Here is a 56,472-nt window from a genome sequence, read left to right as displayed (position 1 = left end):
GCGGGCGCGCCGGACGACGTACGACGGCATCGCCGCCAGGTCGCGGGCCAGGCTCGTGGCGTTGCAGCTGGAGTAGAGCAGGTGCTGGATGCCCGAGCCCTCCAGGACGGGTGCCAGCGGTCCGATGCCGCGGCGGGGCGGGTTCACCACCAGCAGGTCGGGCCGGCCATCAAGCCCGTACGCGGTCGCGTCGCCCGCGGCGAACGTGACCCTGCCGATCCGCCGGTTGCCGGCCAGCTCGGCGGCGCTTCGCCAGGCGCTCTCGACGGCATCGGCCGAGACCTCGACGCCGTGCACGGTCCGACCCGGCGCAGCCAGGTGCAGCCCGAACCCGCCGACCCCGCAGTACAGGTCGACCACGGATGCCGGCGCGACCGACTCGGCCCACTGCGCCGCCTGCCGGTAGAGCCCGGCCGCGACCGCGGTGTTGGTCTGGAAGAAGCTGCGTGGCCGCAGATGGAGGGTGACGTCGTTGACCCGCATGGGCAGCGTGTCGTGCTCGGTCAGCACCCGCTCCTCCTCGCCCTCCACGACCGCCTTGTGCTCGGGCAGCAGGTTGGCGGTGACGACGCGAGCCTGGGGGAGTGCGGCGCGGATCTCGGGCACAGCCCGTTCCAGACGGGGCAGCTGACCGGGCGACCGGAGCACGAACCGGATCATCAGCTCGCCGTCGGGTGAGTGCGTGATCAGGACGTTCTTCAGCTCGCCGGTACGGCGAGGCACGTCGTACGGCGTGAGGCCGATGCGAGCGACGAGGTCGGCGAGAACTGGGATCGACTCGGCCAGCCCGGGCTCGTGCAGTCCGCAGTACCGCAGGTCGACTCCCGCTCCCGCCGCGTCCAGGATGCCGAGCGTCGGCTCGCCCCGACGGCCGCCGACCACGAGCTTGGCCTTGTTACGGAATGCCGACTCCGGGCCGTGGAACGCCTCGTCCCAGGCCTGCGCGGGGATGTCGCCGGCCAGCAGCGCTGCGACGGTGGCCTGCTTCTGCGCGAGCTGCTCGGCGTAGGGAACGCCCATCAGCGCGCAGGAGCGGCACCGGCCGGCATCGAAGTAGTCGCACTGCACCGATCAAGAGTAGGAGCAGGAACCCCGCGACTTAGGCGCACGTCCGGGCCGCTGCCACCCACCGGTCGGTGCGCAGCAGCGGCGCGGTGCCAGCATGGTCGGCGTGAGTCTCCTGCCCGTCCATCGCCTCCGCGTCGCCGACCTCGCCGACCTCCCCGTGCTGCTGGACCTGTGGGGGTCGCTGTTCGAGGACGAGACCGGGGAGGAACCGTGGAGAGTGAGCGCACGGGCGTGGTTCGCCAGCACCGTCGATGACGGCGCCACCGCGCGGCTTCCTGTGGTCGAGGTCGGCGGCGTAGTCGTCGCGACGGCGATCGGCACCCTCGAGCTCGGCGTACCGAACCCGTACTGTCCGCGCGGCCGGACGGTACGGCTCGCGAACGTCGTGACACGGCCAGGTCATCGGGGGCACGGGTACGGGACGCTGCTGGTGGACGACGTGATCGCGTGGGCTCGCCGCATCGAGGCCGACCGGGTGGACCTGAGCGCCACTCCGGAGGGCAGGCGGCTGTACGAGAAGGCGGGATTTGCGCTGACGAGAGCCCCGCGGATGAAGCTCAGCCTCTGATCTGTGCGATGACTGTCCACAGCAGACCCAGCGCCCCCGAACCTCGATGTTCGCTGGATGACTGCATCAGCCGACGAGCAGGCAGAAGGGGTGGCCCGCAGGGTCGGCGAGGACGTACAGGGGCTCGCCCTCCTCGTCGGTGCGGTCCAGCAGCACGTGAGCACCGAGCGACTCCGCCCGTCGGCGGTGGTTCTCCAGCGCATCGCGGTCGGGCACCCGGTAGTCGACGTGCAGCTGCATTGGCACCTCGGGCGAGGGCCAGGTCGATCGGGAAAGGCTGTCGACCTCCTGGAACGCGAGCTTCCGGTTGCCGTCACCGTCGATGAGTACGAGCCAGTCCGCGTCGTCGTCGGGTTCGCCATCGGCCCGAGGTTCATCGCCCGGTCGGTACTGCAGACCGAGCAGCTCCCGGTAGAACTCGGCCAGGGTGCGGGCATCCGTCGTGTCCAGCGCGGTGTGCATCATCTGCGGGTAGCTCGACATGGTGACCTCCATCGCACGTGCCGCTGGTGATCCTCCCACCGCGCGCCGCAGAGGGATCGGTGATCCGGCATCATGCGCTCATGGTCACGAAGGACTCCGGTGCCGAGGGCGCCGGCGCGGTAGGAAGCGATTCGAGCCGGCCGTGGCAGACGCTCTCAGCCGGCTTCGAGCAGGCACGCGCCCGCGAGGACTCGCTGGACCGACTCGTCGAGTGGCCGGCGCAGCGCGCCCTCCTCGGTGACGTCACGGGACTCGCCGTCCTGGACGCCGGCTGCGGCAACGGGGCCAAGATCGCTCAGCTGGCCGGCGAAGGAGCCGCCGCCTCGGTCGGCGTGGACATCAGCGCGAACTTCGTCGCGCCGCCGCCCGGCGTGGAGCTCATCCAGGGCGACCTGTCCGATCTGGCATCGGTCGCGGGGCTCGCCGGCCGGCCGTTCGACCGGATCCTCTTCCTGCAGTCGTTCGGGTACGCCGCAGATCCGGTCCAGGCGCTGCGGACCGCACGCGACCTGCTGACCGACGACGGCTTCATCCTGCTCACCCGGACCCAGCCCATCCGGTACGCGGTCGAACGATCGGAGCAGAACGGGACGTCGCTGGGGGAGGAGTACTTCGCCACGGAGTCGTTCGTCTACCGGCACCGCAACTGGGACGAGCAGGTGACGCTCACCAAGCGGCCGTACACGATGTCGGACCTGCTGAACACGTTCAGCGCAGCCGGGCTGTGGATCGAGACGACGGTCGAGCCGCAGATGTCTGCCGAAGCCGCCGAGCGCTATCCGCACAAGCAGGCCGTGATGAACGCCTACCTCGGCATCCTGATGTTCGTCCTGCGACCCCTGAGCGGACAACCGGGACGATGACAGACAGCGGCGTGCTGCCGGCGGCCGGGGAGGGCCCAGCGCACGCCCTGGCTTCGCTAAGTTGACATAATGTCGATTATCGGCTCTTTCTGATCGTGGGCTGGCACCCGCAATGAGGCGGTGATCCACCGGCCCGACCAGATGCGCCGTCCGCAGGTCGCACGCGCTCCACTGGACGCTGACCCGGTCCGTGCGATCTGTGTCCCGCTCGGACACCGTGCGCCGGCGTCAACGCTGTCGCGCCACGAGATGTGACCGGTGGGACGGCGCGTCGTCGACCCGCCATTGGCCACAGGACGCCTCCTCATCGACCGGCCGGCCAGGTTGACATAATCTGCGGCCGGTACCGCTCGAATCACAGCTCGCGCACCCACTCGTGCTCGCGTTCTAGGCTCGATCCGACCTCGTCCGGCCGGCGAAAGGCGAAGCAGGTGAGGCACGGTCACTACTGGCTGTCCGAACGGCGTCGTTCCCTGCTGGCCGCCGGTGTCGGTGTCGCCGTAGCAGCGCCGCTGAGGTTGCTACGACCGCACACGCTGTCGGCTGTCGACGGAGCCGTGCTGGTGCTGCTCGCCTACCTGATGACCTACCTGGTCGTCACGGCCGTGGCGTTCGCCTCGACCTCGCCGGCGCGCATCCGGAGCTGGGCCGAGCGCGAGAGCCGTGGCACCGTGCTGCAGCGGTACGTGCTCGGTACGGCACCCGGACCGGGAGTCTCGATCTTCATCGCGGCGGTGGCCTTCGCGGTCTCTTTGGTCTGGTTGCCGGGCCACGGCACGGACCTGGCGGGACCGGCGCGAGCGATGATCGGCGTCGCCCTCATTGCGGTGGCCTGGATCAGCGTGGTCGTCTCGTACGCGGTCACCTTCCACGCCGACAACCTGCTGGAGAACGAGAAAGGGCTCGACTTCCCGGGCGACAGCCGCCCGGAGTGGTCCGACTACGTCTACTTCGCGGTGTCGGTCATGGCCACGTTCGGCACCACCGACGTCAACGTGACCTCCCGCGAGATGCGTCGCACGGTGAGCATCAACGCGGTGATCGCCTTCGTCTTCAACACCGTCACGATCGCGGCGTCCGTCTCGGCGCTCACCACCCTCTGAGTCAGCCTTCGAGCAACCCGCGCAGCATCGCGTTCCGGAAGACACCTCGCGGGTCGAACCGCGCCGCGAGAGAACCGAACTCCTCGAGCCGCGGGTACATGCCGGGTACGAGCCGGTCCCGGTCGACGTACACCTTGCCCCAGTGAGGTCGGGCGCCCAGCGGGAAGAGCTCACCCTCGATCGCCGGCAGTACCGCCGCGACCGCTGCCTGGTCCGGCCGCCAGGTCAGATGGAAGCCGACGACGTCCGTGCCGTACGCCGAGGACAGCCACAGCTCGTCCGCGGCGACCGTACGGATCTCACCCACCTGCAGGACTCCGGCCAGCCGCGGCCCGAGGTCGCGCATCGCCAGGATCGCCTCGCGTGCGTGCGCTCGTGGGACGAGGTACTCGGACTGGATCTCCGCGCCGCTGGAGGGAGTGAACTCAGGGCGGAAGTGCGGCAGCCGCTCGTGCCACGGACCCGCCACGCCGAGCTGCACTGTGGTGTGCCGAGGGTCCTGGTCGGCGAGCATGTGGCGCTGCTCGGTCAGCGGCGCCGCGCCGAAGAACGATTCGCCGAACGCCCCGTCGGCGACCTCCTTGAGCCAGGCCAGACCGATGGTGTCCTCGTGCCAGGTGGTGAACAGCGACACGCTGTACGCGGACGCCGAGACCTCGTCGAACCGCTCGACCACCACGTCCCAGGGCACGTGCCCGAACAGCCGCTGGTGCACGTCGAACGTCGGCACGACGTCAAGCGTCATCTCGGTCACCACGCCAAGCGCTCCGAGCGACACGACGGCGCCGTCGAAACCCTCCTCGCCGCGCCGGAGCTCGACCTCCTCCCCCGCTGCCGTCATGATCCGCAGCCCGCTCACCGCCGTGGCCAGTGAGCCGTTGCGGTCCCCGGAGCCGTGGGTCCCGGTCGCAACGGCACCGGCGACCGAGATGTGGGGCAGGGACGCGAGGTTGGGCAGCGCCCAGCCCGCCCGGTGCAGCTGGTCGGCGACCGCGCCGTAGCGCATCCCACCGCCCACGGTCACCGTCCGGGCATCGGGGTCGACACGGACGAGCTCGGGCAGGGCGACGGTGCTGAGTAGCAGGTCGTCGGTGTCGGCGAGCGCGTTGAAGGAGTGACGACTCCCGAGCGGGCGGACCGCGGACGCGCCGACGACGAGCGCGCGCAGCTCGTCGACCGTCCGCGGCCGGGCGACCCGCTGCGCCCGGTAGACGTGGTTACCGGCCCAGTTCGTCTCCGCCACCGTCATGCTCACTCACCGAGACCTCTCAGCTCACGTACTCCGCCAGGTGCTTGCCGGTCAGGGTCGAGCCGTCCGCGACGAGGTCGGCCGGCGTGCCCTCGAACACGACTGTGCCACCGTCGTGGCCGGCACCGGGCCCGAGGTCGATGATCCAGTCCGCGTGGGCCATCACCGCCTGGTGATGCTCGATGACGATGACCGACTTGCCGGAGTCGACCAGCCGGTCCAGCAGCCCGAGCAGCTGCTCGACGTCGGCGAGGTGCAGGCCGGTGGTCGGCTCGTCCAGCACGTAGATGCCACCCTTCTCCCCCATGTGCGTGGCGAGCTTCAGGCGCTGGCGCTCGCCTCCGGAGAGCGTGGTGAGCGGCTGCCCGAGCGCGAGATAGCCGAGCCCGACGTCGACGAGCCGTTCCAGGATCTTGTGCGCGGCCGGGATGCGCGTCTCTCCGTCGCCGAAGAATGTCGCGGCCTCCCCCATCGACATGGCTAGGACCTCGGCGATGTTCTTGCCGCCCAGCTCGTACTCCAGCACCGCGGCCTGGAAACGTCGGCCCTCGCAGTCCTCGCACGGCGACTCCACGGTCGCCATCACGCCGAGCTCGGTGAAGATCACGCCGGCGCCGTTGCAGGTCGGGCAGGCACCCTCGGAGTTGGAGCTGAACAGTGCCGGCTTCACGCCGTTGGCCTTGGCGAACGCCTTGCGGATCGGCTCCAGCAGCCCGGTGTACGTCGCGGGATTGCTCCGGCGCGACCCCTTGATCGCGCCCTGGTCGATCACGACGACCCCGTCGCGTCCGTCGAGGGAACCGTGGATCAGGGAGCTCTTGCCGGAGCCTGCGACCCCGGTGACCGCCACGAGGACGCCGAGCGGGACGTCGACGTCGACGTCCCGCAGGTTGTGGCTGCTCGCGCCGCGGATCTCCAGGGCGTCGGTGGACGCGCGGACCTCGTCCTTGAGCGAGGCGCGGTCGTCCAGGTGGCGTCCGGTCAGCGTCGCGCTGCCCCGCAGCGCCTGGACGCTGCCCTCGAACACGATCTCGCCCCCGCCAGAGCCGGCGCCCGGCCCGAGGTCGACGACGTGGTCGGCGATCGCGATCGTCTCCGGCTTGTGCTCGACCACCAGGACGGTGTTGCCCTTGTCGCGCAGCCGCACGAGCAGGTCGTTCATCCGCTGGATGTCATGCGGGTGCAGCCCGATCGTCGGTTCGTCGAACACGTACGTGACGTCCGTGAGCGAGGACCCGAGGTGCCGGATCATCTTGGTGCGCTGGGCTTCTCCACCGGACAGCGTGCCGGCCGGACGGTCGAGCGAGAGGTAGCCCAGGCCGATCTCGGTGAAGGAGTCGAGCAGGTGCTGCAGACCCTTGCGCAGCGGCGCGACGGACGGTTCCTTGAGCTCGCGAACCCAGTCGGCCAGGTCGCTGATCTGCATGGCGCACAGGTCCGCGATGCTCTTGCCGTCGATCTTCGACGAGCGGGCCTCCGGGGTGAGCCGCGTCCCGTCGCACTCAGGGCACGTCTGGAAGGTCACGGCGCGCTCGACGAACCGGCGGACGTGCGGCTGCATCGCCTCGGGGTCCTTGGACAGCATCGACTTCTGGATCTTGGGGATGATGCCCTCGAAGGTCAGGTTGACGCCCTCGACCTTGATCTTGGTCGGATCGGCGTACAGCATCGTGTCGAGCTGCTTCTTGGTGAACATTGCTATCGGCTTGTCCATCGGCAGCCCCATGCCCTCGAACAACCGGCCGTACCAGCCGTCCATCGAGTAGCCGGGCACCGTCAGCGCGCCGTCGCGCAAGGACTTGGAGTCGTCGTACAGCGCGGTCAGGTCGATGTCGCTCACGTGGCCCATGCCCTCGCAACGCGGGCACATCCCGCCCAGGTAGACGGCGTCCTTGACCGCCTTCTTCTCGACGTGGCTGCCCTTGTCGGTCGACATGACACCGCTGGCCCGGCGGGTCGGCACGTTGAACGAGTACGCGGTCGGCGGTCCGACGTGCGGGTCGCCGAGCCGGCTGAACAGGATGCGCAGCATCGCGTTGGCGTCCGTCGTGGTGCCGACGGTCGAGCGCGGGTTCGCGCCCATCCGCTCCTGGTCGACGATGATCGCGGTGGTGAGGCCCTCCAGGTGGTCGACCTCGGGCCGGGCCAGCGTCGGCATGAACCCCTGGACGAACGCGCTGTACGTCTCGTTGATCATCCGCTGCGACTCCGCGGCGATGGTGGCGAACACCAGCGAGCTCTTGCCCGAGCCCGAGACCCCGGTGAAGACCGTCAGCCGACGCTTCGGCAGCTCGAGGCTGACGTCCTTGAGGTTGTTCTCTCGAGCGCCCTGCACCCGGATCAGGTCGTGGCTGTCCGCGGTGTGCTCACCGGCCGGCGTGGTCTGCACCGAGGCCTTGGTCATCGTCTCTCCGTTGCTTCAGATGGTGTTCGGTGCGCCGGCCATCTCAGCGCACCTCCTGGATCCGGACCATGTTGCCGGCGGGGTCGCGGACGGCACAGTCACGCGTGCCCCAGTCCTGCTCGATGGGCTCCTGGACGATGTCGACGTCGCGCGCCTGCAGCTGCTCGAACGTCGCGTCGAGGTCCTGGGTGGCCAGCATGATGCTGGCGTACGTGCCCTTGGCCATCATCTCGGTGATGGTGCGCCGTTCGTCCTCGGTCACGCCGGGGTCGGCTGCCGGCGGGTGCAGGACGATGTTGACGGCCGGCTGCTGCGGCGGACCGACGGTCAGCCAGCGCATGCCGTTGTGGCCGACGTCGTTGCGCAGCTCGAAGCCGAGCGTGTCGCGGTAGAAGGCGAGCGCCGCGTCGGGGTCGTCCTGAGGGAGGAAGGTCGTGTGGATGCTGATGTCCATGGCGATCACGCTAGGTGCGGGCACCCGAGGGTGCTTCTCGATTCCTGATCGGCCGGGTGACCTTCTTGGACTCGCACGACGGCATCCCGTCCATCTCGCCCACGGCCTGCCGGCGGTAGGAGCTCGGCGAGACGCCGACGAGCTCGGTGAACCGGGTGCTGAAGGTCCCGAGTGAGGAGCAGCCCACCTCGAAGCACACGTCCGTGACGCTGAGGTCGCCGCGCCGCAGCAGGGCCATCGCCCGCTCGATGCGTCGCGTCATGAGGTACGCGTACGGCGACTCGCCGTACGCCTTGCGGAACTCGCGGCTCAGGTGGCCGGCGGACACGTGGACGCCCCGGGCGAGCGCCTCGACGTCGAGGGGCTGGGCGTACTCGCGGTCCATCCGGTCGCGGACGCGGCGCAGCATCCGCAGGTCGCGCAGACGCTGCTGCTCGGCGGGTGTAGCGGTCACGACGTGATCGTTCCACGTCGCGGCGACACCCGCTCCCGGACGCGGCCACGCCTCCCGGACCTCTCACGCACGGACGACCTCCAGGCCCAGCAGGTCGGCGAGGCCCGTGATCTCACGGTCCACCGCGCTTGTCATCGCGGCGGTGAACGGGACGTCCTCGTGCAGCGCGTTGATCCGAAGGACGCCGGCGCGGTGGTCGGCTGCTGCGTCCAGCTTGCCGACGAGCCGGTCGCCGTGCAGCACCGGCAGCGCGAAGTAGCCCCAGCGACGCTTCGCCGCCGGCTTGTACATCTCCAGGTAGTACTCGTACTCGAAGAGCTCGGTGAGCCGGCCGCGGTCGACGACCAGCCGGTCCAACGGGGACAGCAGCGCGGTCCGCCCGCGGAACGGTTGCCCCAGCTGCTCCGGCGCGACCCGCCACTCCCCCTCGACGCCCGCGACGACGGCCCGCTCCCCCACGTCGCCGACACCCCACTGCTCACCGGGCACCTCGGGGCGCTTCACCCGCGCGATGCCGAGCGCGCTCAGCCGCCGCTCCCGCAAGGCGCGCTCGGCGTCCTCGTACGGCACGACCTCGATGTGGCGCGGGTGGACGCGTTCGGCGAGGTCCCAGACGCGTTCACGGCGCTCGCGGGAGACGACCGCGACCTCGCCCCGGCGCTCCATCATCTCCAGCATCCGGACGACGTTCTTGTTGTTCGACCAGCCCGAGGAGCGCCACGGCACGAGGCAGGTGTCGTCGATCTCGCGTGCTGGCAGTGGGCCCTCCTCCCTCAGCCGATCGATGATGTCGAGGCGGCACAGATCGTTGGCGTCCATCCACTCGCGCAGCTCGATCTGCCACTCCCGCAACGGTTCCGGACCGGGCCACTGCCGCATCTCGGCGCCGAGCAGGGCGATGTCGTCCGCAGGCCGGAGCAAGCCGTCGAGGTCCAGGAGGCGGTGACTCGCCAGCAGGTCGTCGACCTCGGTCGGGTCGTACGCGCGTCCGAGGCGGCTCCAGCAGACGAGGTCGACGTTCGGGGCGACCGCCGGCGTGAGGTCAACCTGGACGATGCCGAGGCGACGGACCACCTCGAGGACGTCGGTCGGACGCGGCGCGGCCAGCAGCTGGGCACGGACGGCGATCCGTCGCGCGTCCCGCCTGCCCAGTCGATGAATTTGGTTGCTGCTCATGTGTTCTCGGTCGCGAACCGGTCCGCGGCTCGTTGGACGCGGTCGACGTAGGAGGCCCAGAAGCTCGCGTCGCCCACGTCGTCGTGGTCGGTGCCACCGCGACCGTCGACCGACTCCCGCAGGACGTCGGCGTGACCCGCGTGCTGGGCGGTCTCGGCGACCACGCGGACGAGCAGGTGCCCGAACGTGGTCCGGCGCCGGTCGGGCGACCACCAGGACACCTCGGCCGGGGCATCGAGCGGGAGCCGGACGATCGAGGTGTTGGTGTGTGACCAGACCGAGCGGTACAGACCGGTGATCTCCTCGCGGGACTCGGTCTCGGTGACCCACATGTCCGCGCCGTCCCAGATCGATCCGTCCGCCACCCAGGGCAGCGTCACCGACCACGGCCGTCCGACACAGTCGCCGAGGTAGGACGCCTCGATCCCGACGAGGTGCTTCACCAGCCCGAGCAGGTTGGTCCCGCTCGGGGTGAGCGGACGCCGTACGTCGTACTCGCTCGCGCCGTCCAGCGAGCGCAGCAGCGCGTCACGTGACTGCTGGAGGTAGTGCTGCAGGTCGCGGGAGACCGGGTCCACCCCCCCGACGCTATCGCCGTCGCCGGCTCCCCGACTCGGATCGCCGGGACCGGGTGCGTCAGCCGGCGTCGTAGGTGGTCATCGGCTCCTGCAGCAGGCTCTTGGTCCCCTCGCGGATGGACAGCTCCTGCGGCGTCAGGTCGTACGTCACGCCGTCGTTGGTGACGGTCCATCCGTCTGCGGTGCGCTCGGGGAAGTCGATCTCGATGCCGTTGCCGTTCCTGACCGAGTAGCCGCGGTAGTAGTAGTCACCGACGGCTGTCTCGCAGATCGCGATCCGCGTGCTCGCCGACGCGGCGACCAGCACCGCAGGATCGGTCGCGTTGCACCTCGCCTCGGTGGGCGTCGTCCAGCCCTGGTAGTCGTACCCCGGACCGGACAGCCCCAGCCCGGTGCGGACCGAGGTCGGGCTCGACGCGGTCGAGATGGTGGTGCTCGCGGGCGCCGACGAGCCGGTCGAGGACGTCGCCGGACTCGTTGACGGCGGCGACGTGGCGCTGCTCGGGGACGGCGTCGAGGCCGCGGCGGACGACCGGCCGCCGGTCGCGCTCTGCGGATCGTCCTGCAGGGCCGAGCGGACCATGAGTCCCACCAGGACGACCACCACCAGCACCAGGACGCTCAGCAGGACGGGGATGACACGTCCGCTCTGGTCCGGCCGTGAGGTCCGCGGCGCTGCGGACTCCGGCGCGTGTCCGTGCGGCATCGGGTCGGTCCGTGCTCCTGGCGGCCGGCCGCCATGACCCGCGACCTGAGCGGCCGGACCGGCTGCGGGCGGCGGCGGCGTGGAGGCCCGGGACGTGGTCCCGCGGAGCGCGTCCCGGGCCGCGCGGGCGAGCTCGCCCGCACTCGAGGGTCGCTGGGCGGGGTCCTTGGCCAACGCGCGCTGGAGGACGCCGTCGAGCGCTGCGGGCGTGTGGGGCACGGCGCTGGACAGGTCCGGCGGACGCTGGTGCAGGTGGGCGCTGATCTGGGCACTCACCGTGCGGGCCGGGAACGGCGGTCGGCCGGTGAGGCACTCGTACAGCAGGCACCCCAGTGAGTAGACGTCCGCCCGAGGGGTGACCGGCGCGTCCTCGAACCGCTCCGGTGCCATGTAGGCGAAGGAGCCGATCGCGCTGCCGTGCGCGGTGAGCTTGCTCTCGTCGGCGCGGCTGGCGATGCCGAAGTCGGCCAGGTAGGCGAAGTCGTCCGCGGTGAGCAGGACGTTCTCGGGCTTGACGTCCCGATGGACGAGCCCGTCCGCGTGTGCGGCGTCCAGCGCCGCGGCCACCTGGCCGATGATGCTCACCGCGCGCTCGGGAGCGAGGGCTCCCTCCTCGCGCAGCACCGAGCGCAGGTCGCGACCCTGCACCAGCCGCATGTCGATGTAGAGGACTCCGTCGATGGCGCCGAAGTCGTGGATCGGGATGACGTGCGGCTCCTGGAGGCGGGCCGCCGTGCGCGCCTCCCGACGGAAGCGCTCCTGGTACGAGGGATCGGCAGCGAGCTCGGTGGGCAGCAGCTTCACCGCGACCGTGCGGTCCTTGACGGTGTCGTACGCGGTGTAGACCTCACCCATGCCGCCGCGTCCGAGCAGAGCACGCAGCTCGTACGGCCCGAACCGGCTCCCCACCCTGGCACCGCTCTCGTCGCTCACGAACCGCCTCCCCCGCACAGCCGAGCACCCGTGGCGCGTCGCCACGGGTGCTCACGATAGTGCTGGTCAGGTGTCGGAGGCGGTGTCCTCCTCGGCGAGGATGCGATAGACCGCTCGTCGGGTGTCGGCGAGCAGCGAGCGCGTCGCCGCGATCTGCTTCTCGTCGCCCGCGACGACGACCTGCTGCACCGCCATGGCGAGCCGGCCGATCTCCTCGCGGGCGTCCAGGAACGACGCGTGCGGGCTCGTCACCCGTTCGAAGGGGTCCGCGAGCTCGTCGGTGTGGGACGCGACGTACTCCCGTCCCGCGTCGGTCAGGGCGAACGTCTTGCGGCTGCCCTCGGCGGACTCCTGCTGGATCAGACCCTCGTCCTCCAGCAGGCCGAGCGCGGGGTACACCGACCCCGGGCCCGGCTTCCACAGGTCGCCCGTGCGCTCGGCGACGGTCTTGATGATCTGGTAGCCGTTCATCGGCTCCTGGCTCAGGAGGGCGAGGACGACGTTGCGTACGTCGCCGCGGCGCCCCCGACCGGGGCCTCGGCTGCCGCGTGGCATCCGCATGGCCGGCATGAGGTCGTCCCGCTCGTCACGACGACGGCCGCGGTGCGGACCTCGCCGGTGGCTGTCGCCTCGGCGTGGTCGTCCGCGCCCACCGGTGTCTCGGGGGCCTCGTCCGGGGTTCTCGTGATGGTGGTGATGCATGGGTCTCTCCGTTCGATGAGCGGGACGACCTCCGGGCCGGCGCCCTCCCCGGCGCCGACGGGTCCAGTCCCGCGGTGTGACCGGCTGCGACCGATGGGTCCAGCCGTATGGACGAGATGTCGTCGATATACCGAAAGCGTGCCACATCGATATATCGACGTCAAGGGCCGGTCAGGTGGACCGGGTCCCCAGCCACTCGCGCGAGGCGGCCACGAGGTCGTCACCGAGCGGCGACGGGTTGTGGGCCACCTCCCACCGGAAGCCGTCCGGGTCGACGAAGTAGCCGGTGTAACCGCCCCACTCCCGTCGCTGCGCCGGGTGCACCTCCGACGCACCCGCTGCCCGCGCGTCGGCGAGGACGCGGTCCACCTCGGCATCGTCAGTGACGTTGTGCGCCAACGTGATCGGCGCGAGTCCGGCCGCCGGCTCCCCGACCTCCGCGACGAAGCTCGACCTCTCCCACAACGACAGGAGGACGCCCTGGGCGATCGGCAGCATGATGACGTCCTGCTCGTCGAGGACGCTGCGCCACCCTAGGCCCGCGACGTAGAAGGCGCGGGTGCGGTCCAGGTCCGCCACGGCCAGGGTCACGAAGTTGATCCGCTGCTCCATGGACCGAACCTAGGCGACTCGCCCGGCCCCCGGCCCGTGCCAACGCGGCGGCCGTCCCAGACGTCTCAACGTCATGAGCACGATCACGCGCAGAGCGTTCCTGGGGGGAACGGCCGCGGCGGGAGCAACCGCCGCGCTGGCCACGACACGACCGGCACACGCCTCACCCGGCGTCCTGCTGAGCGCCGCACCGACGAGGGACGACTGGATCGCCTTCGCCCGGACCATGGACGGCGCAGTGCTGCTGCCCGGGTCCACGCAGTACGCCTCGGCCAAGCTGCTCTTCGACACCCGGTACGACGGCGCCTCACCGGCCGCCGTCGTCCAGGTCCGCAGCCAGGCCGACGTCCAGCGCTCGATGGTCTTCGCGGGCCGTTACGGCCTCAAGGTCGCCCCGCGCAGCGGTGGGCACTCCTACATCGGCGCCTCGGCCGCCAACGGCACGATGGTGCTGGACACCCGCCAGTACGCCTCGGTGTCCTACAACGCCTCCGACGGGACCGCGCTCGTCTTCTCCGGCGCCGGCCTGTACACGGTCCACAGCACGCTCGCGGCCCGCGGGCGCACGATCCCGACCGGCACCTGCCCGACCGTGGGTGCCGCCGGCCTCACCCTCGGCGGCGGCCTCGGCGTCGAGTCCCGGCAGTGGGGAGTGACCTCCGACCGCCTCTCGCGCGTCTCCCTCGTCCTTCCCGACGGGCGGGCCCTGAGCGCGTCCGCGACGTCCAACGCCGACCTCTTCTGGGCCGTCCGGGGCGGCGGCGGGGGCAACGTGGCGTTCGTGACGGCGATGACGTTCCGCACCCACACCGCCGGCAGCAAGGGCATCTTCTCGTTGACGTTCCCGTCGTCGGCCGGCACCAAGGTGCTGACCGGATGGGCCCGGTGGAGCCTCAGCGCCTACTACAGCCGCTGGGCGAACGTGCACGTCGATGCTCTCGGCAACGGGTCGATCTCCGTGCGCATCACCGGCGTCACCAACGCCGGTGACGAGCGCGCGGCGGCGAGCAGCCTCATCAGCAGCATCGGCGTGACGCCCTCGGCCGCGAGCTACCGGCAGCTGGGCTACCTGGACGCGGTGAAGTACCTCGGCGGTGGGACGACCTCCGCCCGGCAGGGCTTCGCCGCGGGCTCGGACATCCTGTGGACCATGCCGTCGGAGACCGCGGGCCAGGTGCTGGGCGCGGTCGCGGCCCGCTCACGTGCCGGTGGGCGCGGATCGGCGATCCTCGACCCGCTGACCGGAGCGCTCAACATCCCGGCGGCGTCGTCGACCGCCTTCCCCTGGCGGGACCACCTGGCGTCCGTGCAGTGGTACGTCGGGGTCGGCAGCTCCAGCGGGTACACCTCGGCGTACTCCTGGATCAACCAGGCCCACCAGATGCTGGCGGGCCGGTCGGCGGGTGGGTACGTCAACTACCTGGAGTCCGGTCAGCCGGCGAGCCGCTACTACGCCGGCAACTTCTCCCGGCTCACCTCGCTGCGTCAGACGTACGACCCGTCGCGACGGCTCTACTCCGGCCTCAGCTTCTGAGCGGTTCACGCCACCCGATCACGCGATCGGGTGGCGTGTGCCACAGTTCCGTCCGTGACTGAGGCCGACACGGCGTACGCGCAGGACCTGGAACCCGCGTCCCGGGAGTACCTGCAGCGTCGCTGGTACTGGTACGACTGGGCGAACTCCGCGTACGCCACCACGATCGCGGCGGTCCTGATCGCCCCGTACCTGACCGCGGTGGCCAAAGAGGCCGCCTGTCCGGGCATCGCCGACGGCGAGACCTGCCGGACGAACCTGGACGTCCTCGGGATCGGCATCGCGCCCGGCTCGCTGGCGCCGTTCACCATCACGGTGTCGACGCTGCTGTCGGCCCTCGTGCTGATCTTCGTGGGTGGCATCGCCGACCGGTCCGAGCGGCCGACGCGCCTGCTCGGCGCCTTCGCGTGGACCGGCGCCGCCTCCGCCTGCCTGGTGTACTTCATCGCGGGCACCAGCTGGCAGCTGGGCGTCGTGCTGATCATCGTGTCGAACCTGTGCTTCGGGGCGTCGATGGTGGTGTACGACGCGCTCCTGGTCCGGATCGCGCCACCCGACGACCGGGACCGGGTCTCCAGCCGGGGCTGGGCGTTCGGGTACTTCGGCGGCGGCGTCCTGCTCGCCCTCAACCTGTTCGTCCTCAGCGCGCACGACGCGCTCGGGATGTCCGAGGGCACGGCCGTGCGCATCAGCCTGCTGAGCGCAGGCCTGTGGTGGGCCGGCTTCACGATCATCCCCGTGCGCGGGCTGCGCTCCCTGACCGGCACCGTCGCCACGCCGGCGGCCCGGTCGGCCGGCGTCGTGCGCGGCAGCCTGGTCCAGCTGCGGAGCACCTTCGGTGAGCTGCGGCGCTACCCGCAGACGCTGCAGTTCCTGGTCGCCTACCTCTTCTTCAACGACGGCATCCAGACCGTCATCAGCAGCGCCAGCCTGTACGGCAAGGAGGAGCTGGGATTCTCGGCCAACCAGCTCGTGATCACCATCCTGCTCGTGCAGTTCGTCGCGTTCGGCGGCGCGCTGCTGTTCGGACGGCTCGCGCGCACGTACGGCGCGACGCGGCTCATCCTCTGGGGACTGGGCCTGTGGGTGCTGGTCGTGGTCGCGGCGTTCTTCCTGCCGGCCGGGCGGTTCGGCCCCTGGCTGGCCCTCGGGGTCGGTATCGGCATCGTGCTGGGCGGCACCCAGGCTCTCTCCCGCTCGCTGTACAGCCAGCTCATCCCGCGCGGTCGCGAGTCGGAGTTCTTCAGCCTCTACCAGGCCATGGAACGGGGAACGAGCTGGTTCGGGACCCTGCTGTTCGGGCTGGTGTACCAGCTGGCGCACTCCTACCGGCTGTCGATCATCGCCCTCATTGTCTTCTTCGTCCTGGGCGGGACGCTGCTCGCCCGCTGTGACGTCCGAGCCGGCATCCGGGCGGCGGGAAACACACCCTCCAGGGTGGTCTGAGGCCGTCGCCCGCGTCGCCGGTGTGAGAGACATCACACCGGCCAACTTGACGTGCGCCTACGGCGTCTATCACATTGTCAGGCTGAAGATGCACGTTTCAAAGATTTCAATCCGGACAACCTACGTGCACCTGCTGGAACACCGGCCGGGTCTTGTCCGTTGCACCGCATAGGAAGCCGCAGCACCTGGTGATGGGGGCGGCCCGGTAGACGTTGGGAGAGATGATCATGGCAGAGCGTTCACTTCGAGGCACGAACCTCAGCACGCTGTCGCTGGAGTCCGACGAGGGTGTGTCGTTCAGCGATCGCCAGATCGTCCGTTACTCCTGCCCGGAGGGTCACATCAGTGAGCTCCCCTTCTCGGTCGAGGCCGACGTGCCCGGCCTGTGGGAGTGCCGCTGCGGCCTGGAGGCGAAGCTGGTCGACGGCCCCGAGCCCGAGCGCAAGCCCACCAAGCACCAGCGCACCCACTGGGACATGCTGCTGGAGCGTCGCTCCATCCCCGAGCTGGAGGAGCTGCTCGAGGAGCGACTCGCCCTGCTGCGGGCCTCGCGCGGTGAGAAGCCGCGCCGCAAGCGCAGCGCCTGATCATCCGACGACAGAGCCCCTGCCGACTCACGGTCGGCAGGGGCTCTGTCGTGTCGCTCACTTGTCGACGATCCGGCCCTCGATGACCGGCGGGTCCTCCGGTCCGTCCGGACGTCCCGACGGCGGCCGCGTCGGCTCGTCGCGCTCGACCTGGCCCGGGACGACGTCGCCGAACGGGCTGCGCCCGGCTCCCCCGTAGACCCGGACGCCGGACACCCGCAGCGCGCCCCGCGAGGCCAGGAAGCGGGCGAGGGAGCGGACCGGGCCGTGGCTGGCCGGCACCAGCAGGATCAGCCCGAGCAGCGCCGTGAAGTACCCGGGGAGGGCCAGCAGCCCGCCCCCGACGAGGTTGATGACGGCGTCCCCGGCGCGACGCTCGGGGGCTCGCCCGGTGCGACGCATCTCGCGCAGCTCACGCCAGGACCGCCGGCTCGTCCGCGACACCACGGCGACGCCGGCGACGGACAGCGCCAGGAGCAGCAGGAGGGTCCACCAGCCGATGAGCCTGGACGAGACGATGACCAGCACCACCTCGACGAGCAGGATCAGCAAGGGGGCCGCTCGCAGCAGCCGGACCCAGACAGGCCGGTGCGGTGCGCCCGTGCTGCTGTACGCCATGTCGTCTCCTCCGGCCACACTCAGCGACGCCGACCGGCGCGCTCGCGCAGCTGCTGCCAACGGTACTCAGCGCCCCAGCCGGTGATCCGCCGGAGGGACTCGCTGACGACGTTCTGGTCCATCTTGGAGTCGCCGATCTCGCGCTCGACGAACCGGATGGGGACCTCGACCACCCGGAGACCGGCCCGCACGGCCCGCCAGGTCAGGTCGGTCTGGAAGCAGTAGCCCGCGGACACCACGTCGTCCAGGCCGATGCGGCGCAGCGCGGAGGCGCGGTAGACCCGGTACCCCGCCGTCGCGTCCTTGACCGGCATGCCCAGCAGTACGCGGATGTAGAGGTTGCCGCCGCGGCTGAGCGCCTCGCGGTGCCACGGCCAGTTGACGACGCTGCCGCCGGGCACCCAGCGCGACCCGATCACCAGGTCGGCGCTCGCCGCGGCTGCGAGCAGCGCCGGCAAGGTCTCGGCGGGGTGGGAGCCGTCGGCGTCCATCTCGACGAGAGCGTCGTAGCCGCGCTGCAGCCCCTCGGCGAACCCGGCGAGGTACGCGGCGCCCAGGCCCTCCTTGCCGGCCCGGTGCATGACGCTCACCTGCGGGTCGGCGGCGGCGAGCCGGTCGGCGACCTCGCCCGTCCCGTCGGGCGAGCTGTCGTCCAGCACGAGGATGTCGACCTCCGGGGCGGACGCCCGGACCCGCTCCACGATCCGCGGCAGGTTCTCGCGCTCGTTGTACGTCGGCAGCAGGACGAGGACGCGGTCCAAGGGCTGGTGGTCCGGACCGGGCGCGGAGGGCTCGGAGCGTTCCTCAGAGGCGGTCATGCACGTCCTTCTCGTGAGCCGACGGGGTGACGGGCCGATCGGGTGTGATCTCGGCACGATCCCGCACCTTATCGCCGCGACGGGCGCGAATGCCCTGAAGGAGGAGCAGTCCCGCGATGACCGACACGACCGCCTCCGGCACCCGGCCGGCACGGTCTGCCCAGGTCGTCGCGGTGCGCAACGGCAGCTGCCCGACCAACGCCTTGCGGGTGAAGAGGGACGAACCCTCGTGCGTACGTCCGTCCGGGGTGATGAGCGCGCTCACGCCGACCGTCGAGATGTGGACCACCGACCGGCCGTGCTCGATCGCGCGGAGCCGCGAGATCGCCAGCTGCTGCTCCGACTCCGCCGTTCGGCCGAACGTCGCGTTGTTGGTCTGGACGGCCAGCAGCTGGGCGCCCCGTCGGACCGGCTCGCGGGTGAGGTCGTCGTAGGCGACCTCGAAGCAGATGACCGGCCCCACCTTCACCGTGCCCGACGGGGTCGGCGCGGCGAACACTGACGGCTTCGACCCGGCGGCGAAGTCCTTGGTCACCAGGTCGACCTTGTCGCTGAAGGTGCGGAAGAACGAGCGGTACGGGATGTACTCCGCGAACGGCACCGGATGCTGCTTCACGTAGCGGTCGGCGATGCCCCGACCGGGGACGTACAGCAGGGTGGCGTTCGAGACGCGCGGCGACGGCTCCTGCAGGACCGCGCCGACCATGGTCGGGACGCCGACGTCCGCCACCGCGGCGGTGATCTCGGTGGCCGCGTCGGGGTTGCGCAGCGGGTCGATGTCGGAGGAGTTCTCCGGCCAGATCACCAGGTCGGGGCGAGGCAGCCGGCCCGCCCGGACGTCGGAGGCGACCGAGCGGGTCAGCCGCACGTGGTTGTCGAGCACGGCGCGCCGCTGCGCGTTGAAGTCCAGACCCGACTGCGGGACGTTGCCCTGGATGCCCGCGACGGTGACGGCGCGACCGCCCGAGGCGACCGGCCACGCCCACGCGATCAGCAGCGCCGCGGCGACCGCGACGACCTGGCGCAGCGGCAGCCGGACCCGCCGGGACCGCACGCGCGCCGCGGCGACGGCCAGCCAGCCGCCGACGAGCGCGACCGCGAACGTGATACCAGGAGCCCCGGCGACGGAGGCGAGGTGGACCAGGGGCGAGTCCGCCTGGGAGAAGGCCAGCCGCGCCCAAGGGAAGCCGCCGAACGGCACGCTCCCCCGGATGAGCTCCTGCGCGACCCACAGGCAGGCGATGGCCCACGGCCGGACCCGCCGGCGCTGCACGAGCGCGCACGCTGCTCCGAGCAGCGCGATGTAGACCGCCTCGGTGATGCCCAGGGCGAACCACGGGACGATGCCGACATAGACGCCGCTCCAGCTGAGAGCGGGGATGAAGGTGCCGAGGCCGGTGAGCAGACCGAGGCCGAGACCGGCGCGGACCGAGACACCCACGGTCGCCAGCGACATCCCTGCGACGCCGACGAAGGCCAGCGGCCAGATGTCGGCCGTCGGGAGTGCGAGAAAGAGGCACAGACCGGAGGCCACGGCGAGAACGGAGCGACGCAGCACCACGACAGGTTAGGCGACGGGGCTGGACGCCCCGCGCCCGGACACACAGATGGGCCCACTCGCCGTTGGGGCCAGGTGCGCGTTGCGCGACGTACACCAGTTTTCTACTAGGCGAGGGGCCCATCCGTAGTCGCGGGAGATCCACCTCGAGAGGTGGACCTGGGAATGGAACATACCCCGCACCGCGACGATGTCAACCGGCGCGTGACCTGGACGTTTGCGCATCGTCGCAGGTCAGGGACGGGTCAGTGAATTCAGTTTCGTACCAATCTTTTCCTCAACCTCGGCGTGTCGCACCCGGAACCGCGATAGGCGGACACGTTCACAGCCGGTCGAGCACCGCCGTACCCCGCAGGACCGTGCGCATGGCGACCGGCGCGGCGACGCCGTCCCGGAGCGACGGCAGGCCGCCTCGCTGGTCCCAGACCACGTACGAGGCGGCGGCGCCGGGCACGAGCCGGCCGGCCCGATCGTCCCTCGCGGCTGCGTGGCCGCCACGCGTGTGCAGGCGCAGGGCGGTCGCGACGTCGAGGCGCTGGTCCTTCTGGTGATGCAGGACGCAGGCGCGCATCGCCTCCCACGGCGCGAACGGCGTGACCGGGCTGTCCGAGCCGAGCGCGAGCTGTACGCCGGCCCCCACCAGGTCGGCGAACGGGTTGGTGCGAGAGGATCTTTCGGCCCCCAGGCGGGCGGCGTACATCCCCTCGGAACCTCCCCAGTACGCGTCGAACGCCGGCTGGACGCTCGCGACGACGCCCAGGTCGGCCAGCGCCGTGAGGTGCTCCGGGTGGCACATCTCGGCGTGCTCGAGACGGTGCCGTGCTCCTGCGAGCGCGCCGGCGCCGACGTCCGCCGCGGCTCGTTGCAGGCCCTCGATCGCGCAGTCCATCCCCGCGTCGCCGATCACATGGAAACCTGCCTGCAGGCCTGCCCTGGTGCACGCCGCCGCATGGACCGCCACCTCCTCCGGCGAGAGGTAGGCGAAGCCGTCCATCCCGATCGCGTCGGCGTACGGCTCGCGCAGCGCCGCCGTACGCGACCCGATCGACCCGTCGACGTTCAGGTCACCCGCGAGACCCTGCACGCCGAGCCGGGCAGCGAGTGCGGACGCCTCGTCGGCGCTGGTGACGAGCTGGCCCCAGTACCCCACCACCTCAGGGGTGTTCGGCCGTCGTCCAGCGGCGAGCACGGCGAGCAGGTCTTCCTCACTCGTGAGTACCGGCGCGCCCATCTCGTGCAGCACGCCGATCCCTGCCTCCAGCGACGCGCGCATCGCGGTGTCGATGAAGTGGCCCCGGTCCTGCGCCGTCACGCCGCCGCGATGCGCCTCGCGCACCAGGTGGTGCGCGTCGCGTGCGATCAGCCCCGTGCCGTCGGAACCGGGCGCGTGCCAGGCCTGCGCCCGGTCCATCAGCGTCGACGACGCGCACGCGGAGTGCATGTCGATCCGGGTCGCGTAGACGTCGGCGCCGCTCGTCGCGCGGTCCAGCTCGGCGCTGGTGAACGGGCGCTGCTCGGCCCAGTCCGTCTCGTCCCAGCTGTACGCGTAGACCGGCCGTCCCGGGCGCTGCGCCGCGGCGAGGGCCACGAGGTCGAGCGCCTGGGACACCGACCGCGCCCCGGACAGGTCGACCCCAGCGAGCGCCTGGCCGGTGTCACTGGTGTGGACGTGGGCGTCGACGAGAACCGGTGTGACCAGACGGTTCTCGAGACGGACGATCTCGTCGACACTCTCGGTAGGGGCGTCCTGAGCGTGGCCCGTCCAGCGGATCAGCCCGCCACTGACGATCATGGCGGAGAACGTCGCCTCGCCGTCGGTGAAGGCGCCGTCCGTCAGCAGGGCGACCGGTGCGCGACGACCGGCTCTCTCGGTCGCGGTCATGACGGGGTGGGTCGTGCGGACGAACGATGCTGCGGCGTCACGGGACTCGGTCCGTCGAAGTCACATCGGCTGCCGTCGGAGCGAGCTCGGCGGTCTCCTCGGGCGCGCTGCTCAGCGGCGACCGGTCCTCCCACGGGGTGCTGAGCACGACCGTGGTCCGCGTGGTGACGTTGGCGGCGGCGCGTACCGCGGCGAGCAGGTCCTCGAGCTCGCCCGGACCGGAGACGCGCACCTTGAGGACGTAGCTCTCCTCCCCCGCCACCGAGAAGCAGGAGTCGATCGCGGGGATGTGCCGCAGCCGGTCGGGGACGTCGTCGGGCGCGGCCGGGTCGAACGGCGTGATGGAGATGAGGGCGGTGACCGGGATGCGCGCCTCCTCGTAGTCGACGACCGCGCGGTACCCGCGGATGACACCGCGCTCCTCCAACCGCCGGACGCGCTGGTGGACGGCGGACGTCGACAGGCCGGTGCTGCGGCCGAGGTCGGTGTAGCTCATCCGCCCGTCCCCGGCGAGCAGCTGCACGATGCGGCGATCCAGAGCCTCCATGCGGGCACTGTAAGCCTCGGCGGATCGAGGCGTCGCAGGCCACCGCGGGTCGGTCGGCCGCGCGCCGTCGCGCCGCACGCGTCGCCGGCGGGTGACAGCATGGGCCCATGCCTCGCAGCCTGATGCTCCTGGACTCCGCGTCGTTGTACTTCCGCGCCTTCTACGGTGTCCCGGACCGGCGCCCGTCGGCGGAGGCGCCGCCGAACAACGCGATCCGCGGGTTCGCGGACATGATCGCGACCCTCGTCACGACCTACCGGCCCACCGACCTGGTCGCCTGCTGGGACAACGACTGGCGGCCGGCGTTCCGGGTGGAGGCGATCCCGTCGTACAAGGCGCACCGGGCCGTCGAGGGCACGGAGTTCGAGGAGGAGTCACCCGAGGAGCTCACGCCCCAGGTCCCCGTCATCCGCGACATGCTGGCCGCGCTCGGCATCACCCGACTCGGCGTGGACGGGTACGAGGCCGACGACGTCATCGGCACGCTCACCCACCGCGCGCACGGCTCCTCGACCGTCGACGTTGTGACGGGCGACCGCGACCTGTTCCAGCTGGTCGATGACCAGCAGAGCGTGCGCATCCTCTACACGGCGCGCGGTGGGGTGCGTGAGCCCGACCTGGTGGACGAGTCCTGGCTGCACGCGAAGTACGGCATCGCGGGCGGTCGCGCGTACGCCGACATGGCCGTCCTGCGCGGAGACTCCAGCGACGGCCTTCCCGGCGTCGCCGGGGTCGGTGAGAAGACCGCGGTCACGCTGATCAACCGGTACGGCAGCCTCGCCGCGCTGCGCGAGGCGATCGACGGGGGCGACCCGATGATCAAGGGCGCCCAGCGCAAGCGGCTCGAGGAGGCGGCCGCGTACCTGGACGTCGCTCCCGCCGTCGTCGACGTCGCCCTCGACGTTCCGGTGCCGGCCGACCTGAGCACCGCTCTCCCGGCGTCGCCGACCGACGAGGACGCCCTCGATCACATCGCCGAGGTGTACGACGCGCACACGCCGCTGCAGCGCGTCCGTGACGCGCTGGCGAAGCAGGCCTGACTCAGCGGTACGGGCTCGTCGGCGGCACCGGACCGCGCGGCGGCTCCCCGGGCGGGAACTCGCCGTCGTCCGAGCCGTCGTCGTGCTGGAACAGCAGCTCGTTCATCCGCACGTGGACCTGCTCGACCCGGGGCACGTCGTAGAGCTTCACGCCCGCCTTCTCCGTCGCGTCCGACACGACGAGCGTGCCGCAGCCCAGGAGGCGGTCCAGCAGGTCCTTCTCGTACGTCACGTCATTGATCCGGTAGAGCGGGATGTCCCGACCGGTACGGGTGATGATGCCCTCGCGGGTGATCAGTCGCCGGTTGGTGATGACGTAGATGCTGGTGCGCCACTTCAGGATCGGCACGACCACCCAGGCCAGGACCGCCAGCAGCGCGAGGCCGAGGACGACGTACACGATCCAGTTCGGCCAGTCGTTGGAGCGGACCCACCACGCCAGCAGCAGCGCCGCGACGATGGTCAGGACGAGCACGACGAGCGGCGCGACGATCTTCTTGACGTGCGTGCGCAGCTCCATGACCACGCTCTCGCCCTGGGCGAGCAGCTTCGGTGAGAACCCCATGGCGGTCATCGTGCCAGAGCAGCGGTGCGACCGGCGGCAGGCTTCGACAAGCCGGTCAGCGCGCGGCCAGAACCTGCTCGCGCAGGATGTCGGCGTGCCCGTTGTGCTGGGCGAGCTCGCGCAGCATGTGCAGGTAGACCCACCGCAACGTCAGCGGGCCGCGCCGGTTGCCGTGCACCACGTCGTCCTCGCCCAGGCCCGCGACGGCGGCCCGGGAGTCTGCGCACGCGCCCCGGTACGCCTCGACCACACCGGCGACCGTGTCGGCGTCGGTCAGCCGGAACGACTCCTCCGGGGTGGCGGAGATGCCGATCTCGGCGCGCGACCGGCGGGTGACCGCCTCGTCGAACCACACCCGCTCCACGAACGTGGCGTGCTTGACCAGCCCGAGGAGGGTGGTGCTGGACGGGACGAGCCGCCGGCGCGCCTCCTCCTCGGTCAGCCCCTCCAGGCAGTCGAGCATCATCTGGCGATGGTCGTCCAGGAAGCGCTCCAGCTGCAGCACGAGCGGGGCGTCGAAGGTATCGGGGTCCAAGGCGGTGGGCACCGGCACACGTTATGGCACCGACGCCGCCCTCATCGGCCGAGTCAGTCCAGACGGTCCGCCGCGACCACCCCGCGCACGACACCGTCGATCGCCTTGCGTGCGGTACGCCTGACCGTCTCGTCGGGGGCGGCCTCACCGATCTGGCCCAGCAGGTCGGCGAGCTGCTTGCACCGTCGGACGAAGTCACCGGCGGACAGGTCGCTGTCGCGCAGCACCAGCTCCAGGCGCGCGCCCGAGACCCACCGGTGCACCATCCAGGCGATGCCGGCGTCCGGCTCCCCGGTCGGGACCAGGCGGTGCGCCCGCTGCCGGTCGTCCAGCTCGGACCAGCGTCGGACCAGCGCGTCGTAGGCGTCGCGCACCTCGTCGTTCGGGACGCGCGGCGCGAGGTCGGACTGCTCGCGCCGGGGTTCGTGGACCAGCGTGCTGACGATCGCCGCGAGGGACGCGGGGTCCAGCTGCTCCCACGCTCCGTCACGCAGGCACTCGGCGACCAGGACGTCCTTCTCGGCGTAGATCCGCTGGAGCACCGTCCCCTGCTCGGTGACCTGCTGACCGTCCTCGCTCAGGTAGCCCAGCTCGCTGAGCAGGTCGCAGATCCGGTCGAAGGTGCGCGAGACCGTGTGCGTACGGCCCGAGACCTTGCGCTCCAGGCCGTCGGTCTCCCGGCGCAGCCGCCACCAGCGCTCGGCCCACCGTGCGTGGTCCTCCCGGTAGGGGCAGTCGTGGCACGGGTGCTCGCGCAGCTGTCGGCGCAGCGCGTCGATGCGGCCACTCGCCTGCTCGGCGGTCTCGGCGGCCTCCTCGTCCGCGTGGTCCGCCGAGGGAGGGTCGTGCGGCACCTTCGCGCGCAGCGTCGCCGCGAGGTCCCGCCGGTGCTTCGGGCTGCGGGCGCTGAACGACGACGGGATCTTCAGCCGGGTGAGCGTGACGACCGGCCCGTCGACGTCGGTGTGCGTCAGGCGGCGCACCTGCGCCTCCGCCGTGAGGAGCGTCGGCTCCGGGCCACTGCGCCGGCCGCCGCGGTTGCCCTGGATGACGATCGCCAGGCCGGCTCGTCGTCCGCTGGGCACCCGGATCACGTCGCCGGGCTGCAGCTCCTCCAGCGATCGTTCGGCTGCCGCGCGCCTGCTGCTCGCCTGGGCGCGCCGGATCTGCTTCTCCAGGTCGCTGATCTCACGACGCAGGGAGGCGTACTCGGCGAAGTCGCCCTGGTGGCAGCGCATCGCGTCGGCGTACCCCTCCAGCGCCTCCTCGTTGCGCTTGATCGCCCGGGAGACCCCGACGACGCCGCGGTCGGCCTGGAACTGCGCGAACGAGGACTCCAGCACCTCGCGTGCCGGGGCACGGCCCACCTGCGCGACCAGGTTGACCGCCATGTTGGACGTGGGGACGAAGCTGGACCGCAGCGGGTACGTCCGCGTGGAGGCCAGGCCCGCGACGGCGTGCGGGTCGATCCCGCGATGGTGCAGCACGACGGCGTGGCCCTCGAAGTCGATGCCCCGCCGTCCCGCTCGTCCGGTCAGCTGGGTGAACTCCGCGGGGGTGATGTCGGCGTGGGTCTCGCCGTTGAACTTGACCAGCCGCTCGAGGACGACCGTGCGCGCCGGCATGTTGATGCCGAGAGCGAGCGTCTCGGTCGCGAAGACCGCCCGGATGCGGCCCTGGGTGAACAGCTCCTCGACGATCTCGCGGAACGTCGGCAGCATGCCGGCGTGGTGGGCCGCGAACCCGCGGCTGAGGCCCTCGACGAAGTCCCAGTAGCCGAGGACGCCCAGATCCTCGTCCGGCAGGGCGGTGACGCGCTCCTCCACCAGCCGGCGGATGCGCTCGCCCTCCTCGTCGGAGATGAGCTGGGTGCCCCAGGCGAGCAGCTGGCTCACCGCGCCGTCGCAGCCGACGCGGCTGAAGATGAACGTGATCGCCGGCAGCAGGCCGTCCCGGTCGAGCCGGTCGATCACCTCGGCCCGGCTCGGCCCGCCGCCCGGACGGCCGGGCCGGCCACCACGCACCGGACCCTCTGGGCGGCGGCCACGCACCTGCCGTCCGTGCCGCCCGCGGGGCGCGCCGGCGTCCTCGCGGCGGCCGTGCCGGTCGGTGCGGTCCTCGAAGCGGGTGATGGCGCGCAGCAGCTCGGGACTGACCCGCAGCGAACCTTCGGTACCGGCGTGAGCCGGGCCGCCGGACTCCTCGACGAACAGGTCCAGCAGGTCGCGACCGACCATCATGTGCTGCCACAGCGGCACGGGCCGGTGCTCCTCGACGATGACCTCGGTGTCGCCACGCACCTCGCGCAACCAGTCGCCGAACTCCTCGGCGTTGCTCACCGTCGCCGACAGGGAGATGACCTGCACCGACTCGGGCAGGTGGATGATGACCTCCTCCCACACGGCGCCGCGGAACCGGTCGGCGAGGTAGTGCACCTCGTCCATCACCACGAAGCCGAGGCCGCGCAACGTCGTGGAGCCGGCGTACAGCATGTTGCGCAGCACCTCGGTCGTCATGACGACGATCGGGGCCTCCCCGTTGACGGAGGAGTCGCCGGTCAGCAGGCCGACGTTGTCGCTGCCGTGCTGGGTGACCAGGTCGTTGTACTTCTGGTTCGACAACGCCTTGATGGGCGTGGTGTAGAAGGTCTTGCGCCCGGTGTGCAGCGCCAGGTAGCAGGCGAACTCCCCGACCACGGTCTTGCCGGAACCGGTCGGTGCGGCGACGAGCACGCCGCGGCCGTCCTGGACCGCCGCGCACCCGCGGACCTGGAAGTCGTCCAGCGGGAAGGAGTACTGCTCGGCGAACCGGCCGACGTGGCTGCTGTCGAAGCGGCGCCGCTCGCGCGCGGCCGCATGACGCTCGGCGGGAGTGGGCATGCCCTGAGACTAGGCGGTCCGCCTGGTCACGAGCAGCAGGCTCGGCCCGGTCAGAGGGCCGAGGCCTGGTCGTCCGGTACGTCCATCCAGTCGGGCCGGTCACGCTTGGCGCGACGCTTGTCCATCACGATCGAGAACCCGCACGCGAGGTAGTAGAGCCCCACCATCGGCAGCGCGAGAGCCAGCATCGTCCACGCGTCCGGCGTCGGCGTCATCATCGCCGCGAACACGAAGATGAGGATGATCGCGATCCGCCAGCCCTTGAGCATGATCCGGCCGGGCAGGATGCGCGCGGTGTTCAGCCCCACCAGGAAGACCGGCAGCAGGAACGCGATGCCGAACGCCAGGATGAACCGGGTGCAGAAGGTGAAGTACTCCCCCGCGTTCGGCAGGTTCGCCGCGTCGTCCGGGGTGAAGCCGAGCAGGACCTCCACGGCCTTCGGCAGCGCCCACGTGGCCGCGTAGCAGCCCGCCAGGAACAACGGGACCGCGGCGGCGACGAACAGCCGGGCGACCTTCTTCTCCTTCTTGGTCAGACCGGGGACCAAGAAGGCCCAGATCTGCCAGAGCCAGACCGGACTGGCGAGGATGACGCCGAGCCACATGGCGATCTTCAGGTGCAGCGTGAACGCCGAGGTGATGCCGGCGTAGTTGAGCTTGACGAACTCGCTGTTGCGCTCCTTCGACAGCTCGACCAGGGGCCTGGTGAGGAACGTGACCAGGTGCTCGTAGACCATCCAGCCCACGGCCGACCCGATCGCGATCGCGAGAGCCGCGACGAGCGCGCGGTTGCGGAACTCGCGGAAGTGGTCCCCCAAGGACATCCTGGCCTCAGGGTTGGCGTTCTTACGCCCGAGCAGCGCCATCTAGGTCGTCCGAAGCAGTGTGAGTCGCGCGGGCACCTCTCAGGAGGCCTGACCGCCGGTGCCCTGACCGCCCTGCGGCGGGTGGTACTGAGGCTGCTGCGGGGCCTGGCCCTGCTGGGGCGCCTGGTCCTGGGGCTGCTGGTACTGACCCTGAGCAGGAGCCTGCTGCTGACGCGGCGCCTCACCGGGGAGCGGCTGCTCGCCCGCGGGATGCGCGCCCGCAGTGTCCGCCGTCTCCCCCTTGACCGTCTGGCCCGAGGCCTTGCTGTCGGTGCTCATCTCGCCCATCTCGCTCTTGAGGATGCGAGCGGACCGGCCGAGGCTGCGGGCGGCGTCAGGAAGTCGCTTCCACCCGAACACGACGACGACCACCAGGACCAGGATGACCAGGTGCCATCCCTCGAAAAGACCTCGGATACCCATGCTTCTGCTCTCCCTCGGAGCTCGTGGACGCGTGCCCGCGGGCTCACGCTTCGTCGCAACAGCCCCAGTCTACGTGGGCGGAGCACTCCGCGAGACCGGTGGAGCAACGCGATGACCGCGCCGAGGTGAACTGTTGGTCACGGCCGGCTGTCGGCCCCGTACGCGGACAGCGCCTCCGCCGCTCCGGCCTCGACGTCCCGGGCCAGTGACTCCGGCTCCACGACGCGGGCGTGGCCGCCGAGCCGCCACACCAGCGACCGGACCCAGCCGGAGTCCGTCGCTCGCAGCGTGATGCGGCACCGGCCCTCGCCGACGTCGACCACGTCGTCGACCGGGTAGTACTCCGCCACCCAGGCCGCAGCCGGGTCGACGTCCAGGACGACGCGCAGGTCCTGCGGCGCGGGGGTGAAGATGCCCTCGTCCAGGTCCCGCGGACGTGCGTGCGCCGGCGGCGTGCCGTCCACGTCGAGGACCTCCGACCGCTCGACACGGTCCATCCGGAACAGCCGGACCTCCTGCGCCCGGTGGCACCAGCCCTCGAGGTACCAGTGGCTGTCCATGTTGACCAGCCGCATCGGGTCGACGTCCCGCTCGGTCGACTCGTCGCGCGAGGCCACGAGGTAGCGCAGGTGCAGCCGGCGCCGGTCGGCGAGGGCCCGCCGGGCGGCGGCCAGCGCGTCCTGGGTCGTCGCGTCGTCGAGAGTGACCTGCACCCGGGCCGACGCCTCGCCGGACTCCCCCGTGGCGTCGATGAGCTTGGCCAGCGCTCGGTCGATGGCGTCCCGCTGCGCCAGGCCGGGCACCTCGCCCAGCGTGCGCAGGCCCACGATCAGCGACAGCGCCTCGTCCCTGCTGAGCCGCAGCGGCCGGGAGATCGTGTCGGCGTTGCGCAAGTAGACACGGCCCTCCTCCCACTCGGCCTCGATGAGGTCGTCGGGCATGTGACCGGGCGTCCCGCACAGGAAGAGCAGCTGCAGGTCCGCCTCGATCTGCGTCGGGCTGACGCCGAGCTCGCGACCGGCCTCCTGGATGTCGACGCCCTGCCGGTTGACCAGCCAGGGCACCATCGTGAGCAGACGCGCCAGGCGGGCCGTGGCGTTCTCCGGTGCCGCCATCAGCCCGCCCCCTCGTGCAGGGCTCGGACGGCGGTGAGCCGGCGCACGACACCGTCCACGAGGCTCGCCGGCTCCAGCACGACCACCGCCGGGCCGAACCCCGCGATCTCGTTGGCCAACGCGTCGTCGTCGCGGAACTCCACCTCCAGGTCGCTCCAGCCGCCCTCGTCGCCGATGTCCCGAGCGCGGCGGCGCAGCGTGTTGCCGGCGCCCTGCAGGACCCGCAGCCGGGCGACCTGCACGGCGCGGTCGTCCTCGGTGCCGGCGATCATCTCGACGGGGTCGTGGCCGGCCGGGACGTCGTACGGGTCGGCGCGTCGCTCGACCGTGACCGCGCCCTCGATCCGGCTGAGCCGGAACACCCGGGGCGCGCCCCGACCCAGGTCCTGGCCGGTGAGGTACCACCGGCCGTGCCAGCTCGTGATCGCCCACGGCTGGACCCGCCGCTGCTCCACCTGCGACCCGCGCTTGCGGTACCCGAACCGGATCGTGCGTCGCTGCACCACGGCGTCCTTCACCGGCTCGAAGGCCGGCTCGTTGGTCCGGACCCGCGGCTCCAGACCCAGCACCGAGCTGGTGTCGCGCTCGACGTCCTCGGCCTGCAGCTTGCGCATGGCCTGGGCGGCCGGCCCGCCGAGGCTGGCCTGCTGCCACGTGCGGCTGGCCAGGCCCAGCACGGCCAGCTCGTCCGCCTCGAACGCGATCTCCGGAAGGGCGTACTCGCGCTGGTCGATGCGGTAGCCGGTCTCGTCGTCGAAGAAGGCGTCCACCGGCTCGGTCTTCAGCGGGATGCCGAGCTCGCGCAGCTCGTCCTTGTCGCGCTCGAACATGCGGTCGAAGGCCTCGTCCGAGGCGGCCTCGCCGTACTGCGGGACGGCGGTGCGGATCCGCGCCTTGGACAGCGGCTGGCGGGTGTAGAGCAGGCAGATCACCAGGTTGAGCAGGCGTTCGGTCTTGGCGGCCGGCGTCGTGGCGGCGGGCATGCCCCGAACGCTACCCGACCCTTCGCACTAGTGTGCGACGTGTGATCCGGTGGCGCGCAGGAGTCGTGGAGTCCGAACGCAACCGCTGGAACGGCGCGGTCGAGTACGCCGTGCGCCTGGCCGAGCAGGACCGGACGGTCCGGGCGCTCGCCTACACCGACGTGGTGGGTGAGCCCGTCGCGGGCGACCGGGTCCTGCTCAACGTCAGCGCCCTGGAGCGCGGCCTCGGGACGGGCGGCCTGGCGCTCGTCGTGGCGATCCCCGACCGGCTGCCGCAGGACCCCGCCGACGGTCCCGGACACGTCGTCAAGGCCCGCTACACCCCCGTCCAGACGATGGTGCTGGGCGCCGACGAGCAGGAGTCGCCACATCACGACCTGCTGCGCGAGGCCGACTCGGTCCACGGCATGCCCGTCGTCGTGGCCGATCTGCACTCCGCGGTGCCCGCGGTCATCGCGGGGCTGCGCGCCGACGCCGCCGCTGCACCGCGCGTCGCGTACGTCATGAGTGACGGCGGCGCCCTGCCGATCGCGTTCTCGCGCACGGTGGCACAGCTGCGGGAGGCGGGCTGGATCGTCGGCGCTGTCACGGTCGGGCAGGCGTACGGCGGCGACTTGGAGGCCGTCAACGTCCACACCGGCCTGCTGGCCGCCCGGCTCGTCCTGGAGGCGGACGTCGTCGTCCTCAGCCAGGGCCCCGGCAACCTCGGGACCGGCACCCGGTGGGGGTTCTCCGGCGTCGCCGCCGGCGAGGCGCTCAACGCCGCCCACGTCCTCGGCGGCCGCCCGGTCGCGTCGCTGCGGGTCTCCGAGGCGGACGCCCGCGAACGCCACCGCGGGATCTCCCACCACAGCCGGACGGCGTACGGGCGGGTCGCGCTGGTCCCGGCCGACCTGCCGGTCCCCCTGCTCGACGGCTCGCTCGGCGCACTGGTCGACCGGCAGGCGTCCGAGCTCGTCGACGCCACGGGCGGCCGCCTGCGACGCCACGACGTCGAGCTCACCGGGCTGCGCGAGGCGCTGCAGCTCAGTCCGGTCCCGTTGCGCACCATGGGCCGCGATCTGGACGCCGATGCCGCGTCGTTCCTCGCGGCTGCCGCCGCCGGGCGATACACGGCCGGGACCCTCGGATGAGGTTGGACGCCGACGAGGCGCGAGCACGCCTCGGCGCGCACGTCCATGGCGTCCTGTGCACGCTGCACCCGCAGCGAGGGCCCGACCCGGTTCCCGTCGTGTACGCCGTCACCGACGACGGGCATGTCGGTGTCCCGGTCGACCGGGTCAAGCCCAAGGCGTCCTCGCGGCTGCAGCGCGAGACGAACCTGGATCAGGACCCCCGCGCCGCGCTGCTGGTCGAGGGCTGGGACGCCGAGGACTGGTCGCGGCTGTGGTGGGTACGGGCGCAGCTGGAGCACGTACCCGACCCGCCGGCGCCGCTAGTAGACGACCTCGTGGCGCGGCTGGCACGCACGGTGCCGCAGGATGCCGACCGGCCCTTCGACCACCTGCTGGTGTGTCGCGTCGTCTCTCTGACCGGCTGGGCCGCGCGGGACGCCTGAGGCTCCGCGACCTGCGCTCGCCGCTCCGCCGAGAGGCTCAGATCAACGGGAGAGGCTCACTCGTTCGTGCAGAACGAGTGAGCCTCTCGGCGATCAGTGAGCCGGTCGACGTCAGCGCAGACCGAACGCGCTGCCCGCACCGGGCTTGTTGGTGCTGACCAGGTCGACGACGAAGATCAGCGTCTCGCCGCCCTTGATCGCGCCACCGGCGCCCTGGTCGCCGTACCCCAGGTGCGGCGGGATGATCAGCTTGCGGCGACCGCCGACCTTCATCCCGAGGATGCCCTGGTCCCAGCCCTGGATGACCTGGCCGACGCCGACCTGGAAGTCCAGGGGCGCGCCACGGTTCCAGGAGGCGTCGAACTCCTCGCCGGTCGACCAGGCGACGCCGACGTAGTGCGCCTTGATCTGGTCACCCGCCTGGGCCTCGGGCCCGTCACCGACGGTGACGTCCTCGATCACCAGCTCGCTGGGCGGGGTGTCGCCCGGGAAGTCGATCTCGGGCTTGGTCGTGCTCGGGTCGAACGGCATCGGTACTCCTCGTACGTCAGTGGGTCGGTCGGGTCACATCGCGCCGAGGATGTCGACCACGAACACCAGCGTGTCGGTGCCCTTGATCCCACCCTGCGGATTGCCCTGCTTGCCGTAGCCGTCAGCGGGCGGGATGGACAGCAGCAGGCGGCTGCCCACGGTCTGACCGACCAGCGTCTTGTCCCAACCCGGGATGACCTTGCCGGCGCCGATCTGGAACGCGGCCGGCTGGCCCTGCTTGGCCGCGGCGTCGAAGACCTTGCCGCCCCAGATCTGACCGGTGTAGTTCACCAGCAGCTGCTGGCCGGCGAGAACCTTCGGTCCGTCACCCTTGATGAGGGTCTGCGACTTCAGCGTGGTCGGCGGCTTCGAGCCCTTGTCGAAGGTGATGGTCGCCTGCTTGACCGGTCCAGCGGGCACCGAGACCTTCGGCAGACCGGACTCGGAGGCGGCCTGGGTGCCCTTGACCTCGGTCAGGAGCGGGTACCGGTCGTTGACCTTCATGTAGAAGACCATCGTGTCGTTGGCGCCGATGCCCAGCTGCTTGGCGCCCTGAGCGCCGAAGCCGTCGGCCGGCGGCACGGCGACCGTCATCTCGGTGCCGACCTTCTGGCCCTTCAGCGCCTTGAGCAGGCCCGGGAAGGTCTGCTTGTCGGCGAGGTTGAAGGAGGCGTTCGGCTTGCCGAACGTCGACTCGATCGTCTTGCCGGTGGTGCCGTTCACGGCGACGTACGAGACGTACGCGATGTCCTTGTCACCGACTGCGGCGCCAGTGCCGGCCTTGTTGATCTTCGTGGTGGTCTTGGCGGCGCGGAACGGCGGCTTCGCGACCGTGACGGTCGGCGCGTTCGGCTTGGCCGTCGACACGGAGACGTTGCTGATCGGCGACGCCTGGTCCGGCGCGACCGTCTGCGGGCTGGCGGGACTGGACGACGAGGAGGCCGACTTGTCCGCCTTGCTGCTGTCGTCGCCGCATGCGGTGAGCAGGGCGAGCGGGAGGAGGCCGGCTACGAGAAGCCGGGCACGGGTGGAGCGCACAGGTAACCCTCGATGTCGGGGATGGACGGACGTCACACCATAACCCGCCCGCCCTTGGCGTTCGCTGGGCGCGGGTCGGCCCAGCGCGCCGACGGGCTACATGCCGTCGATCAGGCGCTGCACCCGCTGGTCGTGGGAGGAGAACGGGTCCTTGCACAGCACCGTCCGCTGCGCCTGGTCGTTCAGCTTCAGGTGCACCCAGTCGACCGTGAAGTCGCGGCGCTTGGCCTGGGCCGCCCGGATGAAGTCACCTCGCAGCTTCGCGCGGGTGGTCTGCGGCGGGAACGTCTTCGCCTCGAAGATCTCCACGTCCGTCGTCACCCGCGCCGCCTTCCCGTGGCGCTGCAGCAGGTAGAAGAGGCCACGACGGCGGTTGATGTCGTGGTAGGCGAGGTCGATCTGCAGCATCCGCGGATCGTCCAGCCCCAGCCCGTGCTTGGCGGAGTACTGGTCCAGCAGCCGGTGCTTGATCACCCAGTCGATCTCGGTGTCGACCAGCGACAGGTCGTCGGTCTCGATGGCGGTCAGCGTGCGCTGCCACAGGTCCATCGTGCGCTTGGTCAGCGGGTCGGCCAGCCCGTGCTCGTCGACGTACGCCTTCGCCTTCTCGTAGAACTCCGTCTGCAGCTGCAAGGCCGACATCTCCCGGCCGTTGGCCAGCCGGACCGGCTTGCGGCCGGTGAGGTCGTGGCTGATCTCCCGGATGGCGCGGATCGGGTTCTCCAGCGACAGGTCGCGCATCGGCACGCCGTCCTCGATCATCCGCAGCACCAGGTCGGCGGAACCGACCTTGAGCAGGGTCGTCGTCTCGCTCATGTTCGAGTCGCCGACGATGACGTGCAGGCGGCGGTAGCGCTCGGCGTCCGCGTGCGGCTCGTCCCGGGTGTTGATGATCGGTCGGCTACGCGTCGTGGCGCTGGAGACGCCCTCCCAGATGTGGTCGGCGCGCTGGCTGACGCAGTACGTCGGGGTGTGGCCGAGCATCGTGATCTTGCCGGCGCCGCAGGTGATCTGCCGGCTGACCAAGAACGGGATCAGGATGTCGCTGATCTTCTGGAACTCCCCCTGCCGGCTGATCAGGAAGTTCTCGTGGCAGCCGTAGGAGTTGCCCGCGGAGTCGGTGTTGTTCTTGAAGACGTAGATCTGGCCCTCGATGCCCTCGTCGCGCAGCCGCGCCTGGGCGTCCTCCACCAAGCCCTCGATGATGCGCTCGCCCGCCTTGTCGTGCACGACCAGCTGGTGGACGTCGTCGCACTCCGCCGTGGCGTACTCGGGGTGGCTGCCGACGTCCAGGTAGAGGCGGGCGCCGTTGCCGAGGAAGACGTTGCTGGAGCGCCCCCAGCTCACGACCTTGCGGAACAGGTAGCGGGCCACCTCGTCCGGGGTGAGCCGGCGCTGGCCGTCGAACGTACACGTGACGCCGTACTCGTTCTCGATACCGAAGATGCGCCTCTCCATGACACGACCTTAGTCGCGTGACCCGTGGGCGTCGGCGAGCCGCGGTCGGCAGGTCGCCTCGTGGACGGCGCCGGCTCTGCTGTGGGCGAAGCACGTAGCAGCAGGGGCACCGATGTGGTCGGCTGTGCCCATGCGAATCCTGGTGCTCGGCGGTACGGGCTGGCTCGGCTCCCTCCTCGCGTCCGAGGCGGTGACCCGCGGCCACGAGGTGGTGTGTCTGGCCCGCGGCGAGTCGGGCCACGTCCCGGACGGCGCCACGCTGGTCCACGGCGACCGCAGCACGGTCGAGGGGTACGGGGGGCTGGACGGCGACTTCGACGCCCTGGTGGACGTGACGCGCTTCCCGCTGCACACGCGGACGGCCCTCGAGGCACTCGGCTCCCGCGTCCCGCACTGGGTGTTCGTCTCCTCGTGCTCCGTCTACGCCGACCACGGCACGCCCGGCGCCGACGAGTCCGCCGACCTGCTGCCCGCGCTGGAGGGCGACGAGTGGTCGATGGAGGTGTACGGGGAGGGCAAGGTGGCCTGCGAGCAGGCGCTGGTGGAGGCCCTCGGCGCCGACCGGGTGCTGCTCGCCCGGGCCGGCCTCATCGCCGGGCCCGGCGACATCACCGACCGCACCGGCTACTGGCCGTTGCGGTTCGCCCACCCGGCGTCGGACGACGGAGCAGTCCTCGTCCCGAACGCCCCGGACCTCGGCACCCAGCTGATCGACGCCCGGGACCTCGCCGCCTGGCTGGTCACCTGCGCCGAGCAGCGGAGAGCGGGCACGTTCAACGCCTCGGGCCCCGTGCAGCTGTTCCCCGAGTACGTCGAGACGGTGCGGCAGACCGTCGGTCACATCGGCCCGACCGTGCTGGTGGACCAGAGCTGGCTGGAGGAGCAGGAGGTGCTGCCCTGGTCCGGGGACCGCTCCCTCCCCCTGTGGCTGCCGCTGCCGGAGTACGCCGGGTTCATGACCCGGTCGAGCGCTGCTGCCGAGGCGCACGGTCTGCGGACCCGGCCACTGGCGGAGACCGTCCGGGACGGGCTGGAGTGGGAGCTGCGTACCGGACCGGGGCGGGCCCGCAAGGCCGGCCTGACGCCGACCGACGAGGTCGAGCTGCTCGGACGCGCCCGCCCGTGACGATGGACCTGACCTCTCGTCGACCCTCCTCGGCGGGATGCCAGGTCGGTCGTCAGACGAGGGAGGACACCCAGGCCTCGTGCAGGGCGGCGTAGCGGCCACCGTCGGTGCGCTTCAGCTGCGCCGGTGAGCCGTCCTCCAGGATCTGGCCGTGCTCCAGCACCAGGACCCGGTCGGCGACCTCGACCGTGGAGAGCCGGTGGGCGATGATCAGCGCCGTACGGTCGGCCAGCACGGTCTCCAGGGCGCGCTGGACCAGCCGCTCGCTCGGGATGTCCAGGCTGGAGGTCGCCTCGTCCAGGATGAGCACCGCCGGGTCGGCCAGGAACGCGCGGGCGAACGCGACCAGCTGCCGCTGACCGGCCGAGAGCCGGCCACCGCGCTTGGCGACGTCGGTGTCGTACCCCTGGGGCAGCGCCTCGATGAACGTGTGCGCCCCGACCGCCTCGGCCGCGGCCCGCACCTGCTCGTCCGTCGCGTCGGGACGGCCGAACCTGATGTTCTCGGCGACGGTGCCCTCGAACATGACGTTCTCCTGGGTCACCATCACGACGTGGTGGCGCAGGTCGCTCTGGCTCAGGTCACGCAGGTCGAGCCCGTCGAGGGTGACCCGGCCCGCGGTCGGGTCGTAGAAGCGCGCCAGGAGCTTGGCGATGGTCGTCTTGCCCGCACCCGTCGTCCCGACCAGGGCGACGGTCTGACCGGCCGGGACGTTTAGGTCGAGGTCCGGCAGCACCGGGCGCCCCTGCACGTAGGAGAAGCCGACGTGATCGAAGCGCACCGCCCCGCGCACGGCGCCGACCGGCCGCGGCTGCTCGGGGTCGGCGACCGCCGGCTCCTGCGCCAGCACGCCCGCGATCTTCTCCAGCGCCGAGGTCGCCGACTGGAACGTGTTGTAGAACTGGCTGACCTCCTGCATCGGCTCGAAGAACATCCGCAGGTAGAGCAGGAAGGCCGTCAGCACCCCGATGGTCATCTCGCCGTGGAACACCCGCCAGCCGCCGTACAGGATGACGACGCCGGTCGTGACGTTGCCGACCAGCTTGATCGAGGGCATGAAGATCGCGAAGAGCCGGAAGCCCTTCTCGTTGGAGTGCTGGTAGCGGGTGGCGACGTCCTCGAAGATGTCCTGGTTGCGCGACTCCCGGCGGTAGGCCTGCACCGCTTTGATGCCGGTCATCGTCTCGACGAAGTGGACGATGACCAGCGCGGCGTTCTCCCGCACCGTGCGGAACGTGGTGGCCGACGCGCGGCTGAACCAGCGGACCACCAGCGCCAGCACCGGGAACCCGACCAGGCACGCGAGGCCGAGCCGCCAGTCGAGGGTGAGCAGCAGGATCGCGGTGCCGACCATGGTGAGCACCGCGGTGATGAGGCCGTCGAAGCCGCTGTCGGTCATCTCCTGGATGGCCTCGACGTCGCTGGTGGACCGGCTCACCACCCGCCCGGAGGTGTAACGGTCGTGGAAGCCGACGTCCAGGCGCTGGAAGTGCTTGAACAGGCGGCGCCGCACCTCCAGCAGCACGTGCTGGCCGATCCGACCGGACTGGCGCAGGAACACCACCCGGCTCGCGGCCTGCAGCACGACGGCGACCACCAGCGCCACCACGACGAGGGTGAGGTTGTGCCCGTCGGAGCGGTCCCGCAGTGGCGGGACACCGTGGTCGATGCCGAGCTGCACCAGGCGCGGAACCGCCAGGCGCGACAGGTTCTCGACCAGGACGACGCCCAGGAGCGCGAGCAGCATCCGCCGGTAGGGCCGCAGGAGGTCCAGCAGCAGGCGCTTGGCCTCGGCCCGCATGGGGCCGGTCTCCTCGATCGGGTTGTCGTCCTGGACCTCGACCAGGCGCCCGCGCCACTCGTCCTCGGTGGTCGGCTCGACGGCCTCGTCCGACCGCTCGGTCGTCTGGGTCATCGGTTCAGCTCCTCGAGGTCGGCGTCGGCACCGGAACACGCGTCGTGCTCGTCCTCGCGGCAGGTGTCACGAACGGCGTCGTGGACGACGCGGTGCTCGTCGCCGTCCTGCTCGTGCCAGCCCGCAGGACTCGCGGACTCCGACGGTGGGGCGTCGGCGGCCAGGAGGTACCGGTAGGTGGGGACGGTCGCGAGCAGCTCGGCGTGCGTCCCGACGTGGGTGATCGTGCCGTGCTCGATCAGGGCCACCTTGTCCGCGAGCAGCACCGTGGAGGCGCGGTGGGCGACCACGATGCCGGTGACGTCGTGCAGCACGTTGCGCAGCGCCTCCTCGACCAGTGCCTCGGTGTGCACGTCCAGGGCGGAGAGCGTGTCGTCCAGGACGAGGATCCGGGGCTCGGCGAGCACGGCGCGCGCGAGGGACAGCCGCTGCCGCTGACCGCCGGACAGGCTCATGCCCTGCTCCCCGATCCGGGTGTCGAGGCCGTACGGAAGGTCGTGGGCGAACTGGGCCTGGGCCACCTCGATCGCACGGTCGATCTCGGCGCGGGTCGCGTCCGGCCGGCCGAGCGTGAGGTTCTCCAGCACGGACATGGAGAACAGCGTCGGCTCCTCGAACGCCGTCGCGACGATGCTGCGCAGGGACGGCAGGGTGAGGTCGCGGATGTCGACGCCGTCGATGGTGATCCGGCCCTCGCTGACGTCGTACAGCCGCGGGACGAGGGAGGTGAGCACCGACTTGCCCGAGCCCGTCGCGCCGACCAGGGCCAGCGTCTCACCGGGCTGGAGCTCCAGGTCCACGTGCCGCAGCGTCCACGGCTCGTCCTCGGTCGTGTCCGGGAAGCGGAAGCCGACGTCCTCCAGGCGCAGGTGACCGCGCGGGCGGACCAGCTCGGTGTCGCCGTCGTCGACCAGCCGGGGCTCGTCGAAGACCTGCACGATGCGGTCGGCGGCGGTCATCGACTCCTGGGTCATCGACAGCAGGAACCCCAGGGAGGAGATCGGCCAGACCAGCGACAGCATCATGGTGATGAAGGCGACGAGGGTGCCGATCGTGACGCTGCCCTGGCCGACCGCGACGGCGCCGAACCCCAGCACGACGATCAGCGTGACGTTGGGGATGACCTCGAGCAGCGTCCAGAACCGTGAGGTCAGCCGGACCTTGGCCAGCTGGGTGTCGAGCAGGTCGGTGGCGCGGTCGTCGAACTTGTCGTAGGCGTACTCCTCGCGCCCGAACGCCTTGATCACCCGGACGCCGAGCGCGCTCTCCTCGACGACCGAGGCGACGTCGCCGGTCTGGTCCTGGGCGAGCCGGGACAACCGGGTGTACTCCTGCTCGTTGCGCATCACGGTGAGGACGATCGGCACCACCGACAGCAGCACCACCAGGCCGAGCGGCCAGTACATCGCCAGCAGCAGGCCGGTCACGATGACGACCTGCAGCATGTTGAGGATCAGGAAGACCAAACCGAAGCCCAGGAAGCGACGGATGACGCTCAGGTCGTTCATGATCCGCGAGAGCAGCTGACCCGACTGCCACTGCCCGTGGAAGCGCATGGGCAGCACCTGCATCTGGGCGTACAGGTCCTTGCGCAGGTCGGCCTCGACGCCGAGCGTCGCCCGGGCGACCACCCAGCGGCGGATGAACCAGAAGAGCGCCTCCACGACGCCGAGCAGCAGCGCCACACTGCCGAGCAGCAGCAGCCCACGCTCGTCGCGGTGCGCGATCGGTCCGTCGATGACCGCGCGGGTCACCAGCGGGATGACGATGCTGGTCGCGACCACGAGCACCGAGAAGACCAGCATGGTCACCCAGCGGGCGGCGTACGGCTTGAGGTAGCGCGGCAGCCGCATCAGCGACACCGCGCGATGGCTCCCCCCGCTCGGTGGGCGCAGCGGCGGCTGCGGTCTCAACCGCGGGACGGTGACGTGGCTCCGGGTATCGCCCTCCCGCGGCTGTGCAGTCATCTGGTGCGCGTCCCCTCCTGGCTCGATCGGCTCCGCCAGTATCGCGCGGACCACTGACACCGTCACATCGTTATTCGATGGTTCTCGGTGCCCAGAGGGGCCAACTCGGGACGCTCGCGCGGCATTCCTCAGCGGTCGTCGGAATCCTCCGCCGAGCTCGCGTCCGACACCGTGCCCGACTGCTGCGTCTGCGGATTGCTGGTCTCCGGGCGTGCCGGACCGGCCGCCTCACCCGTCTCCCCCGTCAGCACCTCGTGCGTCCCGGGGGTCGGGTCGTCGGTGCTGGGGACGTCACTGGTCGGGTCGCCCTGGTCCAGCAGGGCCTCCAGCAGCGGACCACCGAGCCGTCGGAACGTCCGCCGCGGACGGTTGCGGTCCAGGACCGCGATCTCCAGCTGCTGCGGGCCGAGCTCGCGCGGCTGGCCCCCGGACTCGGCACCGGTCTGCGCCAGCAGGTCCACCGCGAGGCGTAGCACGGTGCCGAGGTCGGACCCTGCGCTCCAGCGCTCCTGCAGCCCCTGGGTGAGCTGCTCCCCCGCGCCACCCATCGCGACGAAGCCGGACTCGAAGGCCACGGACCCGTCGTAGGTCAGCCGGTAGATCTGGTCCTCCTCGACTGAGTCACCCACCTGGGCCACGACGATCTCGACCTCGTACGGCTTCTGCTCCTGGGTGAAGACCGCACCGAGCGTCTGGGCGTACGCGTTGGCGAGACCACGCGCGGTCACGTCACTGCGGTCGTAGGAGTACCCGCGCAGGTCGGCGTACCGGACGCCGGCGACGCGAAGGTTCTCGTACTCGTTGTACTTTCCCACCGCGGCGAAGGCGATGCGGTCGTAGATCTCCGACACCTTGTGCAGCGCGCGCGAAGTGTTCTCCGCGACGAAGGCGATACCGCCGTCGTAGGCCAGGACGACCACGGACCGCCCGCGCGCGATGCCCTTGCGCGCGTAGTCCGCCCGGTCCTTCATCAGCTGCTCGGGCGAGACGTAGAACGGCATGGTCATCGCGCACCTCCGGGGTTGTCACGGCGGTCCTCGACAACGGCGACCACGACCTGCTCCAGGTCGGCCTCGTCACGGAACCGGACGCCCTCCTCGTCGAGGACGGCCACGGTCGGCCAGATGCGCCGGCCGAGGTCCGGGCCACCGGTGGCCGAGTCGTCGTCGGCCGCGTCGTACAGCGCCTCGATGACGGCGCGGACGGCCGCCGCCTCGTCGAGACCGGGTCGCCACAGCTTCTTCAGGGCGCCGCGGGCGAAGAGCGAGCCGGAGCCGACGCTGTGGTGGTGGTGCTCCTCGTAGCAGCCGCCGGTCACGTCGTAGGAGAAGATCCGGCCGCTGCGCGCGGTGAGGTCGTAGCCGGCGAACAGCGGCACGACCGACAGGCCCTGCATCGCCATGCCGAGGTTGCCGCGGATCATGCTGGCGAGGCGGTTGGCCTTGCCCTCCAGGGACAGCAGCGCGCCCTCGATCTTCTCGTAGTGCTCCAGCTCGACCTGGAAGAGCTTCACGACCTCGATCGCGATGCCTGCGGTGCCGGCGATGCCGACCGCGGAGTACTCGTCCGCGGCGAACACCTTCTGCATGTCGCGGTTGGCGATCAGGTTGCCCATGGTCGCCCGGCGGTCACCGGCCAGCAGCACGCCGCCGTCGTAGGTGACGGCGATGATGGTCGTGCCGTGCGGCGCCTCGAGCGTCATGCCGGCCGGGAGCGTGCGAGCGGAGGGGATCAGGTGGGGCGCGTGACCGGTGAGGAACTCGGTGAACGAGGAGCTGCCGGAGCGCAGGAACGCGCCCGGCAGCCGACCGGACTCACGGCCGTCCGGGCCTGCGCTCACTGGCCACCCTTCTGGACGAAGCCGCGGACGAACTCCTCGGCGTTGGACTCCAGCACCGAGTCGATCTCGTCGAGCACGCTGTCGGTGTCCTCGTCCAGACCCTCCTTGGTGGCAGCCGCCGCGGGCGCCGCCTCCGGAGTCTCGTCCGGGTCGTCGTCCCGTCGCTGCGGGCTCTTGTGGTCCTGGGTCGCCATCTGCTGCCGCCTTCCTGTCGCGCTCTTCCTCAAACCCTAACCACCAGCGGTGTCGGTCACGTCCTGCGACAGGCGGCGCAGCAGATCTGCCGCGTCCGTGCTCTCGTCCAGGAGCGCGCCGACGCCCGCGCGGGTGCCGCGCTCGGGCTCCAGCATCGGGACGCGCTGCAGGCTCTGCTGACCGGCCACGTCGAAGATGATGGAGTCCCAGGACGCGGCCGCGACCTCCTGCGGGAACCGCGCCAGGCAGGTGCCGCGGAAGTAGGCACGGGTGTCCTCCGGCGGCGCGACGACAGCCGCCCGGACGTCGTCCTCGTCGACGAGCCGCTCCACGGCGCCCTTGGCGAGCAGCCGGTTGAACAGACCCTTGTCCTCGCGCACGTCCGACCACTGGATGTCGATCGCGCGCAGCCGCGGGTCGGACCAGTCGAGGCCGTCGCGCTCGGCGTAGCTGCGCAGCAGCCGCAGCTTGGCCACCCAGTCCAGCTCGCGGTGCAGGCTCATCGGGTCGGTCTCGAGCCCGGTGAGCACCTGCTCCCAGCGCTGCATCACCTCGGCGGTGTCGTCGTCGGGCATCCCACCGTGGGTCGAGTCCAGCCACTTGCCGGCCAGCTCGTAGTAGCGCCAGAGCAGGTCGACCGGCGTCATCTGCCGCCCGTCCAGCAGCCGGACCGGTGTCCGCAGCGACGGGTCGTGGGACAGGTCGCGCAGCGTGGTGACCGGCTGGGCGAGGGTGAGGTCGTCCGGGATCGCGCCCGCCTCGATCATGCCGAGCACCAGGCTCGTGGTGCCCATCTTCAGCAGGTTCGCGACGTCGCAGTGGTTGGCGTCGCCGATGATCACGTGCAGCCGGCGGTAGCGGTCGGCCACCGCGTGCGGCTCGTCCCGGGTGTTGACGATCGGGCGCTTGAGCGTGGTCTCCAGGCCGACTTCGACCTCGAAGAAGTCCGACCGCTGGGCGATCTGGAACCCCGGCCGGGTCGACTCCGTACCGATCCCCACCCGACCGGAGCCGCACATCACCTGGCGCACGGTGAAGAACGGCACCAGGTGCCGCACGATCTCGCTGAACGGCGTCTCGCGGCTCATCAGGTAGTTCTCGTGCGTGCCGTACGAGCTGCCCTTGCCGTCGGTGTTGTTCTTGTAGAGGTTGACCCCCGGCGCGCCGGGCTCGGACAGCAGCCGGACCGCCTCGCGCATGACCAGCTCGCCGGCGCGGTCCCAGGTCACGGCGGCCCGCGGCGTGGTCACCTCGGGCGAGCTGTACTCCGGGTGCGCGTGGTCGACGTACAGACGCGCCCCGTTGGTGAGGACGACGTTGGCGAGGGTCGGGTCCTCCTCGTCGGTCAGCTGGCTCTGGTCGGCCTGGGCGCGCGACATCTCGAAACCGCGGGCGTCGTGCAGCGGGGTCTCGTCCTCGTAGTCCCAGCCGGCCCGCGCCGCGCGCATGCCGACCTGGGTGGCGTACGCCGTCACCACCCGACCGCTGAGCACCATCGGGTTGGCGTCGGGGTTGCCCGGCACCGAGATGCCGTACTCGGTCTCGACACCCATCACGCGACGAACTGTCATGCTCGCAACCCTAGGTGCACCCTCTTTCGTCGCTACGGTCTGACCACCCCTCGTCCGCTCTCCCAGGAGTCCCCTCGTGGCCCTCAGACCGTTGTGCACCACGCTCGCCCTCGCTGCTGTCGCCGCCGTGCCCGTCGCCGTCCCCGCGGCGCCCGCCATGGCGTCCCCGCCCGGCACCAAGGACGTCACGGCGGTGCTGTTCGAGTGGTCGTACGACTCCGTGGCCAGGGAGTGCGGGCAGCGCCTCGGCCCGGCCGGCTACGGGTACGTGCAGGTCTCGCCTCCCGCGGAGCACATCCAGGGCTCGCAGTGGTGGACGTCCTACCAGCCGGTCAGCTACAAGATCGCCGGCCGGCTCGGGGACGCCAACGCCTTCGGCCGGATGGTGAGTGCCTGCCACGCGGCCGGCGTGAAGGTGGTGGTGGACGCCGTCATCAACCACATGTCGGCCGGCAGCGGCACGGGCACCGGCGGGTCGACGTACACGAAGTACGCCTATCCCGGGCTGTACTCGGCGCCCGACTTCGACGACTGCACGGCCGAGGTCAGCAACTACCAGGACCGCTGGAACGTGCAGCACTGCGAGCTCGTCGGTCTGGCCGACCTCGACACCGGCGAGGAGTACGTCCGCTCGGCGATCGCCGGCTACCTCGACGGGCTGCTCGCCCGCGGGGTCGACGGGTTCCGCATCGACGCCGCCAAGCACATCCCGGCGGCCGACCTCGCGAACATCAAGTCCCGACTGAGCAAGCCGTCGGTGTACTGGAAGCAGGAGCCGATCTACTCCGGCGGCGAGCCCGTCCAGCCGACCGAGTACACCGGCACCGGCGACGTCCAGGAGTTCCGGTACGCCTACGACCTGAAGCGGGTCTTCACCTCGGAGAAGCTCGCGTACCTGAACAACTTCGGTGAGGGCTGGGGCTACATCGGCAGCGGGACCGCGGGCGTGTTCGTCGACAACCACGACACCGAGCGCAACGGCTCCACTCTCAACTACAAGAGCGGGGCGAGCTACACCCTCGCGAACGTCTTCATGCTCGCCTGGCCGTACGGCTCCCCCGACGTCAACTCCGGCTACGAGTGGTCCAGCAGCGACGCCGGCCCGCCGCTGGGCGGCACGGTGAACGCCTGCTGGCAGGACGGCTGGAAGTGCCAGCACGCATGGCCGGAGATCCAGTCGATGGTGGCGTTCCGCAACACCACGCGCGGCGAGGCCGTCACGCGGTGGTGGGACAACGGCAACAACGCGATCGGCTTCGGCCGGGGCACCAAGGGGTACGTCGCCGTCAACCACGAGGCGAGCTCCCTGACCCGCACGTTCCAGACCGCACTGCCGTCCGGCACCTACTGCGACGTGCAGAGCAACCGGACGGTGACGGTGGACGCGAACGGCGGGCTGACCGCCACGCTCGCCCCGAACACCGCGCTTGCGGTGCACGTCGGACGACGCGCCTGCTGATCGGCCAGGATGGGCCCATGGCCGCGACGTCCCTCCCCCAGCCCCGTACCCCCGACCCGATGGATGCTCCGCCGCTGCGGTGGGGCGTGCTCGGCCCCGGCTGGATCGCCTCGGAGTTCGTCGCGGCGCTCCAGCACGGCACGCGTCAGCGGGTGGTCGCCGCCGGGTCGCGCGACCTTGGCCGGGCGCAGCAGTTCGCCGACCGGTTCGGGGGGTTCGCGGCGTACGGGTCGTACGAGGAGCTGGTCGCGGCGCCGGAGGTCGACGTCGTCTACGTCGCCTCGCCTCACTCGGAGCACCACGAGCACGCCCGGCTCGCGCTCGAGGCGGGCAAGCACGTCCTGGTGGAGAAGGCGTTCACCCGCAACAGGGCCGAGGCCCGCGAGGTCATCAACCTGGCGCGCCTGCGCGGGCTGTTCTGCATGGAGGCCATGTGGGCCCGCTTCCTCCCCCACTACGACATCGTCCGGCGAGCGGTCGAGGACGGTGTGCTCGGACGCCTGCAGACGGTGGTCGCGGACCACGGTCAGCGGCTGTACCCCGACGGGCCGGAACGCCTCACGTCACCCGACCTCGCCGGCGGCGCACTGCTGGACCTCAACGTCTACCCGATCTCGTTCGCCGCGATGGTCATCCCGCAGATCGCGTCCGTCCACGCGTCGGGGACCCTGACGGATGAGGGCGTCGATGCGCAGGAGGTCGTCGCCCTCATCGGCGAGTCCGGAGAGACGGCTGCCTGCATCTCCACGATGACGGCGCAGACGGCGAACACCGCTGTGGTGGCCGGAGACTCGGCCCGCATCGAGATCGACGGCTGGTTCTACCAGCCGAACACCGTCCGCCTCGTCGCCACCGGCGGCGAGGAGCTGGACCGGTGGGAGCCCGCTCCCGACGACCGTGACCACGGGCTGCGGCACGAGGCGGCCGAGGTCGCCCGCTGCATCAGCGAGGGTCGGCACGAGTCTGCGCTGATGCCGTGGGAGGAGACGCTGCGGGTGATGGGCGTGATGGACGAGGTACGCCGCCAGCTCGGCGTCGTCTTCCCCGGCGAGCAGGCGTGAGAAGGGCCGTCGCCGTGTCGATGAAGTCCCGCATGCCCTGGCGTACGCGGCTGTTCGCCGCGATCTACGACCGGACGCTCGCCGGCGAGGTCGGCACCATGACGACCGAGCAGATCGTTGCCGACCGCCGACGCACCCTTCCGGCCCGCCCGCCGGTCAGCTGGGTGACCGGCGCCGCACGCAGGCACGTGACCGTCACCGCGGTCACGTGCCGGGCACGTGACCGTCACGAGATACCCGTCCAGGTGCTGCGTCCGGGTGGGGCCGGGACCGACGCGCCGGTTGTCGTCTACTACCACGGTGGCGGCTGGACCCTCAGCAACCCGGGCAACTACCTGGCGCTCACGAGCTGGCTGGCCGACGAGCTCGCAGCCGTCGTCGTCGCACCGGACTACCGCAAGGCTCCCCAGCACCCCGCGCCCGTCGCGGCGCAGGACGCGTACGACGTCCTGCGGTGGGTGCACGACGAGCCGGACGCGATCGGCGGCCACGGCGGCCGGGTCGCGGTGGCGGGCGACAGCGCGGGAGGCAACCTCAGCGCCGTGGTCAGCATCCTGGCTCGGGACGAGGGCGGGCCGACGCCGGTCGGTCAGGCGCTCATCTACCCGGCGACCGACCTCACCCGCAGCCACCCGTCCTCCCGGTGGCGGGACGAGGCGATCCTCACCGGACCGCGGATGGACGCCTTCGTCAGCCACTACCTGAGTGGCGGGGTCAGCCCACGCGACCCGGTCGTGTCACCGCAGTTCGCCGCCAGCCACCGTGACTTGCCGCCGGCCCTGGTGCAGACGGCCGAGTGCGACCCGTTGCGCGACGAGGGTGACCACTACGCCGACCTCCTCCGGGCGGCCGGCAACGACGTACGCCACACCTGCTACGTCGGCATGCCGCACGGGTTCATGAGCTTTCCCGGCGTGACGCCCGTCGGCAGGCAGGCCCGCGCCGAGCTGCTTCAGTCGTTGAGCGCCTGGCTGGAGGCGCCGGCGACGACGGCCTGATCGCGGGTGCCGGTCAGGTCCAGGTCCACCACCGCCGACGCGCTCCCGACGACCACCGCGCGGCTGACCGAGCACTCGTGCACGGGATCGATGGCCGTCAGGACGTAGCGGCCGCTCGGCGGCAGATCGGTGCAGAACCTGCCCTCGGCGTCGGTCGTGACGCTGTCGTGGAACTCTCCGGACTGCTTGACCAGCGCGACGGGGGCGTCGGGTACCGGCTCACCGTCCCGCCGGACGGTCCCACGGACGGACAGCCGGTCCAGCATGTCCAGGGCCTGGATCGTGCCGCCCTGGACGTCCCAGAAGAGGGAGCGGGAGGCGTACCCGTCGGCGGAGACGACCAGGACGTGGCGTCCCGGCTCCCCGATCGCCAGTCGGTAGGTGCCCTCCTCGTCGGTGCGCCCCCAGTCGACGTGCGTGCCGTCGGGAAGGATCGCCGTCACGACCGCCCGCGCCAGCGCGGCGCCCTCGGCGTCCACGACCCGACCGGTCACGACGTGCTCGGCGTGGTCACCGGCGGGCAGCCGGTCGTGCTCCGCGGCGGCGCCGACGGCGGGCGCGGCGGCCATGGTGCGCGGCAGGGCGAGGGCCACACCCGCTGCGGCCAGGGCGGCCACGGCCGCGAGCCAGAAGCTGTGCCTGAACGCGTCGAGGGTAGGCACGGCGACCGGGCCGAGCTGCACGGTCGTCGCCGAGAGGAGCGCCGCCAGCGCCGCGGACGACGTGGTGGTCCCGACCGCCCGGAGCAGGGTGTTCAAGCCGTTCGCGGACGCGGTCTCGGTGATCGGCACCGCGCGCATGATGAGGGTCGGCATGGCCGCGTACCCGACCGCCGTACCGATCGAGATCACGCTCGCGCCGATGATCACCTGCAGGATCGAGTCCGTCATGAACACCCGGCCGACGTAGCCGACGACCATGATGAGCGCGCCGACCACGAGGGTCGTCCGGGCACCGAACCGCCGGGTGATCGCGGCCGAGATCGGCGAGAAGACCACCATCGACAGACCGCCGGGGAGCATGCACAGGCCGGCGGCCGTCACGCTGAGCCCGAAGCCGTAGCCCGTCGCCTTCGGCATCTGCATCTGCTGGGTGGTGCTGAGCATGTTCCCGAACATCGCGAAGCCCAGCAGGATCGAGGCGATGTTGGTGAGCAGGACCGGCCGGCGTGCCGAGGTGCGCAGGTCCACCAGCGGCTGCCCGGCCCGCAGCTGGGTCGGCGCCCAGATCGCGGCCACCACGACGGCGAGCAGGAAGCAGCCGAGCGTCGCCTCGCTGGTCCAGCCCCACGTACCGCCCTTGGAGATGCCCAGCATCAGGGCCGCCAGCGCGACCGACAGCAGCACCGCCCCGCCCACGTCGAACCGGCCGCCCGTACGCACCTGCGACTCGGGGACGACCGCGAGGACGACGACGAACATGACCACCCCGAAGACGACCGACACCCAGAACAGCGCGTGCCAGGACAGGTGCTCGTAGATCACGCCGGCCAGCGGCATCCCGATCGCGCCGCCGATGCCGAGGGTCGCGCTCATCAGGGCGACCGCACCGCCGACCTTCTCACCGGGCAGCTCGTCGCGCATGATGCTGATGCCGACCGGGATCAGCGAGGCGCCGACACCCTGCAGACCGCGGCCCACCAGCACCGCGGGAAGGCTCGCCAGCAGAGCCGGGATCAGCGACCCGATGACGACCGAGCCGAGGGCGACCAGCATCATCCGGCGCTTGCCGAACATGTCCGCGAGGCGCGACACGATCGGCGTCGCCACCGCACTCACCAGCAGGGTGACGGTGACGAGCCAGGACGCGTTGTCGGCGGTCGTGTGCAGGATCGCCGGGAAGTCGGGCAGCAGCGGCACCACGAGCGTCTGCTGCAGCGACACCACCGTCCCGCAGATGCTCAGGACGGCGATGACGAGTCCGGTTGCGGGGCGGCGACGTTCGGACGCGGGCGAGCTGGACAACGTACTCCTCGAAGGACACAGGACATCGCGCCGACCATGGCGTGCCGGCGGGTCTGAAAGGGGGTGCGGGTCGAGCGACCGCAGGGCGAAGTCAACCATCGTTGGGCTATGCGTCGCCAGTCGCGGCCGTCGCGCTCGTCAGACGCGCGGCTAGGTTGGCCGCCATGAGCCGCCGCGTCGTCACCGCCCTCGTCCTCGATGTCGTCCTGGTCCTGCTGTTCGCGGCGATCGGTCGCGCGAGCCACGACGAGGGCAACGTCGTGCTCGGCGTCCTGGGGACCGCCTGGCCCTTCCTGGTGGGTACGGCGGTGGGCTGGGCCGTGGTCACCCTCGCTGGTCGACGGCCTCCGCTGGACGTCAGAAGCGGCATCCCGGTGTGGGTGTGCGCGGTCGCCGTCGGGATGCTGCTGCGCCGCCTGGTCGGGGACGGCACCGCGCTGTCGTTCGTGATCGTCGCGACGATCGTGCTGGGGGTCTTCCTCCTCGGCTGGCGTGCGCTCGACACGCTCCGGCATAGCCGCCAGGACCGGGCGACGGCGTCCTAGCCCGGCGCGGGCATCGGTCCGCGCAGCACGACGCCGCCCCGAGCGGGTGCTCGGGGCGGCGTCGGTGCGAGACCGCTCAGAGGTACTGGCCGGTGTTCGCGATCTGGTCGATGGACCGGCCCGGCTCGGCACCGTCCTTGCCGTTGATGAGCGTGCGGATGTAGACGATCCGCTCACCCTTCTTGCCGGAGATGCGCGCCCAGTCGTCCGGGTTGGTGGTGTTGGGCAGGTCCTCGTTCTCCTTGAACTCATCGACGCACGAGCGCAGCAGGTGGTCGATCCGGATGCCGTGCGAGCCGGTGGTGATCTGCTCCTTGATCGCCATCTTCTTGGCCCGGTCGACGATGTTCTGGATCATCGCGCCGGAGTTGAAGTCCTTGAAGTACAGGATCTCCTTGTCGCCACCGGCGTAGGTGACCTCCAGGAAGCGGTTCTCCTCGATCTCGGCGTACATCCGCTCGACGGTCGCCTGGATCATCGCCTCCACGGTGGCGTCCACGGAGCCGCCGTGCTCGGCCAGGTCATCCGCATGCAGCGGCAGGGTGGTCGTGACGTACTTGGTGAAGATGTCCCGGGCGCTCTCGATGTCCGGGCGCTCGATCTTGATCTTCACGTCCAGCCGGCCGGGTCGCAGGATCGCGGGGTCGATCATGTCCTCGCGGTTCGAGGCGCCGATGACGATGACGTTCTCCAGCCGCTCGACGCCGTCGATCTCGGCGAGCAGCTGCGGCACGATCGTCGTCTCGACGTCGGAGGAGACGCCCGACCCGCGGGTGCGGAACAGGCTCTCCATCTCATCGAAGAAGACCACCACGGGAGTGCCGTCGGACGACTTCTCCCGGGCCCGCTGGAAGATCAGCCGGATGTGCCGCTCGGTCTCACCGACGTACTTGTTGAGCAGCTCGGGGCCTTTGATGTTGAGGAAGTAGGACTTCGTCTCACCACGGCCGGTCTTCTCGGCGACCTTGCGCGCCAGCGACGCCGCGACCGCCTTGGCGATCAGCGTCTTGCCGCACCCGGGCGGGCCGTACAGCAGCACGCCCTTGGGCGGCCGCAGCTGGTGCTCGCGGAAGAGGTCGGCGTGCAGGTACGGCAACTCGACCGCGTCGCGGATCGCCTCGATCTGGCCGGCGAGCCCACCGATGTCCTCGTACCGGATGTCGGGGACCTCCTCCAGCACCAGGTCGGCGACCTCGGCCTTCGGGATGCGCTCGAAGACGAACCCGCTGCGGCTGTCCAGCAGCAGCGAGTCCCCCACCCGGATGTCGTCCGCGGAGACGCTGTCGGCGATCCGACAGACCCGCTCCTCGTCGGCGTGCGAGACGACCAGGACCCGCGCGGCGTCCAGGATCTCCTTGGTCGTGACGAGCTCGCCGACCTGCTCGAAGCCGACCGCGGCCACGACGTTCAGCGCCTCGTTGAGCATCACCTCACGGCCGGGCGCCATCAGCTGCGGCTCGACCGACGGGCTCACCGCGACCCGCATCTTGCGGCCGCTGTTGAGCACGTCGGCGGTGCCGTCGTCGTTGACGGCCACGACGATGCCGTACGACGCCGGCGGCTGGGCGAGCCGGTCGACCTCCCCCTTGAGCGTGACGATCTGCTCGCGCGCCTCCTTCAGGGTGCGTACGAGCCGCTCGTTCTGCGCCGAGAGCGTGCCCATCGACGACTGCAGCTGCAGGATCTGCTGCTCCATCTGGCGCTGCCGGACCGGTCCGTGCGAGGCCGAGTCACGGATGGCGTCGACCTCGTCTCGCAGGCGGTCGCGCGGGCTCTCGGAACGGGGGTCGTGAGTCGAGTCGCTCATCGTGGCCTCCTTCGCCGGGCGCCCCGACGGGGCGCGTCCACGTCATGTTCACGTGCGTAACGACCCTAACCCGCGGACCTGGTCACGACTCGGATTGGTCACTCAACGAGCGAGCGAGCCGCCGCACCTTCTTGTCGGAGACGGGACGCTCGCCGAAGTCCTCCGGCGTGAGCTCCTCCCCGGTGGTCACGTCGGTGTAGCCCTTGCCCGGACGGCGCTTGCGCAGCGGCGGCGTCACGCCGGGAGCGAGGCGCCGGGTGGTGATCAGGAAGCCGGTGTGCCCGTGCATCCGGTGCTGGGGGCGGACCGCCAGGCCCTCCAGGTGCCAGCCGCGCACCAGCGACTCCCAGGCCTCCGGCTCGGTGAAGCCGCCGTGCTCGCGGGTCGCCTCGGCCACCCGGGACAGCTGGGTCGCGGTGGCGACGTAGCTGATCAGCACCCCGCCGGGGACCAGGGCGTCGGCGACGACGTCCAGGCACTCCCAGGGCGCGAGCATGTCGAGCACGACGCGGTCGACCGACCCCGGCTCGACCGTCTGCGGGAGCGCCTCGACGAGGTCACCGATCGTCACGCTCCAGGCCGGGTGGTCGGTGCCGAAGAACTCCCGGGCGTTCGCCTGAGCGATCCGGGCGAAGTCCTCCCGCCGTTCGAACGACAGCACCCGGCCGCTGTCGCCCACGGCGCGCAGGAGCGACATGCTGAGCGCGCCGGAGCCGACGCCGGCCTCCACGACCGTCGCACCGGGGAAGACGTCCGCGAACGCCACGATCTGGCCCGCGTCCTTGGGGTACACGACAGCCGCACCGCGGGGCATGGACATCACGTAGTCGGACAGCAGCGGGCGTAGCGCGAGGTACTGGACGCCGGCGGTGTTGGTCACGGTCGAGCCGTCGGGCGAGCCGATCAGGTCGTCGTGCTGCAGGTGGCCGCGATGGGTGTGGAACTGCTTGCCCGCCCCGAGGGTGATGGTGTGCAGCCGGCCCTTGGGATCGGTCAGCTGGACCCGCTCACCCTCGACGAACGGCCCCCGGCGCCCTGTGGCTCCGGTCGGGATCGCGGGGTCGGGCACGGCTGGGTCGGTGGTCATGAGGGGTCAGTCTAGGTACGCCGCTCGCGGGCTCACGCCGTGCCGCCGGCGCGTTCCAGCGCGGCCGCGAGATCGCGCACCGTGACCAGGCCCGCCGACGGCGGGCGCTCCTGCGTGATGACCGCCAGCTCCTCGGCCCCGGACGCGTGCACCGCCTGGATCACAGGGGTGACGTCAGCGTCCAGGCTCGGCACCTGGACGACCCACCCGACCGGCTGGGCGCGCGCGACCGAGCCGGCCGTCGTACGGGCTCGGGCGGTCGCGGGGACCAGCTCGAGCGCGGCCGGGTCGACCAGCCCCCAGACGCCGTTCTCGGGGTTGTGCACCGCCACCGAACCGCCCCGCGGATCCAGCTGGGTGAGCGGCGTGCTGTCCGCGACCACGTGCAGCGGCCTCACCACCGAGCGCAGCGGGACCCGGTCGACGAGGCGGCGAGCGGTGCCGGCCCGCACCGAGGAGCTCGCGCCGACCCACAGGAAGGTCCCCAGGAAGGCCGCCCAGGCGACCGTCAGCAGCGACGGCGACTCACCGCGCAGCAGCGGCAGCAGCAGGGCCCAGGCGAGGACCAGGACGGTCACGACCCGGCCGCACCAGCCGGCCACGACCATGCCGGTGGACCGCGAGCCGGTGATCTTCCAGACCAGCGCGTCGACGAGGTAGCCGCCGTCCAGGGGCAACCCCGGCAGCAGGTTGAAGCCGGCGACGAAGGCGTTGCTGACCGCGACGGCCGCGACCAGCAGGTGCGGGACGTCGTACGGCATCACGGGCAGCAGCAGCCAGGCGCCGAGGGCGATCACGCCGTTGCTGATCGGACCCACGACCGCGACCAGCGCCGTGGAGGCCGGCGAGGTGTCGGCGTGCTCGTACGCGGTGTGACCGCCCCACAGGTCCGCGACGATGCGCGAGACGCGGTAGCCCCGCGCCTGGCCCATGATCGCGTGCGACGCCTCGTGCACGAGGACGGACATGAGCAGCAGGACGGCGTAGAGGGCCGCGACGAGGTACGCGGCGGCACCCAGGTCGGGCAGGGCGCGCTGCAGCGGGGGCCCGAACGCGGCGACGATGACCACGAAGATGATCGGCCAGCTGCGCCCGAGGTAGACCGGCACGCCGCGCAGGGTCGCGATCCTCCAGCCCGGCGCCGCGCCGGACGCGTCGGCTCCAGACATGCGACGAGCCTAGCTGTGGACGCCGGCGCGACGATGTCGGTCCTCCCGCCTACAGTGCCGTGCATGGTCGCCGCCCTGTCCCCGAGCCGCGCTGCCGACTTCATGCAGTGCCCGCTCCTCTACCGCTTCCGGGTCGTCGACCGGCTGCCCGAGGCGCCCAGTGCAGCGGCCGCTCGCGGCACCCTCGTGCACGCCGTGCTGGAGCGCCTCTTCGACGCTCCCGCCACCGAGCGCACCGTCGACGCCGCCCGCGCGCTGATCGAGCCGCAGTGGGCCGCACTGGTCGAGGCCGAGCCCGCGTTGGCCGAGCTGGTCGGTGACGACGCCGCCGCCCACGCGGCGTGGCTCACCGAGGCGGCGCGGCTGGTCGAGCGCTGGTTCCTGCTGGAGGACCCGACGCGGCTGGAGCCGGCCGAGCGCGAGCTCTACGTCGAGGTCGACCTGGACGGCCTGCTCCTGCGGGGGTACGTCGACCGCCTCGACGTCGCACCGACCGGCGAGATCCGGGTCGTCGACTACAAGACGGGACGCGCGCCGTCGGAGCTGTTCGAGGCCAAGGCGCTGTTCCAGATGAAGTTCTACGCGCTCGTGCTGTGGCGCACCCGCGGGGTCGTCCCCCGCATGCTGCAGCTGGTCTACCTCGGCAACAGCGAGCTGGTCCGGTACGCACCGGAGGAGGCGGACCTGCTGGCGACCGAGCGCAAGATCAAGGCGCTCTGGGCCGCGATCGAGCGGGCCGCGCAGACCGGCGACTGGCGGCCGCGTGCATCCCGGCTGTGCGACTGGTGCGACCACCGGGCACTCTGCCCCGAGTGGGGCGGCACTCCCCCGCCGCTGCCGGAGGACTCCAGCCAACGTGCCCTCGACCCACGGCGCACCGGCGAGGTCGAGGTCGCCGTTGACTGACACCGGCGGTCCGCGCCCCATGCGTCCGTACGTGCTGGTCCGCTACAACGACGTGGTCCGTGAGCGCCATCCGCGGGCCGACGAGGACGTCCACTTCGCCGAGTCGGTCGTGGAGGCGGTGCTGGAGGACCTGACCGCGCCCGGTGACCGGGTGCTCGACCCGTTCGCCGGCTTCGGGACGACGTTGCGGGTCGCCGAGCAGATGGGTCGCCACGCCGTCGGCGTCGAGATGCTGCCCGCCCGGTGCGACATCATCCGGTCGAGCACGCAGCAGCCGGTGGTGCAGGGCGACGCTCGCGAGCTGGCGACGCTCCTCGAGGGCCCGTTCGACCTGGTGCTCAGCTCACCGCCGTACATGACCGAGTACGACCACCCGGAGGATCCGCTGGCGGCGTACGGCAGCGACGGGCCCGGGTATGCGACCTACCTGACTCAGCTGACCGACGTGATGGAGCAGGCGGTCTCGTTGCTGCGACCGCAGGGATACCTCGTCCTCAACGTCGCGAACATCGCCTCGCCCGGGCACTTCACCCCGTTGGCGTGGGACGTCGCCCGGTCGGTGGCCGGCGTGGCCCGGCTCGTCCAGGACGTCATGGTCTGCTGGGACCACCCGCTGGGCGACCTCGCCGGCGACTACCTGTTGGTCTTCCGAGCGCCCTGACCGCTCTGCCGGGCGCCGACGCCCCAGCAGGCGTTGCCATCACTTGACCGTTTCTTTACACGTTCATGGCGATCGCGAAAAGAGCGCTCCGGCTGCGATCCGCGGCGACATACTCAACCCACCGGCATGCCGTCACGGGGGACGCAGCCGGTCGATGTCGTCCTGGACCGCAGGAGCGGTCCGTTGACCACAAGGGGAGACCATGACCTCCGCACGTAACCGCAACCTGTTCGTCGCCGTGGGAATCACGGCCAGTCTCGGCGTCGGCGCCGTCGCAGCGACCAGCGCCATGGCTGATCCGCCCGGCAACAACGGGACGGTGAAGGTCCACGAGCTCGGCACCCCCGCGGGCACGGAGAGCAACGACCCGAAGCTGTGTGTGTTCAACTTCGAGGCCTTCGGTCTCGACGCCAACCAGACCGGCAACATCACCATCCTGCCGCAGGGCGGCGACACCGACACGACCGACAGCCTCACCCTGACGCTGACGACCGACGCCAACGGTGACGGCGCGACGGCATACGTCAACGACGGCGGTGCGCTGACGCTGGACGACGGCCACTACAAGGCCACCCTGGACAACAAGTTCGGCACCGACCCGGGCGACAAGGCGAAGACGAAGGTCTTCAAGATCAACTGCGAGACGTCGACGACGACCACGAGCACCACCACGACCTCGTCCACGAGCAGCACGACCCCGCCGGAGACCACCAGCACCACGCCGCCGGAGACCACGACCTCCACCACGCCGCCGGAGACCACGACCTCCACCACGCCGCCGGAGACCACGACCTCCACCACGCCGCCGGAGACCACGACCTCCACCACGCCGCCGGAGACCACGACCTCCACCACGCCGCCGGAGAC

The 56,472-nt window shown here is 71.1% G+C and carries 53 protein-coding genes (1 of these 53 only partly in view); 17 read left to right on the top strand and 36 right to left on the bottom strand.

Translation table 11 applies throughout. The annotated features are described in order from the left end of the window. Positions 1–1,068, bottom strand: partial view of a methyltransferase domain-containing protein gene (locus tag P4R38_RS18425; protein WP_275240136.1) — the 5' portion only. Its footprint begins 69 nt before the window's first position; only the first 1,068 of its 1,137 coding nucleotides appear in the window; the start codon lies at positions 1,066–1,068; the stop codon falls past the left edge of the window. 103 nt (positions 1,069–1,171) lie between these two features. Between P4R38_RS18425 and P4R38_RS18420 the strand changes: the two genes are divergently transcribed. After that, entirely contained in the window at positions 1,172–1,636 is a 465-nt protein-coding gene (locus tag P4R38_RS18420; RefSeq protein ID WP_275240138.1) for a GNAT family N-acetyltransferase, read from the top strand. A gap of 66 nt (positions 1,637–1,702) precedes the next feature. On the opposite strand, the gene P4R38_RS18415 is transcribed toward P4R38_RS18420, so the two are convergent. Next, complete coding sequence (locus P4R38_RS18415; protein ID WP_277193434.1) at positions 1,703–2,119, bottom strand: VOC family protein; 417 nt, start codon at positions 2,117–2,119, stop codon at positions 1,703–1,705. 80 nt (positions 2,120–2,199) lie between these two features. Between P4R38_RS18415 and P4R38_RS18410 the strand changes: the two genes are divergently transcribed. Together P4R38_RS18410 and P4R38_RS18405 are read left to right on the top strand one after the other, a co-directional pair. After that, positions 2,200–2,982, top strand: coding sequence for a class I SAM-dependent methyltransferase (locus P4R38_RS18410; RefSeq protein WP_277193433.1), 783 nt, complete (start codon positions 2,200–2,202; stop codon positions 2,980–2,982). A gap of 431 nt (positions 2,983–3,413) precedes the next feature. Next, entirely contained in the window at positions 3,414–4,085 is a 672-nt protein-coding gene (locus tag P4R38_RS18405) for a DUF1345 domain-containing protein (protein ID WP_277193432.1), read from the top strand. Position 4,086: 1 nt separating this feature from the next. Here P4R38_RS18405 and P4R38_RS18400 read toward each other — a convergent pair whose 3' ends face one another. The 9 genes from P4R38_RS18400 to P4R38_RS18360 form a co-directional block, all read right to left on the bottom strand. Beyond that, positions 4,087–5,328 (bottom strand): FAD-binding protein, encoded by a 1,242-nt coding sequence (locus P4R38_RS18400; protein WP_457609450.1) that lies wholly within the window; start codon positions 5,326–5,328, stop codon positions 4,087–4,089. A gap of 25 nt (positions 5,329–5,353) precedes the next feature. Then, on the bottom strand, positions 5,354–7,738 hold the full coding sequence (locus tag P4R38_RS18395; protein ID WP_277193431.1) for an excinuclease ABC subunit UvrA: 2,385 nt from the start codon (positions 7,736–7,738) through the stop codon (positions 5,354–5,356). 43 nt (positions 7,739–7,781) lie between these two features. Further along, positions 7,782–8,192, bottom strand: a complete 411-nt coding sequence (locus P4R38_RS18390; protein WP_275240147.1) for a VOC family protein — start codon at positions 8,190–8,192, stop codon at positions 7,782–7,784. Between the two features lie 10 nt (positions 8,193–8,202). Then, positions 8,203–8,601 carry a helix-turn-helix transcriptional regulator gene (locus P4R38_RS18385; RefSeq protein WP_277193483.1) on the bottom strand — a complete coding sequence of 133 codons (399 nt, stop codon included), beginning with the start codon at positions 8,599–8,601 and terminating at the stop codon, positions 8,203–8,205. Positions 8,602–8,709: 108 nt separating this feature from the next. After that, complete coding sequence (locus tag P4R38_RS18380; protein ID WP_277193430.1) at positions 8,710–9,822, bottom strand: DNA glycosylase AlkZ-like family protein; 1,113 nt, start codon at positions 9,820–9,822, stop codon at positions 8,710–8,712. After that, positions 9,819–10,400 carry a DinB family protein gene (locus tag P4R38_RS18375; protein ID WP_275240149.1) on the bottom strand — a complete coding sequence of 194 codons (582 nt, stop codon included), beginning with the start codon at positions 10,398–10,400 and terminating at the stop codon, positions 9,819–9,821. Before P4R38_RS18375 ends, P4R38_RS18380 begins: the two co-directional genes overlap by 4 nt. Before the next feature lie 58 nt (positions 10,401–10,458). Further along, the gene (locus P4R38_RS18370; protein WP_277193429.1) at positions 10,459–12,039 is read right to left on the bottom strand and encodes a serine/threonine-protein kinase; all 1,581 of its coding nucleotides are present in this window, start codon (positions 12,037–12,039) and stop codon (positions 10,459–10,461) included. A gap of 66 nt (positions 12,040–12,105) precedes the next feature. Next, on the bottom strand, positions 12,106–12,600 hold the full coding sequence (locus tag P4R38_RS18365) for a PadR family transcriptional regulator (protein WP_277193428.1): 495 nt from the start codon (positions 12,598–12,600) through the stop codon (positions 12,106–12,108). 312 nt (positions 12,601–12,912) lie between these two features. Then, positions 12,913–13,353 carry a VOC family protein gene (locus P4R38_RS18360; RefSeq protein WP_275240154.1) on the bottom strand — a complete coding sequence of 147 codons (441 nt, stop codon included), beginning with the start codon at positions 13,351–13,353 and terminating at the stop codon, positions 12,913–12,915. 73 nt (positions 13,354–13,426) lie between these two features. Here P4R38_RS18360 and P4R38_RS18355 point away from each other — a divergent pair, with 73 nt between their 5' ends. The 3 genes from P4R38_RS18355 to P4R38_RS18345 all read left to right on the top strand — a co-directional run bounded on the left by P4R38_RS18355 (position 13,427) and on the right by P4R38_RS18345 (position 16,920). Beyond that, positions 13,427–14,887: an FAD-binding oxidoreductase gene (locus P4R38_RS18355; protein ID WP_277193427.1), complete on the top strand. Its 1,461-nt coding sequence runs from the start codon at positions 13,427–13,429 to the stop codon at positions 14,885–14,887. A gap of 54 nt (positions 14,888–14,941) precedes the next feature. Beyond that, a complete protein-coding gene (locus P4R38_RS18350) occupies positions 14,942–16,333 on the top strand; it encodes an MFS transporter (RefSeq protein WP_277193426.1) in 1,392 nt (463 codons plus the stop codon). 227 nt (positions 16,334–16,560) lie between these two features. Beyond that, positions 16,561–16,920 (top strand): RNA polymerase-binding protein RbpA, encoded by a 360-nt coding sequence (locus P4R38_RS18345; protein ID WP_275240160.1) that lies wholly within the window; start codon positions 16,561–16,563, stop codon positions 16,918–16,920. A 57-nt stretch (positions 16,921–16,977) separates the two neighbouring features. On the opposite strand, the gene P4R38_RS18340 is transcribed toward P4R38_RS18345, so the two are convergent. From P4R38_RS18340 to P4R38_RS18320, 5 genes are all read right to left on the bottom strand, one after another. Then, positions 16,978–17,538, bottom strand: coding sequence for an FxsA family protein (locus P4R38_RS18340; RefSeq protein ID WP_277193425.1), 561 nt, complete (start codon positions 17,536–17,538; stop codon positions 16,978–16,980). A 20-nt stretch (positions 17,539–17,558) separates the two neighbouring features. Continuing rightward, entirely contained in the window at positions 17,559–18,356 is a 798-nt protein-coding gene (locus tag P4R38_RS18335) for a polyprenol monophosphomannose synthase (RefSeq protein WP_277193424.1), read from the bottom strand. Continuing rightward, on the bottom strand, positions 18,343–19,914 hold the full coding sequence (gene lnt / locus P4R38_RS18330) for an apolipoprotein N-acyltransferase (RefSeq protein ID WP_277193423.1): 1,572 nt from the start codon (positions 19,912–19,914) through the stop codon (positions 18,343–18,345). Before lnt ends, P4R38_RS18335 begins: the two co-directional genes overlap by 14 nt. A 322-nt stretch (positions 19,915–20,236) precedes the next feature. After that, the gene (locus P4R38_RS18325) at positions 20,237–21,796 is read right to left on the bottom strand and encodes an amidohydrolase (protein WP_277193422.1); all 1,560 of its coding nucleotides are present in this window, start codon (positions 21,794–21,796) and stop codon (positions 20,237–20,239) included. A gap of 37 nt (positions 21,797–21,833) precedes the next feature. Beyond that, positions 21,834–22,343 (bottom strand): Lrp/AsnC family transcriptional regulator, encoded by a 510-nt coding sequence (locus tag P4R38_RS18320; protein WP_277193421.1) that lies wholly within the window; start codon positions 22,341–22,343, stop codon positions 21,834–21,836. A gap of 107 nt (positions 22,344–22,450) precedes the next feature. On the opposite strand from P4R38_RS18320, the gene P4R38_RS18315 reads away from it, so the two are divergent. Continuing rightward, positions 22,451–23,383: a 5'-3' exonuclease gene (locus tag P4R38_RS18315; RefSeq protein WP_275240169.1), complete on the top strand. Its 933-nt coding sequence runs from the start codon at positions 22,451–22,453 to the stop codon at positions 23,381–23,383. Position 23,384: 1 nt separating this feature from the next. Here the strand turns inward: P4R38_RS18315 and P4R38_RS18310 are convergent, their stop codons facing one another. The 7 genes from P4R38_RS18310 to P4R38_RS18280 all read right to left on the bottom strand — a co-directional run bounded on the left by P4R38_RS18310 (position 23,385) and on the right by P4R38_RS18280 (position 30,749). After that, complete coding sequence (locus tag P4R38_RS18310; protein WP_275240171.1) at positions 23,385–23,948, bottom strand: PH domain-containing protein; 564 nt, start codon at positions 23,946–23,948, stop codon at positions 23,385–23,387. Between the two features lie 55 nt (positions 23,949–24,003). Further along, positions 24,004–24,495 (bottom strand): DinB family protein, encoded by a 492-nt coding sequence (locus tag P4R38_RS18305; protein ID WP_277193420.1) that lies wholly within the window; start codon positions 24,493–24,495, stop codon positions 24,004–24,006. Between the two features lie 41 nt (positions 24,496–24,536). After that, positions 24,537–27,362: a DEAD/DEAH box helicase gene (locus P4R38_RS18300; protein ID WP_277193419.1), complete on the bottom strand. Its 2,826-nt coding sequence runs from the start codon at positions 27,360–27,362 to the stop codon at positions 24,537–24,539. A 50-nt stretch (positions 27,363–27,412) separates the two neighbouring features. Further along, a complete protein-coding gene (gene tatC / locus P4R38_RS18295) occupies positions 27,413–28,228 on the bottom strand; it encodes a twin-arginine translocase subunit TatC (RefSeq protein ID WP_275240174.1) in 816 nt (271 codons plus the stop codon). 39 nt (positions 28,229–28,267) lie between these two features. Beyond that, positions 28,268–28,651 carry a Sec-independent protein translocase subunit TatA gene (gene tatA, locus P4R38_RS18290; protein ID WP_275240176.1) on the bottom strand — a complete coding sequence of 128 codons (384 nt, stop codon included), beginning with the start codon at positions 28,649–28,651 and terminating at the stop codon, positions 28,268–28,270. 137 nt (positions 28,652–28,788) lie between these two features. Then, positions 28,789–29,766 carry a helix-turn-helix transcriptional regulator gene (locus tag P4R38_RS18285; RefSeq protein ID WP_277193418.1) on the bottom strand — a complete coding sequence of 326 codons (978 nt, stop codon included), beginning with the start codon at positions 29,764–29,766 and terminating at the stop codon, positions 28,789–28,791. Then, positions 29,766–30,749, bottom strand: coding sequence for a helix-turn-helix transcriptional regulator (locus P4R38_RS18280; RefSeq protein WP_277193417.1), 984 nt, complete (start codon positions 30,747–30,749; stop codon positions 29,766–29,768). The genes P4R38_RS18285 and P4R38_RS18280 overlap by 1 nt, the downstream gene beginning before the upstream one ends. A gap of 41 nt (positions 30,750–30,790) precedes the next feature. On the opposite strand from P4R38_RS18280, the gene P4R38_RS18275 reads away from it, so the two are divergent. Further along, complete coding sequence (locus P4R38_RS18275; RefSeq protein WP_277193416.1) at positions 30,791–31,882, top strand: DUF3866 family protein; 1,092 nt, start codon at positions 30,791–30,793, stop codon at positions 31,880–31,882. After that, complete coding sequence (locus P4R38_RS18270; RefSeq protein WP_277193415.1) at positions 31,879–32,307, top strand: PNPOx family protein; 429 nt, start codon at positions 31,879–31,881, stop codon at positions 32,305–32,307. The genes P4R38_RS18275 and P4R38_RS18270 overlap by 4 nt, the downstream gene beginning before the upstream one ends. 111 nt (positions 32,308–32,418) lie before the next feature. Here P4R38_RS18270 and P4R38_RS18265 read toward each other — a convergent pair whose 3' ends face one another. From P4R38_RS18265 to pafA, 3 genes are all read right to left on the bottom strand, one after another. Further along, on the bottom strand, positions 32,419–32,838 hold the full coding sequence (locus P4R38_RS18265) for an FKBP-type peptidyl-prolyl cis-trans isomerase (RefSeq protein ID WP_275240182.1): 420 nt from the start codon (positions 32,836–32,838) through the stop codon (positions 32,419–32,421). Positions 32,839–32,871: 33 nt separating this feature from the next. Further along, entirely contained in the window at positions 32,872–33,876 is a 1,005-nt protein-coding gene (locus P4R38_RS18260; protein WP_277193414.1) for an FKBP-type peptidyl-prolyl cis-trans isomerase, read from the bottom strand. A 96-nt stretch (positions 33,877–33,972) separates the two neighbouring features. Next, positions 33,973–35,334, bottom strand: coding sequence for a Pup--protein ligase (pafA, locus tag P4R38_RS18255; protein ID WP_275240184.1), 1,362 nt, complete (start codon positions 35,332–35,334; stop codon positions 33,973–33,975). 130 nt (positions 35,335–35,464) lie between these two features. Between pafA and P4R38_RS18250 the strand changes: the two genes are divergently transcribed. Next, a complete protein-coding gene (locus tag P4R38_RS18250) occupies positions 35,465–36,460 on the top strand; it encodes an NAD-dependent epimerase/dehydratase family protein (RefSeq protein ID WP_277193413.1) in 996 nt (331 codons plus the stop codon). A gap of 52 nt (positions 36,461–36,512) precedes the next feature. On the opposite strand, the gene P4R38_RS18245 is transcribed toward P4R38_RS18250, so the two are convergent. The 6 genes from P4R38_RS18245 to dop all read right to left on the bottom strand — a co-directional run bounded on the left by P4R38_RS18245 (position 36,513) and on the right by dop (position 43,948). Continuing rightward, positions 36,513–38,375 (bottom strand): ABC transporter ATP-binding protein, encoded by a 1,863-nt coding sequence (locus P4R38_RS18245; protein WP_277193412.1) that lies wholly within the window; start codon positions 38,373–38,375, stop codon positions 36,513–36,515. After that, positions 38,372–40,228, bottom strand: a complete 1,857-nt coding sequence (locus P4R38_RS18240; protein WP_277193411.1) for an ABC transporter ATP-binding protein — start codon at positions 40,226–40,228, stop codon at positions 38,372–38,374. Before P4R38_RS18240 ends, P4R38_RS18245 begins: the two co-directional genes overlap by 4 nt. Before the next feature lie 242 nt (positions 40,229–40,470). After that, positions 40,471–41,349 carry a proteasome subunit alpha gene (gene prcA / locus P4R38_RS18235; RefSeq protein WP_275240189.1) on the bottom strand — a complete coding sequence of 293 codons (879 nt, stop codon included), beginning with the start codon at positions 41,347–41,349 and terminating at the stop codon, positions 40,471–40,473. Next, positions 41,346–42,182, bottom strand: a complete 837-nt coding sequence (prcB, locus tag P4R38_RS18230) for a proteasome subunit beta (RefSeq protein ID WP_275240190.1) — start codon at positions 42,180–42,182, stop codon at positions 41,346–41,348. Before prcB ends, prcA begins: the two co-directional genes overlap by 4 nt. Continuing rightward, a complete protein-coding gene (locus P4R38_RS18225) occupies positions 42,179–42,376 on the bottom strand; it encodes a ubiquitin-like protein Pup (RefSeq protein WP_275240192.1) in 198 nt (65 codons plus the stop codon). The genes prcB and P4R38_RS18225 overlap by 4 nt, the downstream gene beginning before the upstream one ends. Before the next feature lie 36 nt (positions 42,377–42,412). Then, on the bottom strand, positions 42,413–43,948 hold the full coding sequence (dop, locus tag P4R38_RS18220) for a depupylase/deamidase Dop (protein ID WP_277193410.1): 1,536 nt from the start codon (positions 43,946–43,948) through the stop codon (positions 42,413–42,415). Between the two features lie 76 nt (positions 43,949–44,024). On the opposite strand from dop, the gene P4R38_RS18215 reads away from it, so the two are divergent. Genes P4R38_RS18215 through P4R38_RS18205 form a run of 3 tightly spaced genes read left to right on the top strand, consistent with a single transcriptional unit; the run spans position 44,025 to position 47,466 of the window. After that, the gene (locus tag P4R38_RS18215) at positions 44,025–45,407 is read left to right on the top strand and encodes an alpha-amylase (protein ID WP_277193409.1); all 1,383 of its coding nucleotides are present in this window, start codon (positions 44,025–44,027) and stop codon (positions 45,405–45,407) included. Positions 45,408–45,424: 17 nt separating this feature from the next. After that, the gene (locus tag P4R38_RS18210; RefSeq protein ID WP_277193408.1) at positions 45,425–46,468 is read left to right on the top strand and encodes a Gfo/Idh/MocA family protein; all 1,044 of its coding nucleotides are present in this window, start codon (positions 45,425–45,427) and stop codon (positions 46,466–46,468) included. 32 nt (positions 46,469–46,500) lie between these two features. Beyond that, a complete protein-coding gene (locus P4R38_RS18205; RefSeq protein WP_277193407.1) occupies positions 46,501–47,466 on the top strand; it encodes an alpha/beta hydrolase in 966 nt (321 codons plus the stop codon). On the opposite strand, the gene P4R38_RS18200 is transcribed toward P4R38_RS18205, so the two are convergent. Next, the gene (locus tag P4R38_RS18200; RefSeq protein WP_277193406.1) at positions 47,421–49,430 is read right to left on the bottom strand and encodes an MFS transporter; all 2,010 of its coding nucleotides are present in this window, start codon (positions 49,428–49,430) and stop codon (positions 47,421–47,423) included. The genes P4R38_RS18205 and P4R38_RS18200 overlap by 46 nt on opposite strands. 164 nt (positions 49,431–49,594) lie before the next feature. Here P4R38_RS18200 and P4R38_RS18195 point away from each other — a divergent pair, with 164 nt between their 5' ends. Further along, positions 49,595–49,975 (top strand): DUF3054 domain-containing protein, encoded by a 381-nt coding sequence (locus tag P4R38_RS18195; protein ID WP_277193405.1) that lies wholly within the window; start codon positions 49,595–49,597, stop codon positions 49,973–49,975. A gap of 76 nt (positions 49,976–50,051) precedes the next feature. Here the strand turns inward: P4R38_RS18195 and arc are convergent, their stop codons facing one another. The 3 genes from arc to P4R38_RS18180 form a co-directional block, all read right to left on the bottom strand. After that, positions 50,052–51,671: a proteasome ATPase gene (gene arc / locus P4R38_RS18190; RefSeq protein ID WP_277193482.1), complete on the bottom strand. Its 1,620-nt coding sequence runs from the start codon at positions 51,669–51,671 to the stop codon at positions 50,052–50,054. Between the two features lie 193 nt (positions 51,672–51,864). Next, positions 51,865–52,869 (bottom strand): tRNA (adenine-N1)-methyltransferase, encoded by a 1,005-nt coding sequence (locus P4R38_RS18185; protein ID WP_277193404.1) that lies wholly within the window; start codon positions 52,867–52,869, stop codon positions 51,865–51,867. Positions 52,870–52,901: 32 nt separating this feature from the next. Further along, positions 52,902–54,038, bottom strand: coding sequence for a zinc metalloprotease (locus tag P4R38_RS18180; protein WP_277193403.1), 1,137 nt, complete (start codon positions 54,036–54,038; stop codon positions 52,902–52,904). A gap of 63 nt (positions 54,039–54,101) precedes the next feature. Between P4R38_RS18180 and P4R38_RS18175 the strand changes: the two genes are divergently transcribed. The 3 genes from P4R38_RS18175 to P4R38_RS18165 all read left to right on the top strand — a co-directional run. Beyond that, positions 54,102–54,944 (top strand): RecB family exonuclease, encoded by an 843-nt coding sequence (locus P4R38_RS18175; protein ID WP_275240205.1) that lies wholly within the window; start codon positions 54,102–54,104, stop codon positions 54,942–54,944. A 19-nt stretch (positions 54,945–54,963) separates the two neighbouring features. Further along, positions 54,964–55,605: a class I SAM-dependent methyltransferase gene (locus P4R38_RS18170; protein WP_277193402.1), complete on the top strand. Its 642-nt coding sequence runs from the start codon at positions 54,964–54,966 to the stop codon at positions 55,603–55,605. Positions 55,606–55,807: 202 nt separating this feature from the next. Then, positions 55,808–56,472: hypothetical protein (locus P4R38_RS18165; protein ID WP_277193401.1), on the top strand; the 665-nt coding region annotated here is incomplete at its 3' end.

Source organism: Luteipulveratus flavus, assembly GCF_029439465.1.
GTDB classification, from domain to species: Bacteria; Actinomycetota; Actinomycetes; order Actinomycetales; family Dermatophilaceae; genus Luteipulveratus; species Luteipulveratus flavus.
This window is presented reverse-complemented; position numbering and strand designations above follow the sequence as displayed.

Bases quoted from the DNA above. Each gene is read 5' to 3' on its own strand.
- P4R38_RS18170 (WP_277193402.1), top strand. From the start codon at position 54,964: ATGCGTCCGTACGTGCTGGTCCGCTACAACGACGTGGTCCGTGAGCGC.
- P4R38_RS18365 (WP_277193428.1), bottom strand. From the start codon at position 12,600: ATGCGGATGCCACGCGGCAGCCGAGGCCCCGGTCGGGGGCGCCGCGGC.
- prcA (WP_275240189.1), bottom strand. From the start codon at position 41,349: ATGACCATGCCGTTCTACGTCTCGCCCGAGCAGCTGATGAAGGACCGG.
- P4R38_RS18325 (WP_277193422.1), bottom strand. From the start codon at position 21,796: ATGACCGCGACCGAGAGAGCCGGTCGTCGCGCACCGGTCGCCCTGCTG.
- P4R38_RS18185 (WP_277193404.1), bottom strand. From the start codon at position 52,869: ATGACCACCGACCCAGCCGTGCCCGACCCCGCGATCCCGACCGGAGCC.
- P4R38_RS18205 (WP_277193407.1), top strand. From the start codon at position 46,501: ATGCCCTGGCGTACGCGGCTGTTCGCCGCGATCTACGACCGGACGCTC.
- P4R38_RS18300 (WP_277193419.1), bottom strand. From the start codon at position 27,362: ATGCCCACTCCCGCCGAGCGTCATGCGGCCGCGCGCGAGCGGCGCCGC.
- dop (WP_277193410.1), bottom strand. From the start codon at position 43,948: ATGACAGTTCGTCGCGTGATGGGTGTCGAGACCGAGTACGGCATCTCG.
- P4R38_RS18280 (WP_277193417.1), bottom strand. From the start codon at position 30,749: ATGCCCGCCGCCACGACGCCGGCCGCCAAGACCGAACGCCTGCTCAAC.
- P4R38_RS18250 (WP_277193413.1), top strand. From the start codon at position 35,465: ATGCGAATCCTGGTGCTCGGCGGTACGGGCTGGCTCGGCTCCCTCCTC.
- tatA (WP_275240176.1), bottom strand. From the start codon at position 28,651: ATGGGTATCCGAGGTCTTTTCGAGGGATGGCACCTGGTCATCCTGGTC.
- arc (WP_277193482.1), bottom strand. From the start codon at position 51,671: ATGGAGCAGCAGATCCTGCAGCTGCAGTCGTCGATGGGCACGCTCTCG.
- P4R38_RS18225 (WP_275240192.1), bottom strand. From the start codon at position 42,376: ATGGCGACCCAGGACCACAAGAGCCCGCAGCGACGGGACGACGACCCG.
- P4R38_RS18310 (WP_275240171.1), bottom strand. From the start codon at position 23,948: ATGGGGTTCTCACCGAAGCTGCTCGCCCAGGGCGAGAGCGTGGTCATG.
- P4R38_RS18390 (WP_275240147.1), bottom strand. From the start codon at position 8,192: ATGGACATCAGCATCCACACGACCTTCCTCCCTCAGGACGACCCCGAC.
- P4R38_RS18180 (WP_277193403.1), bottom strand. From the start codon at position 54,038: ATGTCTGGAGCCGACGCGTCCGGCGCGGCGCCGGGCTGGAGGATCGCG.
- P4R38_RS18360 (WP_275240154.1), bottom strand. From the start codon at position 13,353: ATGGAGCAGCGGATCAACTTCGTGACCCTGGCCGTGGCGGACCTGGAC.
- P4R38_RS18345 (WP_275240160.1), top strand. From the start codon at position 16,561: ATGGCAGAGCGTTCACTTCGAGGCACGAACCTCAGCACGCTGTCGCTG.
- P4R38_RS18240 (WP_277193411.1), bottom strand. From the start codon at position 40,228: ATGCGGCTGCCGCGCTACCTCAAGCCGTACGCCGCCCGCTGGGTGACC.
- P4R38_RS18410 (WP_277193433.1), top strand. From the start codon at position 2,200: ATGGTCACGAAGGACTCCGGTGCCGAGGGCGCCGGCGCGGTAGGAAGC.
- tatC (WP_275240174.1), bottom strand. From the start codon at position 28,228: ATGGCGCTGCTCGGGCGTAAGAACGCCAACCCTGAGGCCAGGATGTCC.
- P4R38_RS18320 (WP_277193421.1), bottom strand. From the start codon at position 22,343: ATGGAGGCTCTGGATCGCCGCATCGTGCAGCTGCTCGCCGGGGACGGG.
- P4R38_RS18355 (WP_277193427.1), top strand. From the start codon at position 13,427: ATGAGCACGATCACGCGCAGAGCGTTCCTGGGGGGAACGGCCGCGGCG.
- P4R38_RS18195 (WP_277193405.1), top strand. From the start codon at position 49,595: ATGAGCCGCCGCGTCGTCACCGCCCTCGTCCTCGATGTCGTCCTGGTC.
- P4R38_RS18270 (WP_277193415.1), top strand. From the start codon at position 31,879: ATGAGGTTGGACGCCGACGAGGCGCGAGCACGCCTCGGCGCGCACGTC.
- P4R38_RS18380 (WP_277193430.1), bottom strand. From the start codon at position 9,822: ATGAGCAGCAACCAAATTCATCGACTGGGCAGGCGGGACGCGCGACGG.
- pafA (WP_275240184.1), bottom strand. From the start codon at position 35,334: ATGGAGAGGCGCATCTTCGGTATCGAGAACGAGTACGGCGTCACGTGT.
- P4R38_RS18415 (WP_277193434.1), bottom strand. From the start codon at position 2,119: ATGTCGAGCTACCCGCAGATGATGCACACCGCGCTGGACACGACGGAT.
- P4R38_RS18340 (WP_277193425.1), bottom strand. From the start codon at position 17,538: ATGGCGTACAGCAGCACGGGCGCACCGCACCGGCCTGTCTGGGTCCGG.
- P4R38_RS18175 (WP_275240205.1), top strand. From the start codon at position 54,102: ATGGTCGCCGCCCTGTCCCCGAGCCGCGCTGCCGACTTCATGCAGTGC.
- P4R38_RS18395 (WP_277193431.1), bottom strand. From the start codon at position 7,738: ATGACCAAGGCCTCGGTGCAGACCACGCCGGCCGGTGAGCACACCGCG.
- P4R38_RS18285 (WP_277193418.1), bottom strand. From the start codon at position 29,766: ATGGCGGCACCGGAGAACGCCACGGCCCGCCTGGCGCGTCTGCTCACG.
- P4R38_RS18210 (WP_277193408.1), top strand. From the start codon at position 45,425: ATGGCCGCGACGTCCCTCCCCCAGCCCCGTACCCCCGACCCGATGGAT.
- P4R38_RS18245 (WP_277193412.1), bottom strand. From the start codon at position 38,375: ATGACCCAGACGACCGAGCGGTCGGACGAGGCCGTCGAGCCGACCACC.
- P4R38_RS18385 (WP_277193483.1), bottom strand. From the start codon at position 8,601: ATGCTGCGCCGCGTCCGCGACCGGATGGACCGCGAGTACGCCCAGCCC.
- P4R38_RS18315 (WP_275240169.1), top strand. From the start codon at position 22,451: ATGCCTCGCAGCCTGATGCTCCTGGACTCCGCGTCGTTGTACTTCCGC.
- P4R38_RS18265 (WP_275240182.1), bottom strand. From the start codon at position 32,838: ATGCCGTTCGACCCGAGCACGACCAAGCCCGAGATCGACTTCCCGGGC.
- P4R38_RS18335 (WP_277193424.1), bottom strand. From the start codon at position 18,356: ATGACCGCCTCTGAGGAACGCTCCGAGCCCTCCGCGCCCGGTCCGGAC.